This is a genomic window from Pedobacter sp., from assembly GCF_045627485.1.
Classification (GTDB): domain Bacteria; phylum Bacteroidota; class Bacteroidia; order Sphingobacteriales; family Sphingobacteriaceae; genus Pedobacter.
Genome location: NZ_JAZQNU010000016.1, coordinates 1 through 53,449, shown reverse-complemented (window position 1 = coordinate 53,449; position 53,449 = coordinate 1). Strand labels below are relative to the sequence as shown.

Sequence of the window (53,449 nt, the reverse complement as noted above, 5' to 3'; positions counted from 1 at the left end):
ATTTTTCAGAAACACAGAGATCGGATCATTGTTGACGCCTATGAGACCGAGGATCAAGCCCGGAGCACCCATGAAGATCGTCACGGATATTCTGCTCTGAAACGAACTGCATGGGATCTGGAAGGATATCAGCACCAGTGCGCCGCAGCTGCAACCGAAGTCATGTTATTAAGCGTTAATTTTAATTAAGTCCAGAATAAAACAATTATTATCTGATTTCTGCTTTCGCTGTTTGCGCTAAGTTATATATAATCTTTTGCATAACCGCATCAATTTGCTTATCGGTTAAAGTTTGCGCTTCATCCTGTAGAGTAAAGCTTAATGCATAAGATTTTTTCCCCTCAGGCAGTTTATCACCCGTGTACACATCAAAAACCTGTATATTTTTGATCAGTTTCTTCTCTGTTTTAAAGACGATGGTCTTTAAACTCTCAAAAGTTACAGCCCTGTCTACCAATAGTGACAAATCTCTTCTCACTGCCGGGTATTTAGGAACCTCTTTGTTAACAATCTTATTTTTCTTCACCATATCGAGCAATAAAGCCCAGTCAAAATCGGCATAGAAAACATCTTTATCCACATCGGCTTTCTTTCTAGCCGCTATAGTGGCAGCACCATAACTCACCAATGTTTTATCGCCCCTGTAATACCTGATTCCATAAGCAAAATCTTCATTGCTGATTTCTTCACTTTGGTAAGTACTTAGGCCTAACCTACCAATCACCGCATCAACAGCTGCTTTAATGTTATAAAAACTTACCGGAACACTTTTCTGGTTCCATTGTTCGGTTTGGTTCATTCCTGATAAAATGATCAGTAAACGCGCACGTTCTATATACTTTTCATTAATAAGGTGGTAGGTTTTACCGAACTCATAAAACTTAATGTCTGGCTGTCGCCTGTTTTGGTTATATGCCACACTTTCTAAAGCCGGCATTAACAAATTCTGACGCATTACATTTAAGTCTGAACTTAAAGGGTTCAAAATTTTTACAGCCTCCTCTGGTTTCAGCGAGTAAGCTTCTTTAGTGAGCGAGTTGCACCATATTTCTAAATACCCATTGGCGGTTAACATATCAGCAATCACGTGCTGGGTTTGTTCCTTATCAGGTTTGGCCGTAAACGAAAGCGAAGCGTTTACCTTACTCGGAATCTCTACATTGTTATAACCATAAATACGTAATACCTCTTCGGTAATATCACATTCACGGGTAACATCAACTTTATAGGCTGGCACAGTTAAAAACAGTTTTCCATCGTTTTCGGAAACCACCTTAATACCCAGGGATTCAATAATTGCTTTTATCTCTGCTGCAGGAATGGCCACACCAATCAGCCTGGTGATGTTGTCATAACTTACTTCCACATCAAATGGCTTTACAGGATCAGGATAGATATCTGAAACTGATGAGCTAATTACCCCACCAGCCAGTTCCTGAATCAATAATGCCGCTCTTTTCAAAGCATACACTGTGATCTCCGGATCGGTACCCCTTTCGTAACGGAAAGAGGAATCGGTTTTTAAGCCGTGTCTTTTTGCTGTTTTACGAATAGAAACGGAATTGAAATAAGCGCTTTCTAAAAACACATTCGTGGTGGTTTCAGTAACACCTGAATTTTTACCACCATAAACACCCGCTATGGTCATGGCTTTTTCTGCGTCACAGATCATTAAATCTTCTGCGTTTAACTTCCGTTCCTGCCCATCAAGGGTTACAAACGGTGTTCCTTCAGCACATTTTTTTACCACAACTTGTTTGCCTTGTATCTGATCAGCATCAAAAGCATGTAATGGCTGACCCAAGTCATGCAATACATAATTGGTAATGTCTACAATATTATTAATCGGGCGAATGCCGATTACTTTTAGCTTATCTTGTAACCAGTCGGGCGAAGCCTTAACGGTAACACCGCTAATGCTTACACTGCTATAACGCGGACAAGCAGTGGTATCCTCAACCTTTACATCGATCACCAAGTCCTGATTTTGTGTCTGGAAAGCCGACACACCAGGCATTGTAACATTGGTACGGAAATAGGCCGCCAGATCGCGGGCCACGCCAAGGTGTGATGCTGCATCCGCACGATTCGGTGTTAAGCCAATTTCGTACAGGTAGTCGTCTTCCATTTTGAAATACTCCTTTGCTGCCATACCAATTTCGGTATCGTCAGGCAGCACCATGATGCCGTCATGAGAAACACCAAGACCAATTTCATCCTCAGCACAGATCATGCCTTCAGAAGCTTCACCTCTTATTTTACTCTTGTTTATTTTAAAAGGCTCCCCTTCGTTGGGATATACCGTAGTACCAACGGTAGCTACAACAACTTTTTGATCTGCAGCAACATTAGGTGCACCACAAACAATATTCAGTAACTCAGGTCGCCCTACGTCAACAGTAGTTACACGTAGTCGATCTGCATTTGGATGTTGTATACAAGTGACGACTTTACCAATAACAAGTCCTTCTAATCCTCCGGCTATGGGTTGCACCTTTTCAAGGCTTTCCACTTCTAGGCCGATATCAGTAAGAATTAAGGAAATTTCCTGAGGGGTTTTATCTGTTTGTATATATTGTTTGAGCCAGTTATAGGAGATCTTCATGTTATGTTATCAGTATAAAAGGCAAAGATATAAAATATCAAAGTAATCCCTCATCTGCAAAACTAAAGAATAGCTTATCCGCTATAATTAAGTGATCCAGCACCGGCATATCCATCATTTTTCCGGCATCTACCAAACGTTTGGTTACCTTAATATCTTCTGCGCTGGGTTTTAAATTTCCAGAAGGGTGGTTATGCGCAATAATCATGGCGGCCGCATTGTTATCCAGGGCACATTTAAAAATGATTTTAGGGTCGACCACTGTACCCGATTGCCCGCCCCTGCTGATCATGATTTTTGCTTTCACTAAATTGGCGCGGTTTAAAATTAAGACCCAGAATTCCTCATGGTTCAGGTCGGCCATCATCGGCGATAGCAAGTCATAGGCATCACGGGAGCCGGTTATCTTCAGCACTGGCGAAGAGGAACTCTCTTTTCTTCGCCTACCTAACTCGAGAGCGGCCACAATAGAGATGGCTTTCACCGATCCGATGCCTTTAAATTTAGCCAAATCGTTGATGGAGACTTTTCCTAATAAATCGAGGTTGTTTTCAGATGCCGCGAGAATTCGCTTACTGAGGTCTACCGCAGTTTCCTGCCGGTTGCCCGAACCAATAAGGATGGCAATCAGTTCGGCATCACTTAAATAGCGACGCCCGTGCTGCAACAGTTTCTCCCGTGGACGGTCGGCCTCTGCCCAATGCTTAATACCTATTTTTTGTTCATATGTAGCCATAGAAACAAAAAAACGGGATAAGCCAAAGCCTATCCCGTTTTACAATATTGTAAAGCTATATTTATTTTAAGCTATTAACAAACTTAGTTAGTTTCGACTTGTTGTTTGCTGCTTTATTCTTGTGAATAACATTTTTCTTAGCTAAACGATCTAACATGGAAATCACTTTTGGTAATAACTCTTGTCCTGTTTTTTGATCTTCAGCACCACGTAATCTTTTGATAAAAGTACGAGTTGTTTTTGCTTGGTATCTATTACGTAGACGCTTAGTTGCGTTTGCTCTAATTCTTTTTAAAGAAGATTTATGATTTGCCATTGTTCTTTAGCCTTTGATTTTTCTATATTTTTTCGGACTGCAAATATATAGCTTATGTTTTTAAAATGCAAAATGATATTATAAATAATTTCCATCTAGCAACTTAACACGACATATCGAACTAACGATTGGCATCCTTATCTCCACAAAGATACGCAGAATCTTCAGATATATTACGACTGTGTTTGAAAATAAAACAGGAACACAGCAGTACCAAGCTAACAAGGATCATCCAGCTGCACTGATTTTTATTGGCGATGCTCCTCACACCCCTGAAACTTTTGTGCAATTCTGGTAAGTCACCTTGTGATAATCTGTGAATACTTTTGCCAGTAAGCACGATAGTTAAGAAAAAATATAATGGGGGTTGGCAGCGACTAATCCTAAGTGAAGGTTCAAATCGATATGATTGCACAATGAGTCCAAGTATTTCATGGAAAACTCGCTTCCAACTTGGACTTAATACGGACTTAACACGGATGGAGGGATAGGCAATGTCGACTAACTGGTAGCAGATTGCTTGGTTTTTTAAGCATCCAAACTCGTCATTCTATATTTAAATGCTATTTTTGGAGGATAGACCATCGCTATGAAAAAACGTATTGCCATATTCGCCTCCGGGTCGGGATCTAATGCCCAGAAATTAATGGAACATTTTATGGACCGTACCGATGTGGAAATAGCCCTGGTACTGACCAACAATCCTGATGCCTTTGTACTACAACGTGCTGACAACTTCGAAATTCCCTCCCATGTTTTTACCCGTGATGAGTTTTACCATAGTGATTCGATCATCAATATGCTAAAAAACCTGGATATCGACCTGATTGTACTGGCCGGCTTTTTATGGCTAATCCCTAAAAATCTATTGGCCGCCTACCCCGGACGCATTATAAACATACACCCTGCCTTATTACCTAAATATGGAGGCAAAGGCATGTATGGCGATCATGTACATAATGCCATACTACAAGCTGGCGAGCCGGAGGGTGGTATTACCATCCATTATGTTGATGAAAACTACGATGAGGGCGAATACATCTATCAGGCGCGTTATAAAATCGATCCAACCGACAATCTGGAGCTGATTAAATTTAAAGGCCAGCAACTGGAGCATCAGCATTTTCCACGTGTGGTAGACAGTATTTTAAAGAAGATGAAAAAGTAGTGAATTTTATTCCATTCCTGCAAAAATTTATCGCTTAAAATTCTTATTTTTGCGGCTCAAAAATCACCTCTAATGAGTCAATCAATAAAGATCAAAAACGCTTTAATCTCAGTTTATTACAAAGATGGCCTAGAACCTCTTGTTCGCCTTTTAGCAGAACAGGGTGTACAATTATTCTCTACAGGCGGTACCGAACAGTTTATAAAAGACTTGAATTTACCGGTTACTGCAGTAGAAGACTTAACAGGTTATCCCTCTATTTTAGGCGGTCGTGTAAAAACTTTACATCCGAAAGTTTTCGGTGGTATCTTAAACCGCAGAAATTTACAGGAAGATAAAGCACAGATCGCGGAATACGAAATTCCTGAAATTGACCTGGTGATTGTTGACCTCTACCCTTTTGAAGAAACCGTAAAAGCGGGTGGTACAGAAGAAGAAATCATCGAAAAAATTGACATCGGTGGCATCTCCCTGATCAGGGCAGCAGCAAAAAACTTCAATGATGTGGTCATTATTGCTTCTAAAACGGACTATAGTACATTAGTTGAGCAATTAGCTTCACAAAATGGCGAAACGACCCTGGCACAACGTAAAGCTTATGCCAAAAAAGCTTTCCACACTTCTTCACATTACGACACCGCCATCTTTAACTACTTTAATCAGGAAGAACCTTTAGCGGTTTTCAAGCAAAGCATTACTGATGCAGAATCTTTGCGTTATGGCGAAAACCCGCACCAGCAAGGAACGTTTTACGGTAACCTGGATGACATGTTTACCAAATTAAACGGTAAAGCACTTTCTTATAACAATTTGGTTGATGTAGATGCTGCAGTTGCGTTGATCGATGAGTTCGACGAGCCAACGGTAGCGATATTAAAACATACCAATGCCTGTGGAATCGCTTCGAGAGAAACCATTTTAGAAGCCTGGATTGATGCTTTGGCTTGTGACCCGGTTTCAGCTTTCGGTGGTGTATTAATTGCCAACCGTGAAATTGATTTGGCAACCGCTACAGAAATCAACAAACTGTTTTTCGAAGTTCTGATTGCCCCTTCCTACGAACCTGCTGCAGTGGAACTGTTTAAAGCGAAAAAGAACAGGGTAATATTAGAACGTAAGGACGTTGAACTTAGCAAAAAACAATTTAAGACCTTACTTAACGGTGTAATTGAGCAGGATAAAGATTTAATTATCGAAGGTCCGGAGCAGATGACAACTGTGACAGAAAAACAACCTACGGCTGAGGAGTTAAATGACCTGTATTTCGCCAACAAAATCGTAAAACATACCAAATCCAACACCATCGTTTTTGTAAAGAATAACACCCTGTTAGCCAGTGGTGTAGGCCAGACTTCACGTGTTGATGCCTTAAAACAAGCGATTGTAAAAGCGGAAGCTTTTAACTTTAGTTTAAAGGGCGCAGTGATGGCTTCAGATGCTTTTTTCCCTTTCCCTGATTGTGTTGAAATAGCGGCTGATGCAGGAATTACTGCGGTATTACAACCAGGTGGCTCTATTAAAGATGCCGATTCTGTAAACATGGCAAACGATAAAGGGATTGCTATGGTAACAACAGGAATCAGACATTTCAAACACTAATTATAATTGTCGTCAAATACAATAAAAAGGTGTAGTTTTACATTAGTATAAGTACATATTATTTTTAAAAACATAATTTTCACCTATAAATGGGTTTATTTAACTGGTTCACGCAAGAGGTCGCCATCGATTTAGGCACCGCTAATACCCTAATTATACATAACGATAAAGTAGTAGTAGATGAGCCTTCTATCGTGGCTTTTGACAGACAAACCAATAAAATTATAGCGATAGGCAGGCAAGCCATGCAAATGGAAGGTAAAACCCACGATAATATTCGTACGGTAAGACCTTTGAAAGACGGCGTGATTGCTGATTTCAATGCTGCTGAAGCCATGATCAAAGGCATGATTCGCATGCTTAACGGAGGTAAGGGTTGGATGTTTCCTTCCCTGCGTATGGTGATCTGTATCCCATCGGGAATTACTGAAGTGGAGAAACGTGCGGTACGTGACTCGGCAGAGATTGCCGGTGCCAAAGAGGTGTACCTGATCCATGAACCGATGGCTGCTGCAGTAGGTATCGGAATTGACGTGGAAGAACCTATGGGTAACATGATTATCGATATTGGTGGTGGTACAACAGAGATTGCGGTTATCGCATTATCTGGTATTGTATGCGACCAGTCGATCCGCGTTGCGGGAGATAACTTCGACTCTGATATTGTAAACTACATTCGTCGCCAGCATAACATTATGATTGGTGACCGTACTGCAGAAAAAATAAAAATTGAAGTTGGTGCTGCCTTACCAGAATTACAGGATCCTCCGGGCGACTTTGCCGTACAGGGAAGAGACCTGATGACTGGGGTACCAAAACAGATCACAGTGTCGTACACAGAAATTGCACATTGCCTGGATAAGTCTATTTCAAAAATTGAAGAAGCTATCCTTAAAGCGCTTGAAATTACACCTCCGGAGTTATCTGCAGATATTTACCAGACAGGTATCTATTTAACTGGTGGTGGGGCATTATTACGTGGTCTGGATAAACGTGTGGCTGCGAAAACTAAGTTGCCTGTTCACGTAGCCGAAGATCCGCTAAGGGCGGTTGTTCGCGGTACAGGAATCGCGCTTAAAAATATTGGCGGATATAAATTCTTAATGCAATAAAGAAGTCAGTTTACAAGTTGTTTGTTTCCCATGCGAACAACTTGTAACCTTACTCCAATACTGAAACTATGCGTAACCTTTGGATATTTATTAACAGATACAACGCATTTTTCTTTCTCATTATTTTCCTGATCACAGGAATCGTTCTTACAGTTAGAAACAATGCTTACCAGCGGAGTGTAACCATTAACTCCACCAACCACCTGGTTGGAAATGCGTATGAGAAACTGAATGTTTTCAAAAATTACATGAATCTGGGACATGTAAATGACAGTCTGGCTTACGAAAATGCACAGCTGTATTCTCAGTTACTCAAGATGAGAAACATAGACAGTGCGAAAAATGTTACCGTAACGGATACACTAACAGAACAGCAGTATACCTATCTGGCTGCCAGGGTTATAAAAAACTCTATTACCTTAAGAAACAACATCATTACCATTAACAAAGGCATAGTAGATGGCATTAGGCCTGGTATGGCCGTTATTTCTCCTCAAAAAGGCGTAGTTGGTTTTGTACGCGATGTTTCTGAACACCTGGCTACCATACAATCGCTTTTACATAAAGACACTAAAATTAGTGTAAACATTAAAAAGAATAATGTCCTGGGTTCCTTGGTTTGGGGCGAAAAGAATTTTGATCATCAAAAAGCCTATATCAAAGATATCCCTAATCACTTTAAAATCAACTTAAAGGATACCGTGGTTACCTCTGGCTTCGGTTCTTTCCCTCCCGGTATTCCAGTAGGAAGAATAAGTAATACCGGTGTTGCTACCGGCGATAATTTCCTTACCATAGGCATCGACTTGTTCAACGACTTCAGTACGTTAAGTTATGTTTATGTTATTAAAGATAAATTTGCTGAGGAACAAAAATCTCTAGAATCCAAATTACCAAATGACTAGCAAATTAATACTAATCAATATAGTAAGGTGGTTTATCCTGTTATTTATTCAAATCATTCTATTAAGAAATTTGAGTTTTTATGGATTGGCTACACCTTTCCCTTATGTTTTATTTTTGTTACTGCTACCATTCGGTATACCTAACCTGTTGTTATACCTGATCGCATTCGGTACTGGTTTAACCTTAGATGCTTTTTACGACACCCTTGGTGTGCATGCCTCTGCCTGTGTAGCGCTGGCATTTGTGAGAATACAATTTATTTCCATTAGTGTGAATAGAGACAATTTTGATGAAACTGAGCCTACTTTGGGAAATATGGGCTTTAGATGGTTTTCTTTTTACTCGCTTTTGTGTATATTTTCACATCACTTGGTGCTCTTTCTTTTAGAGGCATTTAAACTAAAGGAGATCGGATATACATTGATGCGCTGTCTCTTGAGTGCGATATTAACCTGGTTGGTAATTTTATTAATTGAATTTATCTTCTATAAACGGAAACTACGTTAATGGACAATTTGTTTAACAGGAAATATACTATCCAGGGACTAATCCTGGCTATTTGCCTGATTCTTATTGGGAAGCTCTTTTACATGCAGGTGCTAAATGATAAGTACTTCCTGTTGTCTAATAGCAACGTACTGCGTAAAATTTATACCTTCCCGGCCAGGGGTGTCATCTATGACAGAAATGGCAAAGTATTGGTTCAAAATGAACCGGTGTATGACCTTATGATTATTCCAAATCAGGTTAAAGCTTTCGATACCCTTGACTTTTGCAATACCATTGGCATTGATATGCAGGGTTTTAAAAAACGTTATGACAAGGCTGTTGCCCAATCAAGATACCAGCCTTCTGCTTTTGAAAAGCAGTTATCTGTTCAAACCTATGCCGCTTTACAAGAAAAGCTATCTCGCTTCCCTGGCTTTCTGGTACAGGGCAGAACGGTTAGACATTATCCAGACAGTGTAGCAGGGCAATTTTTTGGGTATGTGAAAGAGGTATCAAAAAAAGACATTGAGGAAAGTGAAGGCTATTACCGTCCGGGCGATTATATAGGCAAATCGGGTATAGAACGCGCCTATAATGAGGCATTACGAGGTGAGCGTGGTGTAATTAATATGATGTACGATGCGCGTAATGTGCCACAGGGCAGTTACCTGGAAGGAAAGTTTGATACATTGGCCCGATCAGGGGAAAAAGTTATTTCATCGATTGATATGGAGATTCAGCGCCTTGGCGAAGAGCTCATGAAAAATAAGGTGGGTAGTATTGTTGCTATTGAACCAAAAACCGGTGAAGTGCTGGCATTTGTAAGCAGCCCCGGTTACGACCCCAATCGAATGGTAGGTCGTCAGCAGGGAAATAACTATATGGACATTTTTGGGCAGCCTAACCGCCCCTTCCTGGTGCGTCCTATTTCAGGTTATTATTCACCTGGTTCAGCCTTTAAGCCGTTAGACGCCTTAATTGGTCTTCAGGAAGGTGTAATAGACCCTAATACGACTTTCAATTGCCCGGGTGGTTACCGTGCGGGAAACCACTGGGTAAAATGTGAACACGTTGATGGTAACATCGCTTTACGGAAAGGCCTTGCCCGTTCCTGCAATACCTATGCTTGTTATGTTTTTGAGAAACTGCTTACCCAGAAAAAATATAAAAACCAGAAAATAGCCTACGACGAGTGGCAAAAAAAAGTGCGAAAATGGGGAATAGGTGAGAAGTTAGATATCGACATGCCATTTGAACGTAAGGGTACTATTTTTACAGCTGAAGACTACGATAAACGTTTTGGAAAATACTGGAGATATACTACCGTTATATCACTAAGTCTGGGCCAGGGTGAATTAAGTACCACCCCCTTACAAATGGCTAATATTATGGCAATTATAGCCAATAAGGGATACTACGTAAAGCCACACCTGATTAAAGCCATTGGTGAGAAAAAAACAATCGATAAGGAATACGTAGTGAAAAACTATGTGGGTATTGATGAGCGGCACTTCGACCCCGTAATTGACGGAATGGAAGACGCTGTGAATAGTCCTTGGGGTACAGCGTCCGCCTCTCGAATTTCTAATATTGTAATGGCTGGAAAAACAGGTACTGTGCAAAACCCTCATGGAAAGAACCATAGTGTATTCATCGGCTTTGCGCCACGGGATAATCCGAAAATAGCCATTGCGGTTATTGTAGAAAATGCCGGTTATGGAAGTGCTTATGCTGCACCGATTGCAAGCTTCATGACCGAGATGTACCTTAAACGGGCTATAGACCCTGCAAAACAAAAACAACTGGAATGGATTAAAGCACAAAATGTTTTACCTGAAATTCCGAAACCGAAAGGAAAGTGGCTTCCTAAAAAAGCAGATACCCTTAAAAAAGAAAGTGAGGCGCCCAAACTGAACAACGTTTTACCAGCTGCGCCAAACGATGTAACCATTACTACCGAAATAACAGGAAAATAGATGAACAATCAACAAGGCAACAGGTTTTTTTTTAACGTAGACTGGATTACAATCCTGCTCTACCTGGCCTTATGTAGCATTGGTTTTGTAAACATATACGCATCTATTTTTAACCCTGACCATGCAGATTTCTTCGATTTCAGCAGTAACTATGGTAAACAACTGATCTTTATAGTTACCGGATTGATTTTAGGTTTCTCTATTTTATTATTAGATGCAAAATTCTTCAGTGTTTTCTCCCCTATCATTTACGGAGTCACGATCCTGCTGCTCATCGTGGTATTGGTGGTTGGCCGAAAAGTGGCGGGTAACCAGGCCTGGATCCCCATTGGTAGTTTCAGGTTACAACCCTCGGAGTTTGCAAAATTTGGTACAGCATTGTTGCTGGCGCGTTATGTCAGTACGTTTTCTCCCAAGTTTAAGGACTTCAAATCTATTTTATTTGCGGCACTCATTGTAGCGGTTCCATTGTTATTGATTATGCTGCAGCCCGATGCAGGTTCTGCCCTGGTCTTTCTATCGTTTATGTTTCCCTTGTATAGAGAAGGGTTATCAGGTTATTTCCTGTTGATTTTTTTGGGCATGATCGTGCTATTCATTGCCTGTTTTCTACTGCCGATGTATGTGAATATTTTAGTTATCATTGCTGTAGGCACTTATGCCATGTACTTGAACAAACGGAAGCAAAAAATGATGTTTTCTATCGGATTGGCTACCATTATAGCTATCGGGTACTTGTTTATGGTTAAGCTAACCTATACCAAGGTCCTGGAGCCGCACCAACGCAGCAGGATTGAAATTATGCTTGGGCTGAAAACGGATCCAAAAGGTGCAGGATACAACGTGATTCAATCGCAGATTGCTATTGGATCCGGACAAGTTTTAGGGCGTGGTTTTTTATTGGGTACACAAACTAAATATGGTTATGTACCGGAGCAAAGTACTGACTTTATTTTCTCCACCATAGGTGAGGAATGGGGTTTTGTAGGCTGTACTATTTTAATTGGACTTTACTTATTTCTGTTGCTCCGCATTATTAATCTTGCCGAGCGGCAACGTTCCCAGTTTTCCAGGGTCTATGGCTATTGTGTGGCGAGTATTATCTTCTTCCACGTGTTCATCAATATTGGGATGACTATCGGTATCGTTCCGGTAATTGGTATCCCCCTTCCCTTTATCAGTTACGGGGGATCTTCGCTATGGAGCTTTACCGTGCTGTTGTTTATCTTTCTTAAGCTGGATTCGAACAGGATGGGCTTTATTTAGCCGGAAAACGTCTTCTTAATAATTGATAAAAACGGTCAACCGTAGCTTGTTTGCTACTCCAGTCGTTTTTAACCGCATAATTGTGTTGTAGAAATGCATCTGCCGATTTGAAATCAGGCATCTTGTTCAGCAGGTCGATAACCTCAGCATAGGCCAGGTTATAGCCATGAAATAAATCTTTCACAAACAGCAGTTTATCGTTCAGGCTGATGGCCTGCTTTAAATCTTTGATTTCTGATCCCGGGTGTTCTGCCCTATCACCAGACTTATTAGCCAGCATTTCATTTAGTGTAGGTTTTACCACAGGCTCCGGAATGAGAGTTTCTACTACAGGTTCTTCAGGAATTAATTCAACAACAGGTGCAGCTATTTCAGATTCTGGTTCGGGCGCTGGTATTGGTTCCGGTTGTGGCTCAGGTGCTATTACGGATATAACAAGAGGCTCTTGTGGTTTAACTTCCGCCTCAGATAATTCTGGAAGCGGTTTCACAGCATTCAACTGTTGCTTTTTCGCAATGATCTCCTGTTCTTCAGTGGTCAACGGCCGATTAAAGAGCTGATCAACCTGCTTCTCCTCAAATTCAAATTTATTTTCCACAGGTGTTACGCTTGCAATAACCTGAACATCATTTTCCTCCGGCGCTTGTACATGAGTGGTTTCTTGATGCAGGGGAATTGCTTTTATTTCCTGATGATTCAGTGTTTTCCGAACAATCTGAATATGATCGGTTAAAAAATTGGCATTAGATAACAATAGCTCTATTTCAAGTTCATTCAGGTTTTGCGGATGCTCAGCAATATACTGGTATTGTTCCTGAAGTTCTGAGATTATATGCCCGATTTTCTTAAATAGGTCTTCCTGGTTCATCATAGGTAATAACGGTAAATTTGCAGTTTATGTTGGTAACTTGGCATCCAAAAGTACGACTAAATTTCGATATTTGCCCGCTCTATAGTTTCAACAATCAGGATGTTATACAGCGAACAAAATTACAAAAGGGGTTTATATCATGGGAGTATTGAAGTCATTTGTGGCTCCATGTTCTCAGGAAAAACCGAAGAACTAATCAGAAGATTAAAAAGAGCTGAGATCGCTAAACTAAAGGTGGAGATCTTTAAGCCAACTACCGACATCAGGTACAATGAAACGGCTGTAGTTTCACACGACCACAATTTTATTCAGTCCAGCCCGGTTAACAACTCGGCAGAGATCCTTTTTTTGAATGCAGAAACGCAGGTGGTAGGCATCGATGAAGCACAATTTTTTGACGAAAACTTACCAGACATCTGCAACATCCTTGCCGCTAAAGGCATTAGAGTGATTGTTGCTGGTTTAGACATGGATTTTACGGGGAAACCTTTCGGACCTATGCCCGCATTAATGGCTATTGCAGAACTGGTAACAAAAGTAAATGCAGTATGCGTGTGTTGCGGCAGTCCGGCAATGTATTCCTTCCGTAAAGTAGCTGATGAGGCTACCATATTACTGGGTGAGAAGGAAAGTTATGAACCTCGCTGCCGTTACTGTTACAATTTAGTGGAATAAAGAACCTCTACAATCATATTAGACTGATTGCGGTTCCAATTTGCTTCCGCTGCCTGTTTGAACTTTGTTTGAAGGCTTTTTTTTCATTTTATTTAACCAGATCAATGTGCCCGTAACCGGTAAGCTAGTGGCTATTAAACAGGCAAGGAAATATATGATCTTAGTGAACATACCATAAACATCGCCCACGTGTAATGCTTTAATGGATGCTGAAATTCTTTCGTTTAAAGGCATGTCAGCGAAACGCTCCAACTTAATTTTTTCCTTCCCATTTGGATCAAATGTCAGACGGTCGGCTGCAGCAGGTGCAAAGAAACCTGCTTTATACTTACTGATATTAACAGGTGCATCTGGTTTTGAAGGTAGCGACACCACATAATCACCTTTATATTTAAACACTTCGTTTGCTACGCGTTCATATTCTGCAAATGGGATTACAGAAGCACTGGATTCTGCAAGACCTTCACCTGCTGTTTTGTTCCGGCCATCTGATTTTCCTTCGCCGCCGCTTTCCCCTTTTCCTTTTCCGCTTTTGCCTTTACCCGGACCACCTTTACCACCTTTTTCGTCTTCAGGTTTATAGGTACCTAACGTTTTTCTTAATCCAGTGCGGTACCATTCAAAAGACCATTGCGGGCCTGTAAGTCCCATGATCAGTAAAAACAGGCATGCATATAATCCAAGGGAATTATGCAAATCATGGTTTGTTCTTTTCCAGTTGCCGTTCCATCTGATTTTAAATCCTTGTTTCCAGGCACGAACTTTTCTGGGAAACCAGATCACCATACCAGTAATGACCCCCAGAGTAAATAGAATAGTAGCTCCACCACTAATATAACTTCCTAATTTTCTGTTCTCTAATTTACCAAAAATTGGCTCTTCTACCTTATCAAGTAATAACCAACGGTGCAAACTGAACATGTATGTCATAAATGTAACAGTACCAGAGTTTACCTCAGCCGAATTACCTACAACTGCGGCGGTATAAGGGTTCACAAAGAAAGTTGTTGGCCTTGCGCCTTCTTTCATTCGTACACCTAACTGCCAGGTGCGGTTGTTTTCTGCAGGCACCTTTACACTGATCACTGGAAAGCCACTGGCTTGTGCTACTGCCGAAATTAATTCCTCGGCTGGTTTTGCGCTCATTCCCGCCTTGTAGTGAACTTTAAACAATTCGGGTGTGGCCGCTTCCCGGATTTCGGTATTAAAAGTATAAATCGTACCACTTAAACACACCAGGAAAACGATAATTCCACTTCCAAGGCCTAACCACAAATGGACGTCATTAAAAAATTTTCTGGTTTTTTCCCAGGTGGAAAGCTTCTTGTGCATGGTAGACTTGTTAGGTTTGGGTAAAATAATTATTTTCAAAAGTACTATTTAGAATGATAATAAATAAATATAAATGAATATTTTTAAAATAATCATTTGGCACAGTTTTTCAGCTATATGAATTAAAAGGTTATGCCCTCATCTGTCGTAGCAGCCATTACCTACTTCCCTGAAACTTCGGTACTAAGGGTAGTATTTGTTTCAGGCAATGTATATGATTACAAAAAGGTACCTGAAACAGAATACCTTAATATGAAGTCGGCCAGATCTAAAGGGAAATATCTAAATGAGCGCATCAAAAGGAATTACAGTTTTGAACAAGTAAAATAAATGATTATGGATAGTATGACGACCGTTTCCGAGGTTTTAAGGGACCTGAAAACACAAGGTTACACCGTAGACTTTAACCTGGAAAACAACTGCCTGGTTTGTAGTGAGAATAGATTGAAAATTCATCCGGAAGAATTTGTTTTGGATAAACACTTCCGTTTCGAAGGCATGTCTGACCCAGGTGACGAAGCAGTAGTGTATGCCATATCGTCCCCTAAACACCACCTTAAAGGTGTGTTGGTTAATGGATATGGAATTTACAGTGACCCAGAAACTGATCAAATTGTGAAGACTCTGGAAGAAAGGGCCAGACATTTCCCTGCGGAAAACACGACCTCACAAGTGAAATTTAATGAGGCTACACCATTACGTCCGGAAGGTGACCGCATGTTAGATGCTCCTTTGGTGCAAATGGATTTAAATGCCTTTAAAAAACAGATTAAAGAGGAGGAGGCGTGGAAAACAGGTGATAGAAATGCAATTACCATTTTCAAAAACGATCACTTACGAATTGTACTGATTGGTTTACATAACGGAACAGAAATGAAACCGCATACTGCCAAAGGAATGATTAGCGTACAGGTATTGGAGGGTAAGATTAGTTTCCGCACGGCTATGGACACCGCGGAACTTGGTGTTGGGCAAATGATTGTTTTACACCCTGATATTCTTCATAGTGTGTATGCACATGAAGAGTCGGTGTTTTTGCTAACGATGGCCACCACTTAAAATAAACTATGGGGCTTGCATCTTATTAAGCCCCATCGCATATTGTATCCCTCCTAAAAGGTGTTGTAGATACAGAGGATCTGCATATGATTCGTCTGTATGACCTAATTCTGTATAAAACGACCTTCCCCCATCGAAATCACGGTACCATGCCATTGGGTGATTATTACCCATTTTTCCCTTACCTGCATCATAAGAGCTTTCGTCGATGCTAATGAGTACATTCACAGGATCTTTGGTCATCCATTTAAAATTATACCACTCATCTTTCCTTTTCCATTCTGCAGGTAGATGTTTAGTAGCTATAGTATTAGGGTTTAATATGCGCAAAGTTGCCTCCTGTTGTTTAGGATGATCACTGAAATAAGCACCTACAAGGTTACCGTACCAAGGCCAATCATATTCTGTGTCAGTGGCGGCATGTACTCCGACGAAACCTCTGCCATTATTAATGAACTGTTCGAATGCCTGTTGCTGTTCATTGTTTAATACATCGCCGGTAGTATTTAAAAATACCACCGCAGCATATTGATTTAAATTTTCTTTAGTAAACTTGCCTGCATTGGTGGTGGTATCAACATCAAACCCATTTTCCTGACCGAGCTTTAGTATTGCGGCCTTACCTACTGGGATCGATTCATGATAGAATCCTGCCGTTTTACTGAATACCAGAAGCTTCTTTTTTTCCTGGGTCATACCGGAAAGGTAACAGCATAGAATAGCTAAAATAAGAAATGCACGTGTGGTGGTCGGGTTATTATTCATCGTTATTAGGTTTATATTGGTTATGGTGCAGCTCAAAAGCGGTGTACTTCTATGTCAAGCTAACGGCGGATTAAGATAAGAGAAATCATTGAAAAGATAAACGTAATAATAAATATTTCACTGAATCTCATAGCATGGGCATGCTTAAATGTTATCCTAGTGGGAATAACACAGATTATACGAATTAACAAAACATTTGTAATAAATTCTATCGATATAGTAGATTTTAATATATTTGTATAAAATCAATTAGAATCACACAAGTTGCAAGCGCTAAATGGAGGATCATCAGTACACCCCGACAAATCATGTATTAGAAAAAGTGTCCTTCAAAATTCTGGTTATTGGCGAAAGCCAGGAAATCAAACAGGCCCTGCATGTGTTTAAACAAAAAAACAAGGAAGTTGAAACAGATACCTTATCAGTAGAAGCGGGCATTGTTGATCTTTCAAAAGATGATATCGCTGAATACGACCTGATTTTGTTAAAACATACTAATACATCAGCTCAGCAGCAGCTTAAAGAGCTTGCGGAGCAAGCTGGCGTACTGGTGTCTCTGGTAGGCCAGCCTCCGGTGCAACATGCAGCAATCAAGAACAAACGCGATGAAAAGTATTGGAAGACATTTGCTGCCCGCTGTTTATTTGCCTTAGCCTTTATCATTATCGGTCATGCCATTACCTCCTTATACCCTTTAAATGATTTTTCACTGGCGATCCGAACTTTCACTAACGACCTTGATCTGGATGCAGCCTTTGGCTGGATGGTATTAGCCGGCTTTGTGGCGCAAATGGTTGATGGCGCTTTAGGAATGGGTTACGGTGTGATATCCACTACCGTGTTGCTTTCTACCGGTCTTAACCCTGCGGCCATCAGTGGAAGTATCCACACCGCGGAAATGTTTTCCAGTGGCGCCTCTGGCTTTAGCCACTACCGATTTGGAAACATCAATAAAAAATTGTTTAAAACTTTATTGTTACCTGGTGTGGCCGGAGCCGTGATAGGTGCCGTTTTATTAGCCTACCTTGGGGAGACTTATGGTGAATACGTACGTCCAGTCTTATCTGTCTATACCCTAATGTTAGGGGCCCGGATTCTATTTAATGCCTTTAAAAAAAGGAACGAAAGCAGGAAGGTTAAAAACGCAGGCTGGCTGGCAGGTGCAGGTGGTTTTCTCGATTCTTTTGGTGGCGGTGGCTGGGGACCTTTGGTAACAAGCACCTTAATAGCCAAAGGGAAAACACCAAGGTACATTATCGGTACCGTAAGTTTAACTGAATTTTTTGTCACTTTTGGCAGTGCACTGACCTTTTTTATTATCCTTGGCACCAGTCATATCCAGACCATTGCAGGGTTAATTATAGGAGGTGTACTGGCAGCACCCATAGCGGCCAGGTTAGCGGGTAAATTAAAAACAAAGACCATGCTGATCGGTGTAGGCGTATTGGTTATCATTTCCAGTGTGCGCACCTTATATAAAACCATCGGACAACTATAAATAAAAACAGCCTTAAATAAAAAATGCGTCCCTGTTGATGAGACGCATTTTTTATGATGTTCTAAAAGTTATGCTACTGCGTCAATCGCTTCGCGTAATGCTTTAGCTGCTAATGCAGGATCTGCTGCACCATAAATGGCTGCACCAGCAACAACAACCTGTGCACCAGCTTTCACTACTGCGGCAACATTGTCGATGTTTACACCACCTGCTACGGAAACCGGAACCCCTACTCTTGCTGCTTCATCAATTAACACCTGGATAGAGTATCCTGGCGTCCATTGTTCATCTAAGCCAGCGTGTAATTCTACAAACGCTACACCAAGTTCTGTTACTTCCTGTGCACGTTTCACACGATCAGGATATCCAATAGTATCTACTACAATACCTTTACCGTGTGCTTTTGCTGCTTTTACCGCTCCAATGATGGTAGCGTTACCTGCAGCACCCATTACGGTAACTAAGTCAGCTCCTGACTTAAATGCAATATCAGCTTCCAGTTCTCCGGCGTCAGCCGTTTTTAAATCTGCAAAAACCAATTTGTCAGGATGTGCTGCTTTCATGGCCGTGATTACGGTTGAACCCATATTTTTAATTAGCGGCGTACCTAGTTCAATGATATCTACGTAAGGCGCAACTTTTGCGGCTAAGGCTAATGCTTCTTCTGTGGTTAGTAAATCTATTGCTACTTGTAATTTTGCCATGTTGTTTATATATATTATTGTGATAATTAATTGGGGATAAGTATAATTTTATTCAAGGTTAGCGTGGCGTTCCCACATATCTTCTGCAGATTCCTGCTTGTTCTGCCATAAAGTTTGGAAAACCGCATCGTTAAACAACAGGAGAAACTGTTCAAATAAGCTCCCTGCAAATTGCGCTGAACGTGTACTATTATGGTCTTGTTTTTCTGCCGCAGCCACATGAACCAGGTGAGTAGCGACAGCCGCCAATGGAGAATTCTCTGTGGTAGATATAGCCACCACTTTTGCGCCTGCAGCAATTGCTTTTTCAGCGGCCTTGACGATAGTGGTGGTTGTTCCCGAGCCGGAAGCGGCGATCAATAAATCACCCGGCCGAATGGCTGGCGTGGTGGTTTCTCCAACGAAATAAACAGTAAAACCGATATGCATTAAACGCATCGCAGCCGACCGCATAGAAAAACCTGAGCGGCCTGCGGCGACTATAAAAATGGCATTCGCCTGTTTAATTTCCTGAATGAAGGTGTCAACCTGCTCCTGTTTAAGCTGCTTTAACAACCAGGTGTTTTCCACCAAAATCATCTCCAGGTTCGCTTTAATAGTTACAGTTTTTATCTTGTCTTTAGTCTTGTGCATGGTATTGATTTGAAACATTACAAACCTATCACCTGACGGTGTTTATCCTGTTAGACAATCAGCCTATTCTATGGAATAATCTGCCAATTGAATCATTCGAAAATCATAATAAAGCAATATACAGGAGGTCATTTCCGAATAGTCCACCATAAACAGCTAATCGTCCACCATAGCCAGCTTATTCTATTTAACTTTGTAACTATGTTAAATACCACCGCTGAACCCCTACTGGAAAAGTCACTGATCTATATTCGTAACCTTGGAAATTGCCCGCCGAGTTACCTTAACGATCCGGGTAGAAAGGACTTTTTTGAAGTGGTGTGGTTAAAAAACGAGAATCCGTTACATGCACTTAAGAACACGGACTTTGAAAGCAAAGGCGACTGGATTTACCTGATCCCTCCGTATCGGGTACACCAGTTAAATAAAGCGGGGAAGAATGGTGAATTGATTTCCTTTAAAAGGGCAATCCTCGAAGACGGGGATAAGGAATTTTTGTTAGACTTGTTCAAGATCTTTAATGTGCAAGGCGAGTTTTCCTGTTTACGATTAAACGAAGAAGAAGCGACAGGTTTATCAGGCATTTACAAACTACTGGAAGAAGAGTACCAGCAACAGCAAAATGGCATCATCATCGTAAAAGCCTTATTAAAAGTGTTCTTACTGAAACTGATACAGGTAAAGGAGCAGCAGTTTACGGTGCATGATATCCACCAGAAAAGGGTATACGAGTTCCTCATGCTGCTGGAAAGTAATTACCGGCAAATCAGAAATACCGACTTTTATGCGGGAAAGTTAGGCATCAGTTCTAAAAGACTCAACCAGATTTTAAAAGAGAAACTGGATAAAACCGGTATGCAATTGATCCACGACCGCATCATTCTGGAGGCGAAGCGTAATATTATCCACAGTGATTTAACAATTAAGGAGATAGCCTATGATTTAGGCTTTTCAGATCGGCCTTATTTTAGCCGTTTTTTCAAAAAACAAACCGGGCAAACGCCGGAAGGCTTCCAGAAAGAAGCAAAAGAACATATTAAATCAAAGTTTAACACGCTGGTTTAATATGTTCTTGAGGTAATTTATATTACTCGTTAGCTTATTGTACTTGTGTAGCTAACCATTCACTCAGCTCATCTGCTGCCTGAAAATTATCGAAAGATACTGGCAACTTACGGCCATCGATGTACTCATTGTACAACCACGGATCGCCTATCACAAATACTTTCCCTTTCATGTAAGGTGCAACCGCTATGACCACGCTTCCATCCTTATCTTTTAAGACCGATGCCGCTGGCGAAGTTGCTGTTAAACTGCTGTATTCTTTAATGTATAACTTCTTTGATTTTTTAAAGATGGAATTCCCTGCAGGGACTGCAACAGCACCCATTTCAAATTGGTTACCCGTTACGCGTCCCTTTAAATCTTTATTAAAATTAATCCCAAATTTCTTGGTCAGCTCATTAAAATGGTCCAGTTCGGCATTTGCAGCGTCATTGCCCATTAATACCAACACCCCACCAGCCTTTACCCAATTCGTGATGGTCTTGATATGTTCAGCATTGATGAATTTTGGATCTGGTGTTTCTTTCTTAGTGTCCGGATCAACAATGATGTAAACAGCAGCAGCATTTAAATCATCCACTGATGGTGCAGCATAGGTTGTCGATAATTTAAAGCCTTTTGACTCCAATAAACCACCCCATTTAGAGAAGCCGTTATTATCCAGGTCCGGCCATTTATAATGCCAGGATACCTGGTGACCACTTTGATTTTTCTGCATTTCATTATTGAAGTAACTATCCAATAGTACCGTTTTTCCTTTAGCCGGTTTTGGCAATTCAGCCAGTTCCATTTCACTTGCCGCTAAAAGAAAAGCACCTACCCCTTTTGGATCATTGGTAATTACCTTTTCACTAATGTAGTACTCGTAACTGCCATCACGGTAAGGCTTACCGCCTAAACCAGATACCGTTACGGTTCCTTTTAAATTTACCTGACCAGGTTTAGCACCCTTTTCGACAAATTCTTTCTTGATGCCAGCATAACCTTTTTGCGCTATCTTAAGGTCACCAGCCGGCAGGTAGCCCTTTCTTACCCCTTTTGCGATGGCATAAACGAACATATTAGCAGCAGAAGATTCGAAATAGTTACCTTTTCCTTTTGGAAGGTCCATCACATCGTACCACAAGCCACTTTTTGCATCCTGGTATTTTCCTACCGCAGCGGTAAATCTTTTTAAGATGGCTAATAGGTCTTTACGTTTAGGGTGATCTTCCGGAAAGTTATCCAGTACATCAACTAAACCCATTCCGTACCAGCCCATTGCTCTGCCCCAGAAATGGGGCGAGGTTCCTGTTTTCGGGTTTGCCCATTTTTGCTCCTTAGACTCATCCCATCCATGGTAAAGCAAACCTGTCTTCGCATCGCGAGCATGGTTTTCCATGAAGATAAACTGGTTGGCGATGTCGTCAAAAGCAGCGTCATTTTTGGTTAAAGCCGCATATTCCGCATAAAACGGTTGTCCCATATAAAGCCCATCTAACCACATTTGATAGGGATATATCTTTTTATGCCAAAAGCCACCCTCCTTGGTACGGGGATGCGTTTGCAATTGGTCCCAGAATAAGGTAGCTGCTTTAAAGTATTTCTGTTGACCGGTAACCTTGTATAAGGTTAAAATAGTCCTTGCGTTTTTAATATGGTCGATGTTGTATTCTGTTTGTTTGTACCTTTGGACCTCACCCTGATCGGTAACGAAAAAATCCATTGACTTTTTCATGTAATCAAAATATTTACCGTTACCCGTCCGTTTCCAGATGGCATCAATACCTTCCAGGATGACACCCTGGTCATAAGACCACTTTACGGCTTTACCTGGTTCCATTTCCAGCGAATCTGCCCAGATGTCCATGACGGTTGCAGCCATTTGTTCAGACAAAGGTTTATCCTGCGCCTGTAGGGTAAAGGAGTTTCCAATGAATATATACAACAAGCTGAAGCTAAATAAAAAGGATCTTTTCATGTTATTGTTTTAGGTCTATACTATTCGTTATTCTTTTATATAAAATTAAAGGTTGTTCTCTATTCTAAACCAATCGAAGTCTGCATAACCAGAATCGTTGGTGGTGGCGGTACGGGTAGCGTATAAACCCACTTTTGCGCCTATCCATTTACCAGATTCCGCCTTAAATGCTGCTCCAGCATTGATAAAACGAGTGCCATCCAGGCTATAGCTAAACTGGCATACGCCGCCTTTATTAACTGAAACCCTAAAGTACACATCATTTCCTTTTAACCGTGCTATCGTTTTTTCCGTTGGCATCTTCCCCTTCTCAGCGTCGTAACATTCGGCATGAACGATTGCCAGTCCGTCTTGATCACTTCTCAAACCAAGGCTCGCGTAACTCTTGCCCATCACGATGAGTCCGGTTTTTTCATTTTCAAGCTTGGTATTCGGGTTGAAGGTAACTTTTGTGGTGGCCATGAATACTTCCGTAGGAAACTTTTGTAACAGGATATTCGGCACGTCCCAATAGCTTCTGGCCTCTTCAGGAACAGCCTGGGTATATAACCTCAATGTTCCTTTGTCTGCATTTAAAAAAGACCAGGTTGCCTTGGGGTTTGCCTGCCATTGCCATTGCAAGCCCATTATCCGGCTGTTAAATTCATCACTCTCTGGCGGTGTACTTATGGGCCAGGTTTTTCCCACATTAGGTTTTTTATACGTCATCACCGGCTCACCGGCACCATCACCGTCTCTATCAACACCCATTACCGGCCAGTCTCTTACCCATTTCATGGGCTGCAGGTGAACAACCCTTCCATAAACGTCTTTATCCTGGAAGTGCAAAAACCAATCTTCACCAGTCTGCGTGTTTACCCAGGCACCCTGATGTGGACCGTTCACCGTTGTACTCCCTTGCTCCAAGACCACTTTACGTTCATAAGGACCATATACATTTTTAGACCTCAATACCAGTTGCCAGCCCGTGGAGACGCCACCTGCAGGAGCGAAAATATAGTAATAACCGTTTCTTTTGTAAAACTTAGGGCCTTCAATAGTGGCATCGGTTTCATGCCCATCATAAACGATGGTACCTGTTCCGATAGTCCGATCGCCCGCAGCATTCATTTCTTTTACGGCCAGAACGCTTTTAATACCTGCACGACTACCGGCATAGGCATAAGTAAGGTAAACCTTGCCATCTCCATCCCACAGGGGACAAGGATCAATTAAACCCTGCCCGGCTTCCACCAATACCGGTTCAGACCACTTGCCTGCCGGATCAGTGGCTTTGGTTAAATAGATACCGAAATCGGGATCAGGGTAATAGATATAATATTCCTTATTATGGTAACGAATGGCGGGTGCCCACACACCATTACCGTGCTGGGTTTTCGAAAAGTGCTCAAAAGGGGGCTGAAGAGGTAAAGCATGGTTGATGAGCGTCCAGTTTACCAAATCTTTCGAGTGTAAAACAGGTATACCCGGTACGGCGTCAAAACTAGAAGCTACCATATAAAAATCATCTCCAACCCTAATGGCATCCGGATCAGAATAATCGGCATCCAATACCGGGTTCTTATACTGGCCGTTTCCTAGGTCGGCCACCCATACTTTTGAAACAGCAGTTTTATGATGAGCAACCTTTTGAGCCTGAACGGTCAAACCAGTGGCAAGTAAAATAGATAGTGTGGTTAATTTATACGGGAATCTCAACATAACTAAAGTTTAACGGCATCTACATAAACATCATGGCTGTCTTTCACGGTGATGTTCTGGTTATTATTTGATTGATCAACTATCAGTTTCACATTCTTAAGGTTGATATTATGAGCATCGATAATTTCTGATCCCAATCGCGACTTTAAGATCATATTGCTCATATATATATTTTTAACCTTCATTTCCGGTAAGCCACGTATAAAGATGCCTTTTTCGGCACCATTGCAAACGATATTGTCAAAATAAACATCTTTAAATTCTGGTGTTTCTTCCGTTACTGCGGGCACAACAACCTTTACGCCCGGTGCAGGCGACTTTACGAAATAATACTTATCGAAGAAAATGGCTTCGTGAACAATATTCCGCATGGCAATATTCCTGATGTGAACATTCTCCACTACCCCACCTCTACCTCGTGTGGTTTTAAAACGGATACCTTTATCGGTGCCTAGAAAAGTACAATCAGACACAAAAATATTCTTTGCACCTCCACTCATTTCACTTCCGATAACCACACCACCGTGACCTTTATAAACCACATTGTTGCGGATAATCACGTTTTCTGTTGGCATATCTCGTTCACGTCCAGCTTTATCTTTACCCGATTTAATACAGATACCATCATCTCCTACGTCAAAAACACTACCCTCTACCAATACATTTTTACAAGATTCAATATCCAGTCCGTCACCATTATGTGCGTAATCAGGGTTCTTAACGTATACATTCCTAATGGTCAGGTTTTCACACATGAGCGGATGCAGCGCCCAGGCGGCCGAGTTTTGGAAAGTAACACCTTCCAGCAATACATTTTTACATTGGGTGAAAACCACCAGGTTAGGGCGCAAAAAATCCTTCACATCATCATAGTCCTTTGCAGTTTTCCCAGGCACAATTGCTCCAGGATTAGGAGTCTGCTGTCCTTTAAGTGTTTTCACAGAAGGGTACCAGGTACGTCCGCCGTCGGCAACCAATCCGCCGCTCTTCACTTTTTTGTTCCATTCAGGTTCACTCAGCTGGTCTTTGTGAACCCGGCGCCAGGCATCGCCATCGCCATCAATAATGCCACCACCTGTAATGGCCACATTAACCAGGTTGTTTCCTGATATCGGCGACTGGTTACGCATACTCGGCACACCTTCGAAATTACCCTTCACTAAGGGGTACTGATCAAAATCAGTGGTAAACAAAAGCGTGGCGTTTTTACTCACCGAAAGGTTCACATTACTTTGCATCACGATGGGTCCGGTTAACCACAATCCTGCAGGCACCAATACTACACCGCCACCCTTTTTGCTGGATTGACTAATGGCCTCGTTGATACTTTTGGTATTTAAGGTAATGCCATCGGCTACTGCACCGAACTTAATAATATTCAGGGTATCTTTTTTAAATTTAGGAGCTGCAACCTGCGGAAGGTTATCCCAGGAGTATTTGGCTTTGGCGTTTGTCTGGCTGTTAGCATGCTGGCCGTAAGCCATTGCAGCAACCAACCATAATAGGTTTTTTAGTCTCATCGTGTTTGTGTTAAAATCAGCTTATTCTTTTGCAGGCAACCAGGAATTGCTGCCACTAAATATTTGCTGAAGGTTATATGATTTCAGTTCTTTTTCCGGGAGTTGTTTGGACCACGGAATGCGTTTTTTGGTGGCACCACCGGCACCAGTGCTGTTATATTCAGCATAATAAGTGGTTTTCTCCTTATTGGGAAACATCGCATCACCAGGCCAGTGGTGCCAGCCTTCGGCGACAATATGAGCACCCATATTGGTGCGGATAAAAACGGTTTTTGCATAAGGCCGCCAAGGTCTGCCCAGGTAAACCTTTTTAGCATCGGGGGAGGCCAAAAGGGTGCAGTCAAAGAATACATAACCATATTTTTGTCCTGGCGACGTTGCCGCAGCGGTAATATAAGAATCCGAAAGGCTTTTGATGGTACAACTTTGAAACACCACCGTGGCTTCACCAAAAATGAAATCAGTGGTACCTTCAATATAACAGTTCAAGTAGTATTGCCTGCTGGTGGTGGTAGCGGTATATAAGGTATCCTGATTGCCAAGGATACTGCAGTTTTGGATGATGGCCCGATCGCCTTCTATGTGCAACGCTACGGCCTGGCCAACCCTGCCCGCTGTATTTTGAATGGTAAGATTTTGCGCTTTAAAGTCATTACCCTCTACTAGTACCGTGTAGGAGGTAAATGTGCTGTGTTTTGTACTGCCGTAGCTAGCCCCGGAATAATCAGCATTGGTAATGATGGTGGTCTCCCGGTTTTCTCCAATCAAAGAAATTTTTTCTTTCCAGGATGGGATAACTAATTTCTCGTGGTAAACGCCACTTTTAATCAGAATTTTCACTTCTTGTTGCCCCAAATCCCGAACTGAATTTACAGCGTCTTGTATCGTTAAATAATCACCACTGCCATCCTTGGCAACGGTGATTACAGGTTTAAATTTCTGTTGTGCATAACCGGCTAGAGTTATGCACATTAAACAGAAACACCAACTTAACTTCTTTATAAATCTACTGGTATCCAGGATTCTGTGTAAACTCATCTTTATTAGTTACAGCATCAACTTGCGTTCTCGGAATAGGTCTTACTAAATGGAATTCTTGAATGGTAGCCGCATTTGGATTATTGGCTTTAACACGATCCAACAATTTTCCTGATCTTTTTAAGTCGAACCAACGGATCTGTTCGCCTGCAAACTCACGGGCACGTTCATCTAAAATAAAATCTAGGGTCACCTGCGCTGGTGTAACCTGCATGGCTGCCACCGTTCCTGGTTTGGCTGCACGGCTGCGAATTACATTTAAATGGGTTGCTGCCTGTGTTGTGTTTCCAAGGTTAAACTCAGCTTCTGCAGCAATCAGGTATACTTCTGCAAAACGAATTACAAATACATCTCTTGCACTCTGGGCTTCATTGACGCTGCTTCTGGTGGGATCATCAAATTTGTTAAGCGATACATAATGCAGCTGATCTTTTACTGTTCCATTCGGATTATAAACCGCATTACGATCGTAGGTTTTGTAAAGCTTGCCACTTGGCGTAACCACCCTTTTAGTTGCAAAAATAGCGGTATCACCAATGCTCATGCCGGCTGGGCGGCTGGTTGAGTTGGCATACCATACGGTTTTGAACGAGCCTTCATACCTAGCATCCTGATCGCTATACAGATCCAGTAAATAACGCGTTGGCATGTAACGGTTAAATGGGCGCCCGTTGTTAATATCACGCACCATACCTGGCTGATCATCATATTTCATGGCGAATAACATATGTGAACTGTTACTTCCACGACTGTGACCTAAAGGATTTAAAATAGGATCAAGTAAATCGTTTACTGAAAGGTTAACAGAATAATTCACCGCATAAATGACTTCCTTATTTTTAAGGTTAGCCATTTTCCACAAATCAGCATAGTTAGGCAATAGCGTAAAACCATATCCGCCATTGATTACGGCAAGTGCCATATCTCTCGCTTCTGCATATTTTTTTTGTGTCAGGAACATTCTAGCCAGAAAGGCTTGCGCCGCTGGTTTGGTCACTCTACCATAGTCATTCGTTGTAGCAGGTAAATTGGCCACAGAAAACATCAAATCATCAATTATTTGTTTATTGAAAGTCTCAACTGGCGTTTTGTTAGCCGTTGTGACTACACCCTGTGTTTCATCCAATGTAAAATGCACACCACCCCAGGTTTCTACCACATGCCAGTAATAAAATGCACGTAAGAATTTTAATTCTGCTTCTCTAACGGGTCTTACTGTTGTAGCCAAACCAGCTTCACTAATACGGTTAATACCAGCATTACATAAGTTGATAGCAGCATACAACTGTTGCCATTCAGTGGTTATCGCAGAATTTGTACCCTGCAGGTTAACATATTGTGTTAAATCAGTGTGTACATCACCGGCACCACTCATCCACAAATCTGTTCCCATCTCCGCTAGGTTGTATCCCTCCTCTTTTCCATACCACCAGCGTTGGTAAGAATAGGCCGCATTTACTAAGGTTTCAAAACCAGCCGGCGTAGTGAACACACTCTCTGCGGTGATTCCCGAAGGGTTATTCTCTTCTAAAGATTTTTTACAGGAAAACGTCATCGTTAAGCCTGCTAAAACTATTAATCCTTTATATATATAGTGTCTCATAGTGATTCAATTTGATAGTTAAAATGTTGCGTTCAAGCCGAAGGTGTAAAGTTTGGTCATTGGTGAGCTTTCCGAACCACCTCTTTCCGGATCATACTGATCTAGCCTGCCTGACTTGGTATACGTAAACGGATTTCTGGCCGTTGCATACACACGCACGCTCTTAATAAAGCTTTTTTCCAGCGTTAACTTAGGGATCGTATAACCCAGCGTAATGTTTCTCAACCTGATGAATGAACCGTCAACATATCCAAGGGTCGAATTATACAAGGTGGACGCTAAGGATACGTTTTTATTCGGTCGTGGGTAATCATTACTTGGGTTCTCTGGTGTCCAATAGTTAATAATCGTACCACTGTTTTCTGCACCTGTTGGATTGTATCTTCTTAAGAAATCGGCATTGATGGTTTGACCCATTCTGGCAAATAGGTAAACATTCAGATCCCAGGCTTTGTAAGAAAAGGTGTTTTCTAAACCTCCTGTCCAATCCGGACGGTTAGTTCCGATAATCTTACGATCATTCGTTGCATCAATTTTTCCATCATTGTTTAAGTCGCTTACACGGATGTCACCTGGTTTCTGTCCGTAGGTAGCAGCAAGTTCAGCATCGGCCGTTTGCCAGATACCAATTTTTTCATAATCATAGAACGATTGCACTGGTGAGCCTACGAACCACGAATTTAACACGTCAGACTGTGCGCCACCTGCTAGTTCAACAATTTTTTCTCTGTTTCTACTGAAAGATAAGTTGGTGGTCCATTGAAAGTTAGCGCTCTCTATATTTTTGGAAGAGATGTAAACCTCCAGCCCTTTGTTACGTGTTTTTGCTATGTTCTGGATCACACTGGTCACCCCATTTGATGGAGGTAAACTTCTGTTTAATAACAGATCATAAGTTTGCGAGTCATAATAATCAACCGTTGCAGTAATTCTGTTTTTAAATAAACCCAATTCCAGACCAATGTCACTTGTTTTTGTCTTCTCCCAAGTGAGGCTTACGTTACCAATCCTTGGCGAGTAACCATAAGCGGGTACTGCAGCATCGTCATAAGCAAAGGCAATTCTGGTTAAGCTACTTTGTGTTGAATAAGCATCAATGTTATCACTACCGGCAATACCGTAACTAAACTTCAGCTTTAAATCGCTGACTACTTTATTGTCCTTTAAAAATGCCTCGTCACTAACCCTCCAGGCAACTGCAGCAGAAGGGAAAAACGCCCATTTGTTGGCTTCTGCTAATTTAGACGAACCATCTGTACGACCGGTAGCCGTTAACAAGTATTTACCTTTAAAAGCATAGTTGATTCTTCCAGCGAAGGAAACCAAATTGTTCATACCATAACTGGTGACTACCGCTTGATTTTGAGTGTTACCTAAACCGTAGAAAAGCTGAGATTTTAACAATTGGTTCTCTCCCGAGGCAGAGATATTATCATTGCGGTTGAATAATAAACTGTTGATCCCGGTTAAGGTGAACGCGTGATCCTTGATCTCCTTGTTATAGGTAACAAAGTTTTCAATATTGATCAGGTGACTGTTTGAAGCTCGATAAGTTGCTTTTGGAACAGATCCATTACGTTCGATGGAATACCGGTCTGCATAAGTACCGATGCGGTCTGTATTCAGGTTAGCACCCACATTAGACCTGGCTACTAAACCCGCGAAAGGTCTTAATTCGACATATGCAGACAATAAAGTACGGTTAATAACGCCTTCATTGGTGTACACGTCAGGCTGCTCATCTGCAAGGGGATTAACAAATGTTCCGGCTAAGGGGTAAACGATAAAGTTTCCTTCATCATCATAAACGCGTCCCAGTGGCGAAATTTTGTTACCCTGGTTTAAAGGATCCCGACGGGCACTTTGCTCATAATGTGTAAATTGTCCTTGTAAACCTGTAGTGAAAATTTTACCGATAGTCTGGTCAACATTTAATCTGGCTGTATAGCGGTTAGACCTGTCCAGTTTAAGGATACCTTTTTCATCCAGATAATCTAAAGAGAAGTACACTTTAGTTTTTTCCGTTCCTGCCCTGATGCCTAGCTGATGATTCTGCAAGCTTCCGTCGTGTATTAGCAAGTCCTGGTAATTGACAAAATCCCTGTTTTGAACAGCTGCGTATTCAGCCGAATTGAAAATACTGACATCATCGGCAGGGCTTGCCCAGTTTCCTGTGGCACGGAAAGCCTCGCGACGTAAGTTTATAAATTGGTCTCCATCCATTACACTTGGGTAACGTGCAACCTGCGAAATACCGTAATATGAATTGAGGGATACGGTTGCCTGACCAGAAATACCTTTTTTGGTAGTAATCAGAATTACGCCGTTAGCACCTCTGGATCCATAAATCGCCGTTGAAGAAGCATCTTTTAAGATGTCCATGGAAGCAATGTCGTTCGGACTTAAATCCTGAAGACTGGAATATTGAACCCCATCAACAATGATCAAAGGTCCATTCCCAGCGGAGATAGAACGAGTTCCCCTGATGTTAATGTTTACTCCCGATGATGGAGCACCGCTGCTGCTAATAGATGATGCTGCACCGCTGCTTCTGGTAATATCTACGCCAGGAACCTTACCTTGAATGGATTCTAATGGGTTAGAAGAAGGGACTTTAGCGATATCCTCTCCTTTAACCGAAACTACCGATCCGGTTAAGTCTCTCTTTTTTACCGTTCCGTAACCAATTACCACCACCTCATTTAGTTCCTGGTCGTCGGCCGCTAATTTGATGTTGACTTGCGATTGACTTCCAACGGCAACTTCCTGTTTAGCATAACCTACATAGTTAACTTGTAGTACGGCTTGGTTGGATGGAACAGTTATCGTGTAATTACCGTTATTATCAGTACTGGTCCCTGTAGTGGTGCCTTTTACCAGCACACTTACGCCGATTAGAGTTTCACCGCTCTTTGCATCGGAGACTTGCCCCCTAATGGTGCGGTTTTGTGCTGTCGCTACCATGCTGAAAAAGCAAAGCACAACAATGGATAGGTATAATTTGATCATAATATTTGGTTAGTTTAATAATTATTAAAGAGGCATTACACAATTGTTCCACAACCGTAAAGTCATGGATATAAATTGAATACCTATAAAATCACCTGAAAATTAATGGGAATACGCGGCAATCGATTGTTACCTGGAGTCTTGAAATTCATAATGTTTAAATTTGGTTAAACAAGCTTACGAACTTCCGAACGATCTAGATCAGTTTTAGCAGAAAAAATTTGTGCAATCGTTCTCGGAATGGTTGGTTTTAAGACTTAAACCAGCACATCATTTGTCAAAAAAGACTAATTACGAAATAACGTTAGCGAGGCTTAAAACCTGCAACTTTAAAAACCCAGGCATGCTCGCCAGGGAATTGGCCGGGCATAATGGATGGCACGTGAATGGTTAGCTGGCCATTTTTTAAGCTACTTTTCAAGGGAAACTCTGTACCTAGCAAGCTAACCGCCCCAACTTCTTTAACTCCATGAATCGTAATTGGCTGAACAGGCCAGGAAGTACATAACACATACAGAGCGTCCTGGTTCTGGGTGAAAAAGACTTCATTATTTTGACTGGGTTGTGGGCGGTCCGGCCATGCTGTGGTACCATAAATAGCTTCACCATTTACTTTTAACCAGTTACCCATATCCAGCAGTCGCTCCTGCATGATTACAGGAATAAGTCCATCTGCCTGTGGACCGATATTAAGCAATAGGTTTCCACCATTACCCACTTTTTCAATCAACAAACGGATTAATTGTTTGGAGGTGAAATAATCTGCAGCAGTTTCAAATCGATTGTACCCATAGGAGGTACCCATGCCCCTGCTCTCTTCCCATGGATGGGTGCTTTTTTCTCCGATCCCCTTTTCGTTATGTACCAGGTCGTATTCTGTGGTATAATAGTCACCATGTAAACTTCTGGTTTCCTTGCCCCAGCGGTCGTTCACCACCACTGTGTCCTTTACCGGCGACTCATTGTAGAGCCAGGCCAGGAAACTCTCACTTTTTAAGTCTTTGCTGTTGTAATCCCATTCGCCATCAGAGAAGATGATTTCTGGTTTGTAGCGGTTCACGAGGTCTTTAAGTTGAGGTATCATATGTGTATCTACCCATTCGTTAATCGTTGCTGGTTTGTATAAGGGATGGTTCCATTCCAGCAAGGAATAATAAAACCCCATGTTCATGCCTTTTTTTCTAACTGCGTCTGACAGGTCTTTCACCAGGTCGCGATGTGGACCCATTTCCACACTGTTCCAACGAGGACTGTGCTGACTTGGCCACAAGGTAAAACCATCATGATGTTTAGCGGTGAGCACCACGTATTTGGCGCCGGAAGCTTGTATGAGTGATGCCCATTGATCAGGGTTAAAATATTCTGCTTTAAAAAGGGGAGCAAAATCCGCATAGCTAAAATCAACACCATAATGTTTATTATGGTGCGCCATAAACAGCTTATTTTTCGTCAGTAGCCTATTTTCATAATGTTCTGCATATTTTTCATACACACCTTCCACTTCATGCACAGGGGCATAGGCCGGAACGGAATATAAGCCCCAATGAATGAAAATACCAAACTTTGCATCTTTCCACCAGGAAGGCGTTTCGCGCTGGTCAAGCGATGACCAGGCAGGTTGAAATTGTGCATACATAGTTGACGACATTAAACTTAAATAGATGAGGAGGACCCACTTGATTCCTAATACATTAGCTTTTATTCGACGCATATTATACTGTTTTTAAAAAATGTAGCTTGTAGCTCAAATCAAGTTGATCATAAACAATAAAACCATGTTTTTTATACCATGGAAGATTTTGCACAGTGGATGTTTCCAAAATCACAGGTAGATCGCGCTCCTTGTAAAATTAGCGCACAAGCCTTCCTGTCGTCCGTCAAATAAACCTCCCCAAATAGCATACACTGTTCAAAGGAATAATCCATAAATTCTCGGATTCGGAACAACCTGTTATGGTTTTGACGAATCAGGTAGTTTACACTTTTGTTTTTATCAAAAGCGCTGGTTAATATATCGGACACTAAATCTTTGTCGGCGTAGGTAGCTTTAATCATAGATGCGGGCAATTTACACTAAAGCTCCTTTCTTTCCATTGCTGCCACTGCATAATCTACTGCTCTTGCCGTTAAAGCCATGTAAGTGAGCGAAGGATTTTGTGTAGAGGTTGAAGTCATACACGCACCATCGGTAACAAAAACATTCGGACAAGCATGTACCTGGTTCCACTTGTTAAGGATCGATGTTTTGGAATCATGCCCCATTCTGGCCCCTCCCATTTCATGAATATCCAGTCCTGGCGCCTGTGAAGCATCGTTGGCTTTAATGTTCTTGAAGCCTGCTTCTGTAAACATTTCAGTAAGCTGCTCCAGGTAATCCTTTTTCATCTGTACATCATTCTCATCATATTCCACAGAAATATTTAACAAAGGCATGCCCCAGTCATCTTTCTGATCAGGGTGCAGACTTACATAATTACTTTCTTTAGGAATGGTCTCGCCCATCATGTGCGACCCCACTTTCCAGGGACCCATAGTCGGATTGAGGAGGTTTTCTTTCAATCCGGCACCAACACCGGAGTAGTCCCTGTCTGACGACCGGTAAGCACTAAAACCAGCGGCATAACCCCTCTTAAAGTTAGTTTCTTGTTTATAAAGGTTTCTAAATCTTGGGAGGTAACCTCCACCGGCGGGGTTTCTGCCATCTGTAGTAAATTGTTTAAGCCCGTCGTACTCGGCACTAATGCGTGCGCTATAATTATGGAAGGCCACATATTTACCCAGTTGCCCATAATCATTACCCAGTCCTTGTGGAAAACGATTAGATATGGAGTTCAATAAAATTAAATTGGTATTTAAAGCGGAGGCATTCACAAAAACGACCTTTGCATAGTATTCTACGACTTCTTTGGTTTCCGCATCCATAACGCGCACACCAGTAACCTTCTCCTTTTTATCATCATAAATCACCGACTGCACCACCGAATTAGGTCTTAATGTCAGATTTCCAGTTTTTGCAGCCCATGGTAAAGTAGAGGCGTTACTGCTGAAATAGCCACCAAAAGGGCAACCACGCTGACATAAGGTTCGGTTCTGACATTGTGCCCGTCCCTGATCAAGATGTATCTGGTTAGGTTTCGACAAATGTGCACACCGGGCACTGATCACATGCCGGTTTTCATATTTACCGGCAACAAATTTCTTAAAATAATCTTCCACGGCATTTAACGGGAAGCCGGGTAAAAACTCACCGTCAGGCAGTGCTGCTAAACCATCTTTATTACCCGATATGCCGGCGAACTTCTCCACATAACTGTACCAGGGCGCAATATCTTTGTATCGGATGGGCCAGTCTACGGCGAAATCATCTCTTGCCGGACCTTCAAAATCAAGGTCACTCCAGCGCTGTGTTTGTCGCGCCCAAAGTAAGGATTTTCCACCCACCTGGTACCCACGGATCCAGTCGAACGGTTTTTTCTGCACATAAGGATGTTCCTTATCTTTCACCACAAAATGCATGGCGTCTTCCTTAAAGACGTAACACCTGCTGGCAATGGGGTTTTCCTTTTGTATAGAGAGTTCCGGTTCGCCGTGGTGCTCGAACTCGTAGGGGTATTTGTTGGTCGTGGGATAATCTTTGAGGTGCTGCACATCTCGTCCTCTTTCCAGCACGAGTGTTTTAAGACCTTTTTCGGTAAATTCTTTAGCGGCCCATCCCCCGCTGATCCCTGATCCGATAACGATGGCATCAAAAGTTTGTGCCTTTTGGGCATCTATATTAAGGTTTGACATGTGTTTAAATTAAGCGGTTTTTACAGGATAGAAACCATTATACCTGCTGGGAACAAGTTCCCATTTAAGTAAATTGGTCATCACATATTGTGAGTTGAGGTAGCCCCCAATGGCTCTGCTTTTGAGAATATTGTAGAAAGCCTTACCATCTCCGGTGGCTGAATCTTCATTTTCCAAGTGAAGTAAAACTTGCTCTCGTTCCGGAGCAACTAATTTAGAGAAAGGCTTGTCAAATTGTTTCTTAGTATAGTCTTGCAAATATTCGAGCCCATTAAAAAAGGCTTTCTGATCTTCTTTTTCATAACAGTCGTCAAGCATTTTTAAAACGAATAGGTGCAGCTTCAATTCCTTACCTCCCGGTGTGGTGGTTGTCGGAATTATTGTTTCAACCACTTCAGCGAGCAGCATCTCCTGATCGAAATCGACATCTATATTTTTTAACAGGATCGATGATTTTCCCGATTCTCTTAAACATGAGGGAAGCAGTGCCAATCCCCCAGCCATAATTAGTATTTGCTTGATCGCAAAGCGTCTTTCCATATTGGGATAACTTAATAGTAGATTAAAGTTAATACAATCTTTTATAAGTCTTAGAAAAACAGGATATTTACACCGCTTGGCAAAGCAAAAAAAACAGCGCAATGCAGGCACACCTAAATAATGGCTGAAACGACCACCAGAAAAGAGATACTTATTCAGTCTGCCACCAAAATATTTGGCACCCACGGCTACCCAAAAACCACTACAGCAATGATTGCCATGGATGCCAAGGTATCGGAAGCTTTAATTTTCAAGCATTTTCAGAGTAAGGAAGGCTTATTAAAGGCGGTACTTAAATCGGGCTTTACTACCGTTATTTTAGGTAACAAAGGCATGTTAGATGAGCGTAATCCATCAGCTCTGATACAAAAGGTATTGGAACTTCCCATTCAGCTGGTGAGCCGTCAACCAGAATTCTGGAGAATGCAGGCAAGGATGTCGAATAATCTGGCGGCGCAGGAAGCACAGAAAAATTTTATGCAGCCCATCCATAAAATTCTCGTATCAGCATTTGACGAACTGGGCTACACCGAACCAGTACACGAAACCAACCTGCTTTTAATGGTTGTGGACAGCTTGTGGAAAAATATGGTACGCGCCGAACCTTTGGATAGCAAGGCAATGATTAAATATTTGCAGAAAAAGTACAAGTTACAATCACCGCAATAAGAGACAAACGGCCAGCCTTAAGGATCCATAGGTTCGTCGAAGTCCAATCGAAGTGATAGGGCAAGCGGATAAAACTCACTGAGTGAAGTACCCCTAAAAAGTTCTTTCCAACTTTTGGGGCACTTCAAAAAAACAGCCTTTTTAAAGCTCGTTATATTAGCACAGGTTCTTCTTTCTCGGCCTTATCTAAAATTGGTTTTCGATGCCAATATGAAGCAAGCAGAGAACCTGTGATGTTCATAAATGAAGAAAAGATTACTGGTGCCAGACCAACAGTTGCTATTTTTCCCATGCCTTTCGCCAATCCCGAAGCCAGCCCACCGTTTTGCATACCTACTTCAATTGCAATGGTCCTGCAATCACGCTCATTCATGTTAAACAACCTTCCCGACCAGTAACCGAGCAAATAACCACAAATGTTATGTACAAGTACGAGTACAACAAGGATTAAGCCGACGTTTAACAAACTGTCGCGGCCTGCCGCGGTGATGATGACGATAATTCCAATAATACCAAACATGGACAGGAATGGCATCGCACGATCAAACCATTTAATTTTCCCACTAAACAAGCTATTAAATAGCAACCCGGCACCAATAGGTAAAATCACCATTTTTAAAATATCCCACATCATGTGCAGAACATTAATCTCTACAAACTGCCCTGCTAAAAGCTTCATCAAGAGTGGCGTAACCAGGGGGGCAAGCATGGTAGATATCGCAGTAATGGTAATTGACAATGCTAAATTGGCTTTGGCTAAGTATGAAATTACGTTAGAAGCCATTCCATTTGGCGAACAACCAATCAGGATTATTCCTGCTGCAATTTCGGGGTTGAATTCAAAAAAACGCATCCCCACTGTGGCCAAGGTAAAGCCAAGCAAAGGCATGATGATGAAGTGGCTGATTACTCCTAAAAAAACTCCTTTGGGTGCTTTAACAACACCAACAAAATCATGGAAGCTCATCGAGGTGCCCATTCCAAACATAATCAACTGGATTAGCGGAATTATAAGCGACGCAAACATAAATCCATTCCATTCAACGAAAAGATGTGGATAAAACAACGCAGTGACAGCAGCTGCAAAAATCAAAATTGTGTAAGAGTAACCTTTTAACGAGTTATATCCTCTAAATCCAATCGACAAGGCGAGAAATGCTGGTACTAGAAACAATCCAATAAGTGCGGTATTGCCGGCGATAGCAAAACCAATAGCACTTAACAGCAGCAAAAGGGATAAGACGAGTATTACCTTATAGATAGTTAGATTTTTCATGGTTTAGGTTTACAGCAAAAGCCGACGATACACCGGCTTTCGCATGGTTACGGAAACAATTATTCAAAATAAGGTATGCCAGGAGTAGCATATTTTTTAAGGCCTTCTTCATTAATATCCACTCCCACCCCTGGTTTTTCAGAGACCGTAAGAAATCCCTTTTCGACCCAAGGTTTATCATAAATTACAATTTCTTTCCATTTCGGATCTACATCAAAATAGGTTTGCCATTCCATGATTTGGAAATTGGGAACAGATACACAACAATGTGCGGTTGCCATGGCTCCTAGCATGGACGCCACCATATGTGGGGAGAAAGGCACGTAGTACAAGTTAGAAAGGTTGGCAATTCGCTGACCTTCACTCAGACCTCCAGCCTTTTGGAGATCTGGCATGATGATATCCACTGCACCGTCAGAGAGTAGTCGGGTGAAGCCATAGGCGAGGTACACGTTTTCTCCAGCACAAATTGGAGTGCTGGTTTCATGGGTAATAAACTTGTAAGCATCCACATTATCCGCGGGAACAGGTTCCTCAAGCCACATTAAATTAAGAGGTTCCAACAATTTAGCCATCCTGTGTCCGGTAGTAGCATCATATCTACCATGCATATCCACGCAGATATCTATTTTGTTCCCTACTGCTTTTCTTGCGGCCGCAATTGCCTCGTACATGCGCTCAAGTTCTGCCGGACTTGCAGTCCAGTTGTAACGATCATACTTATTGGGATCATTTCCAGCATCAATATCAAATTTTATAGCAGTGTACCCTTTGGCAACCGATCCAGCAGCTGCCTTAGCGTAATCATCTGGTGTTGGCAGATTGCGCGTATACAAAGCGGTATCGCAATACACTCTGCATTTATCGCGAAACTTACCGCCCATAAGCTGATAAACCGGCAGGCCAAGCGCCTTTCCCGTCATATCCCATAATGCTGTTTCAATGGCTGAAAGTACGGCAATATAAATTCCAGACTGCGCACCACCGAAAAAAGCACCTTTTCTTAACTGCTCAATTAAACGGTTGGGATTAAGCGGACTCTGGTTGGTGATTTGCATACCAAGCCTTTTTACAAGGTGGTAAGTGCCACCAACAGCATCAACTCCCTCTCCATAACCTATGATTCCCTGATTTGAGGTAATTTTTACGAAAAGACTTCCGCCGGAGAAAGCACACGTTACACCAGTAATTTTAAGATCTGATGGGGCGGATGCCTTAGGTGTCCGCTCATTTGCGTCAATCAATCCCTGGCCCCAACTTAGTGCAGGGGCACTCAATAATCCCGCCCCGGCCAAAGCAGTTTTAGATAAGAATGAACGCCGGTTTTGTTTTGATGACATATGTGTTAAGTTTATATGAGAAATTTTAGTGTTATGATTACCATGTTCTGGATTTGAGTAATTCTTGAATCTGTTCTTTTGGTACCGGGAGTTTATCGATATGCGTATTGAGCCATTGAGAAAAATCCCGCTCGATTTCATCCGACCAACGGGCATCAATTTGTCCGGCACTATACTTCCCTTCTTTGAGCCGCTCATGACCAAAGAGGTCGCGCAAACGCACTACTTCTGATGTTTTAATAACTTCCTCAACTAAATGTGCTGGTATGAAGGCTACCGTACCATCACGACCAAGAACGGCATCGCCAGCCATTACCGTTGCGCTACGGATCCGGGTAGGACGATTTATGCCAATCAACATGGTGTTTAGCGCTTTTGGGTCTGGATTGTGATAAGAAGGGTGATAACTGGTGAAAAACGAAGTGAAACCACCCAATTCTTTTAGCCCTGAAATATCACGCACGGCGCCGTCATATACAATTCCATTACCTGTCTTGGCATAAATGGCATTGGCAACATTGTCTCCTATAGTAGGTCCGTCAACATGTGCACCAAACTGGTCTGCTACATACACATCCCCTTTCACAAGCAGGTCAACAGGCCAGCTATTCTGCCCACGTTTACCCTCCTTTTTTCCACGATCATCAATAGCTTTCCAGATGTCCGGACGGCCAGGCATAAAGGTGGCTGTTACTGCTCTACCTACAAGTACACTATCCTTATTAATGGTTTCCCAACCTTCCGCGTATTGATAGGCATATCCCTTATTTTTCATCACAGCCCAGGCCTCTTCATGTGTGACCAGTTTTAAACGTTTTAATAAGTTATCTGCGATCTTGGGTCGTCCATCTTCAAAACGTTCGCCTTTCCATAACGGTGTAAGGAAAAGCATTTCTTCTTTTGAGATCTGTTGCGAATAAGACTTGAACGGCAAGGCGGCTAGGGAAGCGAGTACCAGAACAAGTGTAACTTTCATTTTATTCATAATATTTGGTTTTATTTGATTTATTCAAGTATCCTGTTAATAACTTCTAATTAGTCCTTTAAGAATGACTACCCCGATCAGGCCAATAACAGACACCATACTTTCCATTACTGTCCAAGACATAAAGGTTTCCTTTAACGTAAGGTTGAAGTATTCCTTAAACATCCAGAACGCAGTATCATTTATATGTGAACCAAACAGGCTCCCAGCGCCAACCGATAACACAAAAAGTTCAGGGGGAATGCCGGTATTTTCCACCAGCGGGAAAATCATCCCTGCAGCGGTTAGCCCTGCGATGGTAGCGGAACCCAAGCTCAGCCTTAATCCCGCTGTTATCAACCATGCGAGAACCAATGGAGGTAGTGAACACTTCAACATCCAATTGCTTATATCTAAACTGAGGTTGCTGTCAGTTACTACCTGTTTCAACATACCGGCACCGCCTATTACAAGCAGGATCATGGAAATATCCTTAACAGACTCAGCATAACTCGCCATTAGGTCCTTTGTGCGTTTCCCCGCTGATAACCCCAAGCTTATGCTACAATATATTAGAGACAGGAGCATTGCAATTGTAGGTTGATATAGAAAATCAGCCATATATTGCAATACAGGATTTCCTTTACTTACCAAACCTAATAAGGATGCAAAAGCAATGATGATCACCGGTGATAGTGAGCAAACAACACTGTTAAATACACCAGGAATAGGTCCTTCGTGATCATTTGAAACTACAATCACCGAAGTCGCCGTGTCTTTTCGGTTTTTAAACACCGTGGCAAATAGTGGACCTGCAATAATTATTGCAGGAACAGCAATGATAACACCGTATACAAAGGTTCTTACTAGATCTGCCTGGAACTGTATGGCAAGCACCATAGCAGCAGGGTGAGGCGGCAAAAAGCCATGCATCACAGAGAGTGCGGTAAGCATCGGAAGACCGATATATACCTTTGATAACTTATAGAAATGCGCAACAGAAAAGATGATGGGTACCAGCAGTACAAATCCCACATTGTAGTATAAGGGAATCCCCACCAAGAACCCGGTAAATGCCATAGCCCAGGTAATGTACTTTTCCCCAAATAATTTACGAATAGTCAATGCTATTCGATTTGCGGCGCCGCTATCACCAATCAAACGTCCCAACATGGCGCCAAGAACGATGATAATTAGAATGGAGCCAAATGTATCACCAACACCTTTATTAATAGATGCGACGAGTGATTTCGCCGACATTCCTAATAGTAGTCCACAAAGAAGCGTTATAACGAAAAATGCCAAAAATGCATTCCACTTCCATTTTGCAATGAGCAATACCAGGAGAAGAATGCAGGAAATAAGAATGGTCATGTTCATGTGTTGGGATGTAGGTTAATGTGAATCACGCAGCACCTCATCTCCAGATTTTCCTATCAGAAAGTCCAAGTCAGCACCCTTGTCCGCCTGTTGAACATGTCTTACGTACATGCCCACGTATCCCCTATCCGTCACAAACGGAGGCCTAATCCAATTTTTTCGTCTTAAGAATAATTCATCATCCGATATATTGATATTGATCATGCGATTCTGAGTGTCAAGTGTAATCATGTCCCCATTTTGCACTAAGGCCAGATTACCACCGATGGCTGATTCCGGGGATACATGCAGAATTACAGTCCCATAAGCTGTCCCGCTCATTCTACCATCGGATATTCTCACCATATCAGTTATTCCCTTTTCAAGAATTTTTTTTGGAAGCACCATATTTCCAACTTCGGGCATACCTGGATAACCAACAGGTCCAACATGCTTGAGGACCATTACACAAGATTCATCAATATCTAAATCTGGGTCATCCACACGCATATGATAATCTTCAATACTCTCAAAAACCACTGCCCTGCCAGTATGCTGCATGAGTGAAGGGGTAGCAGCAGATGGCTTCATTACAGCACCGTTAATAGCCAGGTTACCTTTTAACACCACAATACCAGCTTTTTCGATTAATGGAATATCATAGGTACTGATCACGTCACGATTGTGACATGGGTGTTTTCCAACAATATTTTCTCTATGCGCCTTTCCATTTACAGTGACCGTATCTAGGTGCATCTTATCACCTAATTCATTCATGATGACAGGAATACCGCCTGCATAATAAAAATCTTCCATCAGGTACCTTCCTGATGGCATCAAGTTAAGAAGCAAGGGAATGTTGCTTCCGAGACTATCAAAGTCTTCCAATGGAAGTGCTACACCAATGCGACCAGCAATAGCACTCAGATGAATAATAAAGTTTGAAGATCCACCAATTGCCGCATTAACTTTAATGGCATTTTCGAAGGCTTCCCGTGTCAGGATCTTTGACATCCGCAAATCTTCTTTCACCATTTCAACAATCCGCCTACCAGACATACGAGCCAGCAGTTTTCTTCGTGAATCTACTGCAGGAATAGCTGCTCCACCTGGCAGGCACATACCAAGTGCTTCTACCATACAAGCCATTGTTGATGCCGTACCCATTGTCATACAGTGCCCCGCACTTCTTGACATGCAACTCTCCGCAGCCAGGTAGTCTTCTTCTGTTATTTTTCCTAGTTTTAAATCATCAGTTAATTTCCAAACCGCGGTACCAGACCCAATCTGTTCGCCATTGTAGTGACCATTTAACATTGGCCCTCCGGGAACCACGATGGTAGGCAAATCGACACTCGCCGCACCCATCATCGTTGAGGGCGTTGTTTTATCGCAACCCGTTAACAATACCACGCCATCCATAGGATTTCCACGAATTGATTCCTCTGTGTCCATGCTTGCCAGGTTGCGGAAAAGCATCGCAGTTGGCTTCAATAATGTTTCACCTAAAGACATTACAGGAAACTCAACTGGAAAACCTCCAGCCTCAAGCACCCCTTTTTTCACTGATTCTGCAATATCCCGAAGGTGAGCATTGCAGGGAGTAAGTTCAGACCAGGTGTTGCATATTCCAATTACTGGCCTTCCATCAAACATATCGTCAGGTATTCCCTGGTTTTTCATCCAACTTCGGTATAGAAAGCCCATTTTACCTTTTTTTCCGAACCATTGTGAACTTCTGTAAGCACTCATAATTTGTAGGTTAAATCATTTGTTAGTTCGAACTCCGTTCACTAAACGCCAGATGCCAAAAGGATTTTCGTCTTTTAATTCATCAGGAAGCAGGGAGGCTGTATAAGATTGAAAACATACCGGCCGCACAAACCTGTAAATGGCCGCTGTGCCAACAGAAGTTGACCGAGAGTCGCTTGTAGCTGGATATGGCCCGCCGTGAACCATTGCATAACTCACTTCCACGCCTGTGGGGAAACCGTTAATTAATACCCTGCCTGCTTTTTGTTCCAGAACATCTAATAGTTCTTTGTATTCCACCAGGTCTTCCGGCGTAGCATGAACGGTAGCGGTAAGATGCCCTGAAAGCTTTTGGGCAAACTGAATAAGCTCATTTTTGGATGGTATGGTCACAACAATTCCTGATGGTCCGAATAATTCGTCTTCGAGTAAGGGATCTTCATCGAACACAGTATAGTTTGCTGAAAACAACGTGGGTATTGGATGTTTCCCCGCCGCCTGACTACTAGCGAGTACAGTTAATGCGGGATTTAACGATCGTTCGTTAACACCCTCTGAAAAAGCTTTTTCTATTGACGCTGAAAGTAACGCATGCGTTGTCGCCTGACTGATCCCTTCTTTTAAAATTCCCAGAAAAATATCCCTTTCCTCCAAACCTTCATCCTGAAAAATTAAAAGTCCTGGGTTGGTGCAAAACTGTCCTGCACCCATAGTGAGAGATTGAACATATCCCAAGGCTATTTTATTGTTATTTTGCTTTAATGCGCCAGGTAATACAAATACTGGATTCGAACTCCCCATCTCAGCAAATACTGGTATGGGATGAGGCCTTCTGAAAGCGGCCTCAGATATCGATTTCCCTGCCCTATAAGAACCGGTAAAACCCACTGCTTTAATTGCCGGATGGGTTACCAGCGCAGTACCTGTTGACTGACCGTCTCCATGGATCATGGAAAATACACCTTCCGGAAGTTCGCACGCTTCTGCCGCCCTTAAAATCGCTTTACCAACAAGTTCACTCGTTTGTGGGTGAGCAGGGTGAGCTTTAAAAACAACCGGACAACCTGAGGCAAGCGCAGAAATAGTATCTCCCCCTGCTACAGAAAAAGCAAATGGAAAATTACTTGCACCAAATACAGCTACTGGCCCTAGCGCAATCAACATCGATCGAAGATCTGGTTTTGGAACTGGTTCTCTGTCAGGAATCGCGGTGTCTATGCGGGCATCTACCCATGATCCCTCAAATACTAATGCAGCAAATAGTTTTATCTGGTTGATGGTACGACCCACCTCTCCTTCTAACCGTGCTTGAGGCAACGCAGTTTCTTCTTGGCACACACTAATGAGTGATGTTTTAACTTCGGCCAGTTCGTCGGCAATTCGAAGTAGAAAAACTGATTTATCACGCCCAGACTTTTTTCGATATATGGAAAAGGCGTTATCTGCTAATGATGCAGCTAGATTTACCTCCGTTGCGGTAGCCTTGTAGAAACGGATAGGCGATTCGTTTCCAGTAGCGGGGTTAATAGAGTGGAAAAATTCTTTTCCCTCTGCTAACTCCCTGTAACCGATCAATTGTTTACCCCCTAATTTACTGGTATCCATAAGTTATTGTGTTACAGTATTAGTTAATGTACCGATACCATCAATGGTAATACTGACGCTGTCGCCAATAGCTAATGTAAAATCGTCTGTCGGAACGATTCCAGTACCTGTCATTAAAAAAACACCAGCAGGAAATGACATTTCCCGAAATAGGTAAGCTGAAAGTTCCTTTAATGTTCTTTTCATTTTGCTCAATAATATGGCATCTGCAAAAAGCTCAACACCATCCCTTTTAATAGAAAGGCTTATTTTGGTGTCAGGATCAATAGGTTTTTCTGAGACATACAAACATGGCCCAATGGCGGCGGCCCCATCATACGACTTTGCCTGAGGAAGATATAATGGGTTTTCACCTTCAATATCACGCGATGACATATCGTTCCCGATAGTGTATCCTTCAATTGAACCCTCTGAACAAATAAATAAGGTTAATTCCGGCTCTGGTACATTCCATGCTGAATCTTTACGGATGCGTACAGCACCGCCATCACCAATTACACGGTAGGGCGCAGATTTAAAAAATAATTCCGGGCGTTCTGCATCATATACTCTTGAATAAAAATCACCGCCTTTAGCATCTTTTGCCTCTTCAATCCTTGCCTCACGACTACGAAGGTAAGTTACGCCAGATGCCCATACTTCCTGGCTGCGCAATGGCACTAGTCTTGACTTTGGAATAACTTCCTGCGCCATTTGCTGATCTAATGCACAGCTTTTTATATCTTCGAGCACACAGGAATATAATGATGGTCGGTTTATAAAGCTGTCCCAATCACGGTTGGGAAAAAAAAAGGACTTATCTGAATAATTAACAACAATTGATTCTGGGATACGGAATATGTGCATAGTCAAGTTTTGATTTGGTATCTGCAAGTTTGTTAATTTATGTAGCTACAGATTCCATTAATAATCACCGTTGATTTTTGTACAAAACATCTAAAGTTATTATGTAAACTTGTGTTCAGACATTACACACTGAGCCACGACCAAATAACCTAATGAACCAATTCCTACTACAGCAAAGTAAGTCAAGGGAACTCGAGCGCTTTCCGCATTTGGTTGAGTTTGCGCTAAAGCGAATTAATACGCTGCAGCTAGACGAATTTTATCAGGAAGCTCCCGACCTGGTAAGGGTATATTATATTATAGAAGGGAAATTTGAATGGCAAGTACAAGACCAAAATCATACGCTTTATCCAGGAGATGTATTGCTGGTCCTTCCTAAGCAGAAACTTACCGGGCAGGAACGTATTTTAAACGTTGGAACATTATGCTGGCTAAAAATTAAGGTTTCCAATCATGCCAACAAACCAACCATGAGTCCCTGGAGTGGATTAACTCATCCGGATATTCAAACCATCTGGCGTATTCTCAACGTGAAAGACTGTCGCTCAATTATAAAACTTAAAGACGCCGGGACTTTTTTCAACTCCATGTACGTTGAACTAGTAAACCGGGAGATAGGCCACTATACTCGAATAAATGCCATGTTAGCAGAGCTATTTATTCAATTCACCCGTAATATCATTAATCAACGTACTTCCAATCGTGACTTTCCCCAGATATTTCTAAAGCTTGATCAAACACTGCGTCAAGATTTGGCTCATCAATGGACCGTCGAGGAAATGGCTTCGATTGCCGATATGGGAACAACCACCTTTACCGAGAAAGTTAAAAACTATTCTGGGTTCTCGCCCCTTAATTACCTTATCAATATCAGGATTTCTGAAGCCATAAAACAGTTAAAAAAATCTGATGCGAATATTACCGAAATTGCCTTAACGACTGGATTTTATTCGTCGCAACACTTTGCCACAACATTCAAAAAACTAACAGGCTATACACCTAGTCAATTCCGAAAAAAGAACTTATCCGAATAATATGAATTGCATTATCACTATAGAAATGGGCACCAATGCGGTGCGGATCTTCGCCTTTAAGATCGACGGTACGCTGATCGGCTCTTCTAAAGGGCATTATCCTACGTTTCATGATGAGCAGGACTATAGCGAACAGGATCCTGAACAAATGTTCATCACCATGCTTTTTGTGTTAAAAAATCTTTTAACAGAAAAGATTCATCCCCAAAAATACCGTGTAGACAGCATCTGCTTCTCAGCATCTATGCATAGCTTACTTGCCGTAGATAAGAATGGTGTTCCACTTGGAAATGCAATAACCTGGGCCGATAACAGGGGAAAAAAAGAAGCTACTGAACTCAAAAATTCAATATTAGGTACAGAAATCTATAGTTTAACTGGTACCCCAATCCACCCCATGTCTCCTCTGGTAAAAATAGCGTGGATTAAAAACAATTTGCCTGATAGATTCAATAAAACTTGGAAATTCTTATCAATCAAGAGTTATATCATCCAACAACTCACGGGTCAATACGTAATGGACCAAAGTATAGCGTCGGCCACTGGCCTTTTCAATATTCACACCCTGCAGTGGGAACAGAAATCGCTTGACTATGCAGGAATCAACACAGACAAGTTGCCTGCGCTGTGTGAGGTGTTTTATTCTGATCTAAAATTCCGAAAAGAGTATCTTAACACACTGAAGCTCGACAGCAGTACACAAATCATAGCTGGTTCTAGTGACGGCTGTATGGCCACCTTAGGTGCTGGTATATGGGATGGAAACAAAGCTACTATTACCATAGAAGACAGTGGAGCCTTTAGGGTGGTGAGCGACAAGCCTATTCATGATGAGAAACAACGATTATTTAATTATGTACTTACCAGACAGCATATTATATCAGGCGGACCTACCAATAACGGCGGACTCATCTTCGATTGGTTTAATACCCAATTCGGCGATACTAAAACGGGCTTTAACAATGATCTTTCAGCAGAAGGCCTGATAGATGAAGCCTCAGAAGTTCCTGCTGGCTCCAATGGTGCTCTATTTCTACCTTATTTACTTGGTGAGCGCGCTCCCATTTGGGATGCCAACGCCAGGGGTGTATATTTTGGACTCAATATTCGCCACGAGCGAAGACACCTAGTAAGAGCCACAATTGAAGGAATAATCTATGGAATTTACAATATTGGTCAGTCAATGGCAACACATCGTACCATTAAATCCTTATCTCTTAACGGAAGCTTTGCCACCATACCGTTCTGCGCCCAAATGATTTCAGATATGTTTAATAAACCTGTCGGTATAATTAGCGAACGCAACGGTGTAGGTAAAGGCGCATTTTTACTTAGTGCAATTAATATGGGTATATATAAAAATATTGACGAGGCTGCGAAATCGGTTACTTTACCTGTTGACTATAAGCCCAATAAACAAAATCACAAAATATATAACGAATACTTCAAGATATTCGAGCGGCTAAGTGTCAAATTAGCCGATGAATTTGAAGCTATTTCTCTCCTTCAGCAAAAAAACGAAACTTAAGTTATCCCCTTCTTTGTATAACATTCACCGCCGAAAACATTTGGAAGTATGTAAATAGTTAAGGTTATACTTTTACTATATAACCAAACTATAAACCAACTTAACCATTCTTCCCAATTATGGCAGCAAAACTATTATGCATTTACCGCAACTTGCGGGGTAGACATCTATTGTCTCTATTATCCTTACTGCTGGTATCTTATGTTGCTCAAGGGCAAACAGTTACCGGAACAGTAACAGATCAAAACGGCGAGCCGCTTGTTGGTGTATCTGTATCAATTAGAAGTGCTAATGTCGTGACCAGCACCAATAGCTCGGGTCAGTACGTTATTCAGGCCGCACCGGATGCGAACATTTCTTTTAACATGATTGGCTTTACGCCTCAGACAGTTCCAGTTAATAAAAGAACAGTTATTAATGTGGGGTTAGCTGAAGATTCACAAAATTTAAATGAAGTCGTTGTTACTGCTTTAGGCATCAAGAAAGACGCCAGGAAGCTTGGATATTCGGCAGAAACCGTTAAACTTGACGAAATCCAACAGAACCGTACCACCAATGTAATGACATCACTGGAGGGCAAAATTGCCGGTCTGGAGATTGCTCCTCCATCATCAGGTGCAGGCGGTAGTAACAGGATTCGTTTAAGGGGACAGGCAGCATTTTCAGGCGCAAATAATTCCCCTTTAATTGTTATCAACGGGTTGCCTATGGACCAGGGCGCTCGTGGTGCAGATGGCAACAACGCACTCGATTTAGGAGATAACATGCAGCAGATCAACCCTGATGATGTGGAAACAATGACGGTACTGAAAGGCGCTACAGCAGCAGCGCTTTACGGCTCGCGGGCCGCTAATGGCGCAATCATTATTACCACAAAATCCGGAAAAAAGAATTCCCAGTTTGGGGTAGAAGTAACTTCTAATTTTTCGACAGATGAAGTACTTGATTTCACCGACTTCCAATATGAGTATGGTCAGGGACAGGCGGGAGTTCGTCCTGCTACCCAGGGTGCAGCGATTAGCACCGGGCAGTTCGGCTGGGGAGAAAAATATGATGGTGTGCCAACGGTGCAATTTGATGGAGTAAGCAGACCATATTCACCTCAAAGAGATCGGATAACAAATTTTTACAGAACCGGTACATCCGCCATAAATTCGGTTGCATTATCCGGCGGTAATGCCACAGGAAGCTTTAGAACATCATTCTCAAATCAGGATGTAAAAGGTATTTCACCTAATAACGACTATCATAAAAAAATCTTCAACCTTGGTGTTAATCAGAATGTTACCGAAAAGCTTTCTCTTCAGGTAAACATTAACTATACTAACGAACAAAACGTAAATCCTCCTCAGGTAGGTGTTCAGGGTTCCGGAGCACCAAACTTCCTTTACCGTATGGCAAATTCCATCTCATTGGATGTTCTTAAAGAGAAAGCACTTGCCGACAACGGCGTAACAGAGCGTCAGACCTCGGGATTTCAGACCACATTGATAAACCCATATTTTTTAATGCCCAGACAATTTATCAGGAGTAACCGCGAAAGGTTTCTGGGTACCACTACGGTGAGATACGACTTTTTCAAATGGCTTTACTTACAGGGAAGGGTCAATATGGATTATGCTACTCCCTTTCTTGAACAAAATACACCTACCGGCATGGGTAGCTCAACTCCTTTTAACGGCACAGGGGCAGGCTACAATGGCGATTACACGGTAAATTCAAGTACCGAGAAGCAGATGAACATGGACTTCTTGCTAGGTGTAAACCGCGAATTTGGAGATTTTAGTTTCGATGCTAGTATTGGCGGTAACAGGTTTACTGTCAATAATAAAAACGTAACCCAGGGTGTAACTGATTTTACGGTCCAAAATCTTTATTCTATTGAAAACGGCATTACAAAAGAGCAGGATTTTGGCGTATACCGCGAACAGGTAAACTCCTTATATGCCTTTGCTGATATTGGATATAAGAACCTCCTTTATTTAAACGTAACAGCTAGACAAGACTGGTTCTCTGTACTGGATCCAGCCAATAATTCTTACTTATACCCCTCTGTTAGCGGCAGTTTTATCTTCTCTGAGTTGTTAAAGGGAACTTCCTGGCTTAATTTTGGTAAATTAAGAGCAACGTACGCCGATGTAGGTAGTGCCAATGGAATCTCTGCTTACTCTAACCGACTTGCTTATGGAGTTGAGCAAAATCCCTACAATAATATTAGCCTTGGTACCATACGGAACGTGAATAGTCCTAACCCTCTGATTAAGCCTTTTGGTGTAACCGAGAAAGAAATCGGTCTGGAATTAAGAACCTTTGGAAGTAGGGTTAATTTTGATATTGCATTTTATGATAAGAAAACCAGTGACCAGATTATTATCGTACCGGTATCAAACGCTTCTGGTTATACCGGAACTCCGCTAAATCTTGGATCATTACAAAACCGTGGTATAGAATTGTTAGTCGATGTAATTCCAGTGGTTAGTTCAAACTTTAGGTGGAACACATCAATCAACACGGCATTAAACGACTCTGAAGTACTTTCACTTGCTCCAGGCGTAAACAGACAAATCGTTTCACAATTTGGTGGAAATGAATTTATCGGCTCTCTTGTATATGAAGTAGGCAAACCATTAAATCAGCTTGCAGCAAGAACGTACTTAAGAAATGATAACGGCGACATTGTTGTAGGAGCTAATGGGCGACTTTTAGCTAATGACACCGATGTCTTGTTTGGAACTGGTACACCGAAATACACTGGCGGATGGAATAACACCTTTCAATACAAAAAACTCTCTTTATTAGTACACATAGACTTTAAATTTGGCGGTAAAATACTTTCATCTACCCAGCTAAATGGTTTAAGACAGGGACATACTAAGAGTTCATTAGTAGGTCGTGAAGGTGGAGTAATCTTCCCTGGGGTTTTGCAAGACGGTAGTCCAAACACGGTTGCCGTTGATCCGCAAACATTTTATACAGATTACCGTACCCTCCAGATCGCAGATCCGTTCATTTATAAGGCTGATTTCATCAAGCTAAGAAACATTACCCTGGCTTATGATTTCTCAGACATGATCGGAACGAAATGGAAGTTTGTGAAAGGGTTGACATTATCAGCTTCATGCCGAAATGTACTCTTCATCAAAAAATACATAGACGACCTTGACCCTGAAGCTTTCGCTTCCTCAGGTGATAACAGGATTGGTTATGAACAAACTACCCTACCAACCACTCGTAATTACGCACTTAACTTAAACGTAAAATTCTAAGACTGGCATTATGAAAAAATTAAAATACTATATATGTTCATTCCTCATCGTTTTTTGTCTGCAAAGCTGCGATAAAGACTTTGAAGATGTAAATACCAATGCTTACGCGCTCACAGAAATCAATCCGGCATTATTGCTTGCGAATGCGCAGCGACTAACCAGCAGCGGCTTTTACGAAGCGGAACAAACCGTAGTTCAGCAATTTGTAAATGCGTATAACCTGGGTGCTACAGCCGGATTTAATTTTAATGAGGATAACAACATATTTAATGTTCCACGTTGGAATGATAATTATCCTGGTCCGATTAAATTTCTTGAACAGGCCCTTGAACTGGCTAAAGACGATCCGGCACGCAATAACCTGTACAATGAAATCAGAATATGGAGAGCTTACGTATACATGACTTTAGTAGATACCTACGGAGATGTGCCTTATAGCGAAGCAGGCAAAGCCTATATTAGCGGACTTTACTATCCAAAGTATGACAAGGATGAGGTTATTTACGAAGATCTATATAACGAACTAAAATCGGCGACCGCAGCCCTATCTCCTGATAAAGACCAGGTTAGGGAAGACCTTTTGTTTGGTTCATCGGGATCTGCTGCTATACAGGTCGACAAGTGGAAAAAACTTGGCTATTCGCTACTCCTACGTTTAGGTATGCGGTATTCTAAATCAGACCCCGCTAAGGCAACTACTATTGTACAGGAGGCTTATAATGGAGGTGTTATGACAACCAATGCAGACAATGCGTACATTGTTTATAATGCAACCTACAATAACCCACTTAACAACGCGGTTAGGACCGGAAACTTATATTATTTTTACCTGGCTGAGCCATTTGTTAACAGACTTAAAGCTTCATCTGATCCACGACTGAAGTATATATCCGGGAAGTATGCAGACCCTAACCAAGCTTTGGCCCAAACTCCTGATACAACCACAGCAAATCAGTTTGGTTTCCCAATAGGCTACGACCAGACAAGTGTGCGTAATGCTCCGGGTTACAGGGGCACCAGCGGGACAGGCCAAAATTACTCGCAGGTGAACTTAAGGGTTATTGGTAGTGCCACAGCACCTATATTTTTTGTTACAAATGCGCAAACAAAACTTCTACTGGCAGAAGCAACTTTTCGTGGCTGGCTTCCCGCAGGCGCCTCCTCCGCAATGGATTATTATAATGCAGGTGTAAAAGCTTCCATGGAGGAGTATTCCCAATATCCAACGGTACCTATCCCAGCAATTCCAGCGAATGCACAAGATCGTTATCTTATCCATCCTAATGTTATTTACACGAATGCTAACGCACTTGACCGTATTAACACCCAATACTGGATTGCCTCTTTTGGAAATGGGGCAGAATCTTTTGCAAACTTCCGCAGAAGCGGATATCCAGCATTGACACCCAATAATTATAACAACAACCTACAGGGTGGATTTGCGAGACGTTTCTCCTATCCGAACGAAGAATCTGCAAGGAACAGTGAAAGCTACCAGGCTGCTGTTGCCAGCTTTGGACCGGATAATCCGCTCACTCGCATTTTCTGGGACAAGGAGTAGTATGCCATCTCCCTAAACAATTTTTTTACTGTCGTTTGCAAACAAGGGCCGTCTGTTGACGGCTTTTGTTTTTCTAAATTCCATATTACGTTGTATCTTTTATGAAAGAAGACATAACGACCATAGGGTTTCCTTACTTTTTTCCACATCAAACGCTTTAGTAACCAGACTTGGGATCAAGTCAAAAACTTGTGGAGCCATGTGATTTTTATGCATAAAGTTGTGTAAGGCGGTACAAGAAAAACTCAATGCTTCTTACACCTCTAAACTGACTTCTGAATGCTTTTATTTTTGCATTGAAAGATTCTGCTGAG

General features: G+C 41.9%; 43 protein-coding genes. 18 read left to right on the top strand and 25 right to left on the bottom strand.

The window, feature by feature from the left end; all coding sequences use genetic code 11:
• Positions 1-189 (top strand): hypothetical protein (locus ACR2F3_RS01335; protein ID WP_432708182.1); only part of this gene is annotated, 189 nt, incomplete at its 5' end.
• A 19-nt stretch (positions 190-208) separates the two neighbouring features.
• Here ACR2F3_RS01335 and pheT read toward each other — a convergent pair.
• The 3 genes from pheT to rpsT form a co-directional block, all read right to left on the bottom strand.
• Entirely contained in the window at positions 209-2,605 is a 2,397-nt protein-coding gene (gene pheT / locus ACR2F3_RS01330) for a phenylalanine--tRNA ligase subunit beta (RefSeq protein WP_432708181.1), read from the bottom strand.
• Between the two features lie 37 nt (positions 2,606-2,642).
• On the bottom strand, positions 2,643-3,341 hold the full coding sequence (gene radC / locus ACR2F3_RS01325; protein ID WP_432708180.1) for a RadC family protein: 699 nt from the start codon (positions 3,339-3,341) through the stop codon (positions 2,643-2,645).
• 61 nt (positions 3,342-3,402) lie between these two features.
• A complete protein-coding gene (rpsT, locus tag ACR2F3_RS01320) occupies positions 3,403-3,657 on the bottom strand; it encodes a 30S ribosomal protein S20 (protein ID WP_196859889.1) in 255 nt (84 codons plus the stop codon).
• 589 nt (positions 3,658-4,246) lie between these two features.
• On the opposite strand from rpsT, the gene purN reads away from it, so the two are divergent.
• From purN to rodA, 7 genes are all read left to right on the top strand, one after another.
• Positions 4,247-4,825, top strand: a complete 579-nt coding sequence (purN, locus tag ACR2F3_RS01315; RefSeq protein WP_432708179.1) for a phosphoribosylglycinamide formyltransferase — start codon at positions 4,247-4,249, stop codon at positions 4,823-4,825.
• 72 nt (positions 4,826-4,897) lie between these two features.
• A complete protein-coding gene (gene purH, locus ACR2F3_RS01310; protein ID WP_432708178.1) occupies positions 4,898-6,424 on the top strand; it encodes a bifunctional phosphoribosylaminoimidazolecarboxamide formyltransferase/IMP cyclohydrolase in 1,527 nt (508 codons plus the stop codon).
• Between the two features lie 89 nt (positions 6,425-6,513).
• Positions 6,514-7,536 carry a rod shape-determining protein gene (locus ACR2F3_RS01305; protein ID WP_196859886.1) on the top strand — a complete coding sequence of 341 codons (1,023 nt, stop codon included), beginning with the start codon at positions 6,514-6,516 and terminating at the stop codon, positions 7,534-7,536.
• A 68-nt stretch (positions 7,537-7,604) separates the two neighbouring features.
• On the top strand, positions 7,605-8,441 hold the full coding sequence (gene mreC, locus ACR2F3_RS01300) for a rod shape-determining protein MreC (RefSeq protein WP_432708177.1): 837 nt from the start codon (positions 7,605-7,607) through the stop codon (positions 8,439-8,441).
• Positions 8,434-8,949, top strand: coding sequence for a rod shape-determining protein MreD (locus tag ACR2F3_RS01295; RefSeq protein ID WP_432708176.1), 516 nt, complete (start codon positions 8,434-8,436; stop codon positions 8,947-8,949). The genes mreC and ACR2F3_RS01295 overlap by 8 nt, the downstream gene beginning before the upstream one ends.
• A complete protein-coding gene (mrdA, locus tag ACR2F3_RS01290; RefSeq protein WP_432708175.1) occupies positions 8,949-10,907 on the top strand; it encodes a penicillin-binding protein 2 in 1,959 nt (652 codons plus the stop codon). Before ACR2F3_RS01295 ends, mrdA begins: the two co-directional genes overlap by 1 nt.
• On the top strand, positions 10,908-12,173 hold the full coding sequence (rodA, locus tag ACR2F3_RS01285; RefSeq protein WP_432708174.1) for a rod shape-determining protein RodA: 1,266 nt from the start codon (positions 10,908-10,910) through the stop codon (positions 12,171-12,173).
• Here rodA and ACR2F3_RS01280 read toward each other — a convergent pair.
• A complete protein-coding gene (locus tag ACR2F3_RS01280; protein WP_432708173.1) occupies positions 12,166-13,044 on the bottom strand; it encodes a hypothetical protein in 879 nt (292 codons plus the stop codon). The genes rodA and ACR2F3_RS01280 overlap by 8 nt on opposite strands.
• A gap of 99 nt (positions 13,045-13,143) precedes the next feature.
• Between ACR2F3_RS01280 and ACR2F3_RS01275 the strand changes: the two genes are divergently transcribed.
• Complete coding sequence (locus tag ACR2F3_RS01275) at positions 13,144-13,719, top strand: thymidine kinase (protein WP_432708172.1); 576 nt, start codon at positions 13,144-13,146, stop codon at positions 13,717-13,719.
• A gap of 18 nt (positions 13,720-13,737) precedes the next feature.
• On the opposite strand, the gene ACR2F3_RS01270 is transcribed toward ACR2F3_RS01275, so the two are convergent.
• Entirely contained in the window at positions 13,738-15,051 is a 1,314-nt protein-coding gene (locus tag ACR2F3_RS01270; protein WP_432708171.1) for a PepSY-associated TM helix domain-containing protein, read from the bottom strand.
• Between the two features lie 132 nt (positions 15,052-15,183).
• On the opposite strand from ACR2F3_RS01270, the gene ACR2F3_RS01265 reads away from it, so the two are divergent.
• Together ACR2F3_RS01265 and ACR2F3_RS01260 are read left to right on the top strand one after the other, a co-directional pair.
• Positions 15,184-15,381 (top strand): KTSC domain-containing protein, encoded by a 198-nt coding sequence (locus tag ACR2F3_RS01265; RefSeq protein WP_432708170.1) that lies wholly within the window; start codon positions 15,184-15,186, stop codon positions 15,379-15,381.
• Between the two features lie 6 nt (positions 15,382-15,387).
• On the top strand, positions 15,388-16,110 hold the full coding sequence (locus tag ACR2F3_RS01260) for a cupin domain-containing protein (RefSeq protein ID WP_432708169.1): 723 nt from the start codon (positions 15,388-15,390) through the stop codon (positions 16,108-16,110).
• Positions 16,111-16,116: 6 nt separating this feature from the next.
• Here ACR2F3_RS01260 and ACR2F3_RS01255 read toward each other — a convergent pair whose 3' ends face one another.
• On the bottom strand, positions 16,117-16,875 hold the full coding sequence (locus tag ACR2F3_RS01255; RefSeq protein ID WP_432708168.1) for a ThuA domain-containing protein: 759 nt from the start codon (positions 16,873-16,875) through the stop codon (positions 16,117-16,119).
• A gap of 277 nt (positions 16,876-17,152) precedes the next feature.
• Here ACR2F3_RS01255 and ACR2F3_RS01250 point away from each other — a divergent pair, with 277 nt between their 5' ends.
• Positions 17,153-18,373: a sulfite exporter TauE/SafE family protein gene (locus ACR2F3_RS01250; protein ID WP_432708167.1), complete on the top strand. Its 1,221-nt coding sequence runs from the start codon at positions 17,153-17,155 to the stop codon at positions 18,371-18,373.
• Positions 18,374-18,441: 68 nt separating this feature from the next.
• Here the strand turns inward: ACR2F3_RS01250 and hxlA are convergent, their stop codons facing one another.
• Both hxlA and hxlB read right to left on the bottom strand, forming a co-directional pair.
• On the bottom strand, positions 18,442-19,077 hold the full coding sequence (gene hxlA, locus ACR2F3_RS01245; RefSeq protein WP_432708166.1) for a 3-hexulose-6-phosphate synthase: 636 nt from the start codon (positions 19,075-19,077) through the stop codon (positions 18,442-18,444).
• A gap of 48 nt (positions 19,078-19,125) precedes the next feature.
• On the bottom strand, positions 19,126-19,710 hold the full coding sequence (gene hxlB, locus ACR2F3_RS01240) for a 6-phospho-3-hexuloisomerase (protein WP_432708165.1): 585 nt from the start codon (positions 19,708-19,710) through the stop codon (positions 19,126-19,128).
• Between the two features lie 201 nt (positions 19,711-19,911).
• Between hxlB and ACR2F3_RS01235 the strand changes: the two genes are divergently transcribed.
• The gene (locus ACR2F3_RS01235; RefSeq protein ID WP_432708164.1) at positions 19,912-20,775 is read left to right on the top strand and encodes a helix-turn-helix domain-containing protein; all 864 of its coding nucleotides are present in this window, start codon (positions 19,912-19,914) and stop codon (positions 20,773-20,775) included.
• 34 nt (positions 20,776-20,809) lie between these two features.
• On the opposite strand, the gene ACR2F3_RS01230 is transcribed toward ACR2F3_RS01235, so the two are convergent.
• The 10 genes from ACR2F3_RS01230 to ACR2F3_RS01185 form a co-directional block, all read right to left on the bottom strand.
• Positions 20,810-22,735 (bottom strand): DUF4350 domain-containing protein, encoded by a 1,926-nt coding sequence (locus ACR2F3_RS01230; RefSeq protein ID WP_432708163.1) that lies wholly within the window; start codon positions 22,733-22,735, stop codon positions 20,810-20,812.
• A 45-nt stretch (positions 22,736-22,780) separates the two neighbouring features.
• Positions 22,781-24,436, bottom strand: a complete 1,656-nt coding sequence (locus ACR2F3_RS01225; RefSeq protein WP_432708162.1) for a glycoside hydrolase family 43 protein — start codon at positions 24,434-24,436, stop codon at positions 22,781-22,783.
• Positions 24,437-24,438: 2 nt separating this feature from the next.
• Positions 24,439-25,956 carry a glycoside hydrolase family 28 protein gene (locus ACR2F3_RS01220; protein WP_432708161.1) on the bottom strand — a complete coding sequence of 506 codons (1,518 nt, stop codon included), beginning with the start codon at positions 25,954-25,956 and terminating at the stop codon, positions 24,439-24,441.
• A 21-nt stretch (positions 25,957-25,977) separates the two neighbouring features.
• Entirely contained in the window at positions 25,978-26,928 is a 951-nt protein-coding gene (locus ACR2F3_RS01215; protein WP_432708160.1) for a pectinesterase family protein, read from the bottom strand.
• Positions 26,929-26,962: 34 nt separating this feature from the next.
• Entirely contained in the window at positions 26,963-28,597 is a 1,635-nt protein-coding gene (locus ACR2F3_RS01210; RefSeq protein ID WP_432708159.1) for a RagB/SusD family nutrient uptake outer membrane protein, read from the bottom strand.
• Between the two features lie 18 nt (positions 28,598-28,615).
• Positions 28,616-31,606, bottom strand: coding sequence for a SusC/RagA family TonB-linked outer membrane protein (locus ACR2F3_RS01205; protein WP_432708158.1), 2,991 nt, complete (start codon positions 31,604-31,606; stop codon positions 28,616-28,618).
• Positions 31,607-31,910: 304 nt separating this feature from the next.
• Positions 31,911-33,317 (bottom strand): alpha-L-fucosidase, encoded by a 1,407-nt coding sequence (locus ACR2F3_RS01200; RefSeq protein WP_432708157.1) that lies wholly within the window; start codon positions 33,315-33,317, stop codon positions 31,911-31,913.
• Between the two features lie 71 nt (positions 33,318-33,388).
• Positions 33,389-33,661, bottom strand: a complete 273-nt coding sequence (locus ACR2F3_RS01195) for a hypothetical protein (protein ID WP_432708156.1) — start codon at positions 33,659-33,661, stop codon at positions 33,389-33,391.
• 18 nt (positions 33,662-33,679) lie between these two features.
• Entirely contained in the window at positions 33,680-35,395 is a 1,716-nt protein-coding gene (locus tag ACR2F3_RS01190) for a GMC oxidoreductase (RefSeq protein WP_432708155.1), read from the bottom strand.
• 9 nt (positions 35,396-35,404) lie between these two features.
• Positions 35,405-35,935: a gluconate 2-dehydrogenase subunit 3 family protein gene (locus ACR2F3_RS01185; RefSeq protein WP_432708154.1), complete on the bottom strand. Its 531-nt coding sequence runs from the start codon at positions 35,933-35,935 to the stop codon at positions 35,405-35,407.
• Positions 35,936-36,055: 120 nt separating this feature from the next.
• Between ACR2F3_RS01185 and ACR2F3_RS01180 the strand changes: the two genes are divergently transcribed.
• Complete coding sequence (locus tag ACR2F3_RS01180; RefSeq protein WP_432708153.1) at positions 36,056-36,604, top strand: TetR/AcrR family transcriptional regulator; 549 nt, start codon at positions 36,056-36,058, stop codon at positions 36,602-36,604.
• Positions 36,605-36,755: 151 nt separating this feature from the next.
• On the opposite strand, the gene ACR2F3_RS01175 is transcribed toward ACR2F3_RS01180, so the two are convergent.
• Genes ACR2F3_RS01175 through ACR2F3_RS01145 form a run of 7 tightly spaced genes read right to left on the bottom strand, consistent with a single transcriptional unit; the run spans position 36,756 to position 45,632 of the window.
• Entirely contained in the window at positions 36,756-37,880 is a 1,125-nt protein-coding gene (locus tag ACR2F3_RS01175; RefSeq protein WP_432708152.1) for a bile acid:sodium symporter family protein, read from the bottom strand.
• 59 nt (positions 37,881-37,939) lie between these two features.
• Positions 37,940-39,220, bottom strand: a complete 1,281-nt coding sequence (locus tag ACR2F3_RS01170) for a mandelate racemase/muconate lactonizing enzyme family protein (protein WP_432708151.1) — start codon at positions 39,218-39,220, stop codon at positions 37,940-37,942.
• Positions 39,221-39,257: 37 nt separating this feature from the next.
• Positions 39,258-40,205: an RraA family protein gene (locus ACR2F3_RS01165; RefSeq protein ID WP_432708150.1), complete on the bottom strand. Its 948-nt coding sequence runs from the start codon at positions 40,203-40,205 to the stop codon at positions 39,258-39,260.
• 36 nt (positions 40,206-40,241) lie between these two features.
• The gene (locus ACR2F3_RS01160) at positions 40,242-41,564 is read right to left on the bottom strand and encodes a GntP family permease (protein ID WP_432708149.1); all 1,323 of its coding nucleotides are present in this window, start codon (positions 41,562-41,564) and stop codon (positions 40,242-40,244) included.
• Between the two features lie 15 nt (positions 41,565-41,579).
• Positions 41,580-43,295 carry an IlvD/Edd family dehydratase gene (locus ACR2F3_RS01155; protein WP_432708148.1) on the bottom strand — a complete coding sequence of 572 codons (1,716 nt, stop codon included), beginning with the start codon at positions 43,293-43,295 and terminating at the stop codon, positions 41,580-41,582.
• Between the two features lie 15 nt (positions 43,296-43,310).
• Complete coding sequence (locus ACR2F3_RS01150; RefSeq protein ID WP_432708147.1) at positions 43,311-44,900, bottom strand: aldehyde dehydrogenase (NADP(+)); 1,590 nt, start codon at positions 44,898-44,900, stop codon at positions 43,311-43,313.
• 3 nt (positions 44,901-44,903) lie between these two features.
• Positions 44,904-45,632: a fumarylacetoacetate hydrolase family protein gene (locus ACR2F3_RS01145; protein WP_432708146.1), complete on the bottom strand. Its 729-nt coding sequence runs from the start codon at positions 45,630-45,632 to the stop codon at positions 44,904-44,906.
• 266 nt (positions 45,633-45,898) lie between these two features.
• On the opposite strand from ACR2F3_RS01145, the gene ACR2F3_RS01140 reads away from it, so the two are divergent.
• The 4 genes from ACR2F3_RS01140 to ACR2F3_RS01125 all read left to right on the top strand — a co-directional run bounded on the left by ACR2F3_RS01140 (position 45,899) and on the right by ACR2F3_RS01125 (position 53,135).
• Positions 45,899-46,780, top strand: a complete 882-nt coding sequence (locus tag ACR2F3_RS01140; protein WP_432708145.1) for a helix-turn-helix transcriptional regulator — start codon at positions 45,899-45,901, stop codon at positions 46,778-46,780.
• A 1-nt stretch (position 46,781) separates the two neighbouring features.
• Positions 46,782-48,308 carry a gluconokinase gene (locus ACR2F3_RS01135; RefSeq protein ID WP_432708144.1) on the top strand — a complete coding sequence of 509 codons (1,527 nt, stop codon included), beginning with the start codon at positions 46,782-46,784 and terminating at the stop codon, positions 48,306-48,308.
• Positions 48,309-48,427: 119 nt separating this feature from the next.
• A complete protein-coding gene (locus tag ACR2F3_RS01130; RefSeq protein WP_432708143.1) occupies positions 48,428-51,574 on the top strand; it encodes a SusC/RagA family TonB-linked outer membrane protein in 3,147 nt (1,048 codons plus the stop codon).
• Positions 51,575-51,584: 10 nt separating this feature from the next.
• Positions 51,585-53,135, top strand: coding sequence for a SusD/RagB family nutrient-binding outer membrane lipoprotein (locus ACR2F3_RS01125; protein WP_432708142.1), 1,551 nt, complete (start codon positions 51,585-51,587; stop codon positions 53,133-53,135).
• Positions 53,136-53,449: the final 314 nt, after the last annotated feature.

Bases quoted from the DNA above. Each gene is read 5' to 3' on its own strand.
- ACR2F3_RS01195 (WP_432708156.1), bottom strand. From the start codon at position 33,661: ATGATTAAAGCTACCTACGCCGACAAAGATTTAGTGTCCGATATATTA.
- ACR2F3_RS01280 (WP_432708173.1), bottom strand. From the start codon at position 13,044: ATGATGAACCAGGAAGACCTATTTAAGAAAATCGGGCATATAATCTCA.
- ACR2F3_RS01140 (WP_432708145.1), top strand. From the start codon at position 45,899: ATGAACCAATTCCTACTACAGCAAAGTAAGTCAAGGGAACTCGAGCGC.
- ACR2F3_RS01265 (WP_432708170.1), top strand. From the start codon at position 15,184: ATGCCCTCATCTGTCGTAGCAGCCATTACCTACTTCCCTGAAACTTCG.
- rodA (WP_432708174.1), top strand. From the start codon at position 10,908: ATGAACAATCAACAAGGCAACAGGTTTTTTTTTAACGTAGACTGGATT.
- ACR2F3_RS01185 (WP_432708154.1), bottom strand. From the start codon at position 35,935: ATGGAAAGACGCTTTGCGATCAAGCAAATACTAATTATGGCTGGGGGA.
- ACR2F3_RS01190 (WP_432708155.1), bottom strand. From the start codon at position 35,395: ATGTCAAACCTTAATATAGATGCCCAAAAGGCACAAACTTTTGATGCC.
- ACR2F3_RS01160 (WP_432708149.1), bottom strand. From the start codon at position 41,564: ATGAACATGACCATTCTTATTTCCTGCATTCTTCTCCTGGTATTGCTC.
- ACR2F3_RS01255 (WP_432708168.1), bottom strand. From the start codon at position 16,875: ATGAATAATAACCCGACCACCACACGTGCATTTCTTATTTTAGCTATT.
- ACR2F3_RS01135 (WP_432708144.1), top strand. From the start codon at position 46,782: ATGAATTGCATTATCACTATAGAAATGGGCACCAATGCGGTGCGGATC.
- ACR2F3_RS01215 (WP_432708160.1), bottom strand. From the start codon at position 26,928: ATGTGCATAACTCTAGCCGGTTATGCACAACAGAAATTTAAACCTGTA.
- ACR2F3_RS01270 (WP_432708171.1), bottom strand. From the start codon at position 15,051: ATGCACAAGAAGCTTTCCACCTGGGAAAAAACCAGAAAATTTTTTAAT.
- ACR2F3_RS01180 (WP_432708153.1), top strand. From the start codon at position 36,056: ATGGCTGAAACGACCACCAGAAAAGAGATACTTATTCAGTCTGCCACC.
- ACR2F3_RS01205 (WP_432708158.1), bottom strand. From the start codon at position 31,606: ATGATCAAATTATACCTATCCATTGTTGTGCTTTGCTTTTTCAGCATG.
- ACR2F3_RS01125 (WP_432708142.1), top strand. From the start codon at position 51,585: ATGAAAAAATTAAAATACTATATATGTTCATTCCTCATCGTTTTTTGT.
- purN (WP_432708179.1), top strand. From the start codon at position 4,247: ATGAAAAAACGTATTGCCATATTCGCCTCCGGGTCGGGATCTAATGCC.
- ACR2F3_RS01275 (WP_432708172.1), top strand. From the start codon at position 13,144: ATGTTATACAGCGAACAAAATTACAAAAGGGGTTTATATCATGGGAGT.
- ACR2F3_RS01155 (WP_432708148.1), bottom strand. From the start codon at position 43,295: ATGAGTGCTTACAGAAGTTCACAATGGTTCGGAAAAAAAGGTAAAATG.
- ACR2F3_RS01150 (WP_432708147.1), bottom strand. From the start codon at position 44,900: ATGGATACCAGTAAATTAGGGGGTAAACAATTGATCGGTTACAGGGAG.
- rpsT (WP_196859889.1), bottom strand. From the start codon at position 3,657: ATGGCAAATCATAAATCTTCTTTAAAAAGAATTAGAGCAAACGCAACT.
- ACR2F3_RS01175 (WP_432708152.1), bottom strand. From the start codon at position 37,880: ATGAAAAATCTAACTATCTATAAGGTAATACTCGTCTTATCCCTTTTG.
- ACR2F3_RS01250 (WP_432708167.1), top strand. From the start codon at position 17,153: ATGGAGGATCATCAGTACACCCCGACAAATCATGTATTAGAAAAAGTG.
- mreC (WP_432708177.1), top strand. From the start codon at position 7,605: ATGCGTAACCTTTGGATATTTATTAACAGATACAACGCATTTTTCTTT.
- ACR2F3_RS01295 (WP_432708176.1), top strand. From the start codon at position 8,434: ATGACTAGCAAATTAATACTAATCAATATAGTAAGGTGGTTTATCCTG.
- ACR2F3_RS01305 (WP_196859886.1), top strand. From the start codon at position 6,514: ATGGGTTTATTTAACTGGTTCACGCAAGAGGTCGCCATCGATTTAGGC.
- ACR2F3_RS01225 (WP_432708162.1), bottom strand. From the start codon at position 24,436: ATGTTGAGATTCCCGTATAAATTAACCACACTATCTATTTTACTTGCC.
- ACR2F3_RS01260 (WP_432708169.1), top strand. From the start codon at position 15,388: ATGGATAGTATGACGACCGTTTCCGAGGTTTTAAGGGACCTGAAAACA.
- ACR2F3_RS01170 (WP_432708151.1), bottom strand. From the start codon at position 39,220: ATGTCATCAAAACAAAACCGGCGTTCATTCTTATCTAAAACTGCTTTG.
- pheT (WP_432708181.1), bottom strand. From the start codon at position 2,605: ATGAAGATCTCCTATAACTGGCTCAAACAATATATACAAACAGATAAA.
- ACR2F3_RS01130 (WP_432708143.1), top strand. From the start codon at position 48,428: ATGGCAGCAAAACTATTATGCATTTACCGCAACTTGCGGGGTAGACAT.
- ACR2F3_RS01220 (WP_432708161.1), bottom strand. From the start codon at position 25,956: ATGAGACTAAAAAACCTATTATGGTTGGTTGCTGCAATGGCTTACGGC.
- ACR2F3_RS01165 (WP_432708150.1), bottom strand. From the start codon at position 40,205: ATGAATAAAATGAAAGTTACACTTGTTCTGGTACTCGCTTCCCTAGCC.
- hxlB (WP_432708165.1), bottom strand. From the start codon at position 19,710: ATGCACAAGACTAAAGACAAGATAAAAACTGTAACTATTAAAGCGAAC.
- ACR2F3_RS01210 (WP_432708159.1), bottom strand. From the start codon at position 28,597: ATGAGACACTATATATATAAAGGATTAATAGTTTTAGCAGGCTTAACG.
- ACR2F3_RS01235 (WP_432708164.1), top strand. From the start codon at position 19,912: ATGTTAAATACCACCGCTGAACCCCTACTGGAAAAGTCACTGATCTAT.
- purH (WP_432708178.1), top strand. From the start codon at position 4,898: ATGAGTCAATCAATAAAGATCAAAAACGCTTTAATCTCAGTTTATTAC.
- hxlA (WP_432708166.1), bottom strand. From the start codon at position 19,077: ATGGCAAAATTACAAGTAGCAATAGATTTACTAACCACAGAAGAAGCA.
- mrdA (WP_432708175.1), top strand. From the start codon at position 8,949: ATGGACAATTTGTTTAACAGGAAATATACTATCCAGGGACTAATCCTG.
- ACR2F3_RS01230 (WP_432708163.1), bottom strand. From the start codon at position 22,735: ATGAAAAGATCCTTTTTATTTAGCTTCAGCTTGTTGTATATATTCATT.
- radC (WP_432708180.1), bottom strand. From the start codon at position 3,341: ATGGCTACATATGAACAAAAAATAGGTATTAAGCATTGGGCAGAGGCC.
- ACR2F3_RS01200 (WP_432708157.1), bottom strand. From the start codon at position 33,317: ATGCGTCGAATAAAAGCTAATGTATTAGGAATCAAGTGGGTCCTCCTC.